Source organism: Ferrimicrobium acidiphilum DSM 19497 (assembly GCF_000949255.1).
Classification (GTDB): domain Bacteria; phylum Actinomycetota; class Acidimicrobiia; order Acidimicrobiales; family Acidimicrobiaceae; genus Ferrimicrobium; species Ferrimicrobium acidiphilum.
The window spans coordinates 1-57,671 of sequence record NZ_JXUW01000018.1; the positions used below are offsets into that span (position 1 = coordinate 1).

At 55.9% G+C, this 57,671-nt stretch carries 50 protein-coding genes and 5 pseudogenes (1 of these 55 running past the window's edge); 16 read left to right on the plus strand and 39 right to left on the minus strand.

The window, feature by feature from the left end; genetic code table 11:
• Positions 1 to 328 precede the first annotated feature (328 nt).
• Positions 329 to 730, plus strand: a complete 402-nt coding sequence (locus FEAC_RS08995; protein WP_269078261.1) for a reverse transcriptase domain-containing protein — start codon at positions 329 to 331, stop codon at positions 728 to 730.
• A gap of 17 nt (positions 731 to 747) precedes the next feature.
• Here FEAC_RS08995 and FEAC_RS09000 read toward each other — a convergent pair whose 3' ends face one another.
• A complete protein-coding gene (locus FEAC_RS09000; protein WP_035392470.1) occupies positions 748 to 1,959 on the minus strand; it encodes an ISAzo13 family transposase in 1,212 nt (403 codons plus the stop codon).
• A gap of 46 nt (positions 1,960 to 2,005) precedes the next feature.
• Between FEAC_RS09000 and FEAC_RS14735 the strand changes: the two genes are divergently transcribed.
• Together FEAC_RS14735 and FEAC_RS09005 are read left to right on the plus strand one after the other, a co-directional pair.
• Complete coding sequence (locus tag FEAC_RS14735; protein ID WP_082055636.1) at positions 2,006 to 2,359, plus strand: group II intron maturase-specific domain-containing protein; 354 nt, start codon at positions 2,006 to 2,008, stop codon at positions 2,357 to 2,359.
• 29 nt (positions 2,360 to 2,388) lie between these two features.
• On the plus strand, positions 2,389 to 3,012 hold the full coding sequence (locus FEAC_RS09005) for a transposase (RefSeq protein WP_052566125.1): 624 nt from the start codon (positions 2,389 to 2,391) through the stop codon (positions 3,010 to 3,012).
• Positions 3,013 to 3,054: 42 nt separating this feature from the next.
• Here the strand turns inward: FEAC_RS09005 and FEAC_RS09010 are convergent, their stop codons facing one another.
• Together FEAC_RS09010 and FEAC_RS09015 are read right to left on the minus strand one after the other, a co-directional pair.
• Entirely contained in the window at positions 3,055 to 4,407 is a 1,353-nt protein-coding gene (locus FEAC_RS09010) for a glycosyltransferase (RefSeq protein WP_052566126.1), read from the minus strand.
• A complete protein-coding gene (locus FEAC_RS09015; RefSeq protein WP_035392355.1) occupies positions 4,404 to 5,006 on the minus strand; it encodes an exosortase/archaeosortase family protein in 603 nt (200 codons plus the stop codon). Before FEAC_RS09015 ends, FEAC_RS09010 begins: the two co-directional genes overlap by 4 nt.
• A gap of 2,187 nt (positions 5,007 to 7,193) precedes the next feature.
• Here FEAC_RS09015 and FEAC_RS09025 point away from each other — a divergent pair.
• Positions 7,194 to 8,465 carry a hypothetical protein gene (locus tag FEAC_RS09025; RefSeq protein ID WP_035392331.1) on the plus strand — a complete coding sequence of 424 codons (1,272 nt, stop codon included), beginning with the start codon at positions 7,194 to 7,196 and terminating at the stop codon, positions 8,463 to 8,465.
• Positions 8,466 to 8,908: 443 nt separating this feature from the next.
• Here FEAC_RS09025 and FEAC_RS15210 read toward each other — a convergent pair whose 3' ends face one another.
• The 4 genes and pseudogenes from FEAC_RS15210 to FEAC_RS09075 form a co-directional block, all read right to left on the minus strand.
• Positions 8,909 to 9,697: a hypothetical protein gene (locus FEAC_RS15210; protein WP_152623157.1), complete on the minus strand. Its 789-nt coding sequence runs from the start codon at positions 9,695 to 9,697 to the stop codon at positions 8,909 to 8,911.
• A 1,331-nt stretch (positions 9,698 to 11,028) separates the two neighbouring features.
• A pseudogene (locus tag FEAC_RS14740) lies at positions 11,029 to 12,267 on the minus strand (IS3 family transposase).
• 355 nt (positions 12,268 to 12,622) lie between these two features.
• A pseudogene (gene istB / locus FEAC_RS09070) lies at positions 12,623 to 13,367 on the minus strand (IS21-like element helper ATPase IstB).
• A 21-nt stretch (positions 13,368 to 13,388) separates the two neighbouring features.
• Complete coding sequence (locus FEAC_RS09075; protein ID WP_052566132.1) at positions 13,389 to 14,150, minus strand: IS21 family transposase; 762 nt, start codon at positions 14,148 to 14,150, stop codon at positions 13,389 to 13,391.
• On the opposite strand from FEAC_RS09075, the gene FEAC_RS15575 reads away from it, so the two are divergent.
• The 5 genes from FEAC_RS15575 to FEAC_RS09105 all read left to right on the plus strand — a co-directional run bounded on the left by FEAC_RS15575 (position 14,126) and on the right by FEAC_RS09105 (position 18,478).
• Complete coding sequence (locus tag FEAC_RS15575; RefSeq protein ID WP_160290371.1) at positions 14,126 to 14,500, plus strand: DUF5372 family protein; 375 nt, start codon at positions 14,126 to 14,128, stop codon at positions 14,498 to 14,500. The genes FEAC_RS09075 and FEAC_RS15575 overlap by 25 nt on opposite strands.
• 135 nt (positions 14,501 to 14,635) lie before the next feature.
• Positions 14,636 to 15,112: a helix-turn-helix domain-containing protein gene (locus FEAC_RS09085; protein WP_035392207.1), complete on the plus strand. Its 477-nt coding sequence runs from the start codon at positions 14,636 to 14,638 to the stop codon at positions 15,110 to 15,112.
• Positions 15,109 to 15,384, plus strand: a complete 276-nt coding sequence (locus tag FEAC_RS09090) for a hypothetical protein (protein ID WP_035392209.1) — start codon at positions 15,109 to 15,111, stop codon at positions 15,382 to 15,384. The genes FEAC_RS09085 and FEAC_RS09090 overlap by 4 nt, the downstream gene beginning before the upstream one ends.
• Positions 15,381 to 17,513, plus strand: coding sequence for a recombinase family protein (locus FEAC_RS09095; protein WP_152623159.1), 2,133 nt, complete (start codon positions 15,381 to 15,383; stop codon positions 17,511 to 17,513). The genes FEAC_RS09090 and FEAC_RS09095 overlap by 4 nt, the downstream gene beginning before the upstream one ends.
• 698 nt (positions 17,514 to 18,211) lie before the next feature.
• Entirely contained in the window at positions 18,212 to 18,478 is a 267-nt protein-coding gene (locus tag FEAC_RS09105) for a hypothetical protein (protein WP_152623160.1), read from the plus strand.
• An 857-nt stretch (positions 18,479 to 19,335) separates the two neighbouring features.
• Here the strand turns inward: FEAC_RS09105 and istA are convergent.
• From istA to infC, 9 genes and pseudogenes are all read right to left on the minus strand, one after another.
• Positions 19,336 to 20,190: an IS21 family transposase gene (gene istA, locus FEAC_RS09110; protein WP_052566133.1), complete on the minus strand. Its 855-nt coding sequence runs from the start codon at positions 20,188 to 20,190 to the stop codon at positions 19,336 to 19,338.
• 440 nt (positions 20,191 to 20,630) lie between these two features.
• Positions 20,631 to 21,071, minus strand: a complete 441-nt coding sequence (locus tag FEAC_RS09120) for a DUF1634 domain-containing protein (RefSeq protein ID WP_035390311.1) — start codon at positions 21,069 to 21,071, stop codon at positions 20,631 to 20,633.
• A complete protein-coding gene (locus tag FEAC_RS09125; protein WP_236684631.1) occupies positions 21,072 to 21,908 on the minus strand; it encodes a sulfite exporter TauE/SafE family protein in 837 nt (278 codons plus the stop codon). It abuts the gene before it with no gap.
• A gap of 604 nt (positions 21,909 to 22,512) precedes the next feature.
• Positions 22,513 to 24,936, minus strand: coding sequence for a phenylalanine--tRNA ligase subunit beta (gene pheT, locus FEAC_RS09135; protein ID WP_035390315.1), 2,424 nt, complete (start codon positions 24,934 to 24,936; stop codon positions 22,513 to 22,515).
• Positions 24,933 to 26,003, minus strand: coding sequence for a phenylalanine--tRNA ligase subunit alpha (gene pheS, locus FEAC_RS09140; RefSeq protein ID WP_052566135.1), 1,071 nt, complete (start codon positions 26,001 to 26,003; stop codon positions 24,933 to 24,935). Before pheS ends, pheT begins: the two co-directional genes overlap by 4 nt.
• Before the next feature lie 682 nt (positions 26,004 to 26,685).
• Positions 26,686 to 27,423, minus strand: coding sequence for a TrmH family RNA methyltransferase (locus tag FEAC_RS09145; RefSeq protein ID WP_035390317.1), 738 nt, complete (start codon positions 27,421 to 27,423; stop codon positions 26,686 to 26,688).
• A gap of 16 nt (positions 27,424 to 27,439) precedes the next feature.
• A complete protein-coding gene (rplT, locus tag FEAC_RS09150; RefSeq protein ID WP_035390319.1) occupies positions 27,440 to 27,790 on the minus strand; it encodes a 50S ribosomal protein L20 in 351 nt (116 codons plus the stop codon).
• Positions 27,791 to 27,824: 34 nt separating this feature from the next.
• Positions 27,825 to 28,019: a 50S ribosomal protein L35 gene (rpmI, locus tag FEAC_RS09155; RefSeq protein ID WP_035390321.1), complete on the minus strand. Its 195-nt coding sequence runs from the start codon at positions 28,017 to 28,019 to the stop codon at positions 27,825 to 27,827.
• 500 nt (positions 28,020 to 28,519) lie between these two features.
• Positions 28,520 to 29,134: pseudogene (gene infC, locus FEAC_RS16200) on the minus strand (translation initiation factor IF-3); the annotation flags it as partial.
• Positions 29,135 to 29,354: 220 nt separating this feature from the next.
• Here infC and FEAC_RS09165 point away from each other — a divergent pair.
• The gene (locus FEAC_RS09165; RefSeq protein ID WP_035390322.1) at positions 29,355 to 29,684 is read left to right on the plus strand and encodes a hypothetical protein; all 330 of its coding nucleotides are present in this window, start codon (positions 29,355 to 29,357) and stop codon (positions 29,682 to 29,684) included.
• Positions 29,685 to 30,039: 355 nt separating this feature from the next.
• Here FEAC_RS09165 and FEAC_RS09170 read toward each other — a convergent pair whose 3' ends face one another.
• From FEAC_RS09170 to def, 9 genes are all read right to left on the minus strand, one after another.
• Complete coding sequence (locus FEAC_RS09170; RefSeq protein WP_035390324.1) at positions 30,040 to 30,360, minus strand: hypothetical protein; 321 nt, start codon at positions 30,358 to 30,360, stop codon at positions 30,040 to 30,042.
• The gene (gene hisG, locus FEAC_RS09175; protein WP_035390326.1) at positions 30,361 to 31,236 is read right to left on the minus strand and encodes an ATP phosphoribosyltransferase; all 876 of its coding nucleotides are present in this window, start codon (positions 31,234 to 31,236) and stop codon (positions 30,361 to 30,363) included.
• 6 nt (positions 31,237 to 31,242) lie between these two features.
• Positions 31,243 to 31,761, minus strand: a complete 519-nt coding sequence (gene ribH / locus FEAC_RS09180) for a 6,7-dimethyl-8-ribityllumazine synthase (RefSeq protein WP_052566136.1) — start codon at positions 31,759 to 31,761, stop codon at positions 31,243 to 31,245.
• Between the two features lie 96 nt (positions 31,762 to 31,857).
• Positions 31,858 to 33,072: a bifunctional 3,4-dihydroxy-2-butanone-4-phosphate synthase/GTP cyclohydrolase II gene (locus tag FEAC_RS09185; protein WP_035390327.1), complete on the minus strand. Its 1,215-nt coding sequence runs from the start codon at positions 33,070 to 33,072 to the stop codon at positions 31,858 to 31,860.
• Positions 33,069 to 33,656, minus strand: coding sequence for a riboflavin synthase (locus tag FEAC_RS09190; protein ID WP_035390329.1), 588 nt, complete (start codon positions 33,654 to 33,656; stop codon positions 33,069 to 33,071). Before FEAC_RS09190 ends, FEAC_RS09185 begins: the two co-directional genes overlap by 4 nt.
• A gap of 101 nt (positions 33,657 to 33,757) precedes the next feature.
• Positions 33,758 to 34,813 carry a bifunctional diaminohydroxyphosphoribosylaminopyrimidine deaminase/5-amino-6-(5-phosphoribosylamino)uracil reductase RibD gene (gene ribD, locus FEAC_RS09195; protein WP_052566137.1) on the minus strand — a complete coding sequence of 352 codons (1,056 nt, stop codon included), beginning with the start codon at positions 34,811 to 34,813 and terminating at the stop codon, positions 33,758 to 33,760.
• Positions 34,810 to 35,292, minus strand: a complete 483-nt coding sequence (locus FEAC_RS09200; RefSeq protein ID WP_035390331.1) for a MogA/MoaB family molybdenum cofactor biosynthesis protein — start codon at positions 35,290 to 35,292, stop codon at positions 34,810 to 34,812. Before FEAC_RS09200 ends, ribD begins: the two co-directional genes overlap by 4 nt.
• A 578-nt stretch (positions 35,293 to 35,870) precedes the next feature.
• Complete coding sequence (locus FEAC_RS09205; protein WP_035390332.1) at positions 35,871 to 36,743, minus strand: methionyl-tRNA formyltransferase; 873 nt, start codon at positions 36,741 to 36,743, stop codon at positions 35,871 to 35,873.
• A 2-nt stretch (positions 36,744 to 36,745) separates the two neighbouring features.
• On the minus strand, positions 36,746 to 37,237 hold the full coding sequence (gene def, locus FEAC_RS09210) for a peptide deformylase (RefSeq protein ID WP_035390359.1): 492 nt from the start codon (positions 37,235 to 37,237) through the stop codon (positions 36,746 to 36,748).
• A 53-nt stretch (positions 37,238 to 37,290) separates the two neighbouring features.
• Between def and speB the strand changes: the two genes are divergently transcribed.
• A complete protein-coding gene (gene speB, locus FEAC_RS09215; protein WP_035390334.1) occupies positions 37,291 to 38,235 on the plus strand; it encodes an agmatinase in 945 nt (314 codons plus the stop codon).
• A 178-nt stretch (positions 38,236 to 38,413) separates the two neighbouring features.
• Here speB and FEAC_RS09220 read toward each other — a convergent pair whose 3' ends face one another.
• The 6 genes and pseudogenes from FEAC_RS09220 to rpoZ form a co-directional block, all read right to left on the minus strand.
• The gene (locus FEAC_RS09220) at positions 38,414 to 39,556 is read right to left on the minus strand and encodes a hypothetical protein (protein WP_035390336.1); all 1,143 of its coding nucleotides are present in this window, start codon (positions 39,554 to 39,556) and stop codon (positions 38,414 to 38,416) included.
• Positions 39,557 to 39,623: 67 nt separating this feature from the next.
• Positions 39,624 to 41,393 carry an SCO family protein gene (locus FEAC_RS09225; protein ID WP_035390338.1) on the minus strand — a complete coding sequence of 590 codons (1,770 nt, stop codon included), beginning with the start codon at positions 41,391 to 41,393 and terminating at the stop codon, positions 39,624 to 39,626.
• 128 nt (positions 41,394 to 41,521) lie between these two features.
• On the minus strand, positions 41,522 to 43,414 hold the full coding sequence (locus tag FEAC_RS09230) for a primosomal protein N' family DNA-binding protein (RefSeq protein ID WP_035390340.1): 1,893 nt from the start codon (positions 43,412 to 43,414) through the stop codon (positions 41,522 to 41,524).
• The gene (metK, locus tag FEAC_RS09235) at positions 43,404 to 44,591 is read right to left on the minus strand and encodes a methionine adenosyltransferase (protein ID WP_035390342.1); all 1,188 of its coding nucleotides are present in this window, start codon (positions 44,589 to 44,591) and stop codon (positions 43,404 to 43,406) included. The genes FEAC_RS09230 and metK overlap by 11 nt, the downstream gene beginning before the upstream one ends.
• A gap of 33 nt (positions 44,592 to 44,624) precedes the next feature.
• A pseudogene (coaBC, locus tag FEAC_RS09240) lies at positions 44,625 to 45,794 on the minus strand (bifunctional phosphopantothenoylcysteine decarboxylase/phosphopantothenate--cysteine ligase CoaBC); the annotation flags it as partial.
• Between the two features lie 25 nt (positions 45,795 to 45,819).
• Positions 45,820 to 46,107: a DNA-directed RNA polymerase subunit omega gene (gene rpoZ, locus FEAC_RS09245; RefSeq protein ID WP_052566138.1), complete on the minus strand. Its 288-nt coding sequence runs from the start codon at positions 46,105 to 46,107 to the stop codon at positions 45,820 to 45,822.
• Between the two features lie 117 nt (positions 46,108 to 46,224).
• Here rpoZ and FEAC_RS16100 point away from each other — a divergent pair, with 117 nt between their 5' ends.
• Positions 46,225 to 46,356, plus strand: coding sequence for a hypothetical protein (locus tag FEAC_RS16100; RefSeq protein ID WP_269078260.1), 132 nt, complete (start codon positions 46,225 to 46,227; stop codon positions 46,354 to 46,356).
• A 130-nt stretch (positions 46,357 to 46,486) separates the two neighbouring features.
• Here the strand turns inward: FEAC_RS16100 and FEAC_RS09250 are convergent, their stop codons facing one another.
• The 8 genes from FEAC_RS09250 to pyrR all read right to left on the minus strand — a co-directional run bounded on the left by FEAC_RS09250 (position 46,487) and on the right by pyrR (position 55,610).
• Positions 46,487 to 47,038, minus strand: coding sequence for a guanylate kinase (locus FEAC_RS09250; RefSeq protein WP_081901161.1), 552 nt, complete (start codon positions 47,036 to 47,038; stop codon positions 46,487 to 46,489).
• Positions 47,035 to 47,355: an integration host factor, actinobacterial type gene (gene mihF, locus FEAC_RS09255; protein ID WP_035390345.1), complete on the minus strand. Its 321-nt coding sequence runs from the start codon at positions 47,353 to 47,355 to the stop codon at positions 47,035 to 47,037. The genes FEAC_RS09250 and mihF overlap by 4 nt, the downstream gene beginning before the upstream one ends.
• Before the next feature lie 72 nt (positions 47,356 to 47,427).
• On the minus strand, positions 47,428 to 48,123 hold the full coding sequence (pyrF, locus tag FEAC_RS09260; RefSeq protein ID WP_035390363.1) for an orotidine-5'-phosphate decarboxylase: 696 nt from the start codon (positions 48,121 to 48,123) through the stop codon (positions 47,428 to 47,430).
• 49 nt (positions 48,124 to 48,172) lie between these two features.
• Positions 48,173 to 49,126, minus strand: coding sequence for a dihydroorotate dehydrogenase (locus tag FEAC_RS09265; protein WP_052566140.1), 954 nt, complete (start codon positions 49,124 to 49,126; stop codon positions 48,173 to 48,175).
• A complete protein-coding gene (carB, locus tag FEAC_RS09270; RefSeq protein WP_035390347.1) occupies positions 49,126 to 52,428 on the minus strand; it encodes a carbamoyl-phosphate synthase large subunit in 3,303 nt (1,100 codons plus the stop codon). The genes FEAC_RS09265 and carB overlap by 1 nt, the downstream gene beginning before the upstream one ends.
• Positions 52,421 to 53,746, minus strand: coding sequence for a glutamine-hydrolyzing carbamoyl-phosphate synthase small subunit (gene carA / locus FEAC_RS09275; RefSeq protein WP_052566141.1), 1,326 nt, complete (start codon positions 53,744 to 53,746; stop codon positions 52,421 to 52,423). The genes carB and carA overlap by 8 nt, the downstream gene beginning before the upstream one ends.
• On the minus strand, positions 53,739 to 55,067 hold the full coding sequence (locus tag FEAC_RS09280; protein ID WP_035390349.1) for a dihydroorotase: 1,329 nt from the start codon (positions 55,065 to 55,067) through the stop codon (positions 53,739 to 53,741). Before FEAC_RS09280 ends, carA begins: the two co-directional genes overlap by 8 nt.
• A gap of 12 nt (positions 55,068 to 55,079) precedes the next feature.
• Positions 55,080 to 55,610, minus strand: a complete 531-nt coding sequence (pyrR, locus tag FEAC_RS09285) for a bifunctional pyr operon transcriptional regulator/uracil phosphoribosyltransferase PyrR (protein WP_035390351.1) — start codon at positions 55,608 to 55,610, stop codon at positions 55,080 to 55,082.
• Between the two features lie 432 nt (positions 55,611 to 56,042).
• On the opposite strand from pyrR, the gene FEAC_RS14745 reads away from it, so the two are divergent.
• The 4 genes and pseudogenes from FEAC_RS14745 to FEAC_RS09295 form a co-directional block, all read left to right on the plus strand.
• Complete coding sequence (locus tag FEAC_RS14745; RefSeq protein ID WP_160290372.1) at positions 56,043 to 56,498, plus strand: helix-turn-helix domain-containing protein; 456 nt, start codon at positions 56,043 to 56,045, stop codon at positions 56,496 to 56,498.
• Complete coding sequence (locus FEAC_RS15215; protein WP_152623163.1) at positions 56,455 to 56,625, plus strand: transposase; 171 nt, start codon at positions 56,455 to 56,457, stop codon at positions 56,623 to 56,625. Before FEAC_RS14745 ends, FEAC_RS15215 begins: the two co-directional genes overlap by 44 nt.
• Before the next feature lie 17 nt (positions 56,626 to 56,642).
• Positions 56,643 to 56,861 (plus strand): transposase, encoded by a 219-nt coding sequence (locus FEAC_RS14750; protein ID WP_082055638.1) that lies wholly within the window; start codon positions 56,643 to 56,645, stop codon positions 56,859 to 56,861.
• 517 nt (positions 56,862 to 57,378) lie between these two features.
• A pseudogene (locus FEAC_RS09295) lies at positions 57,379 to 57,671 on the plus strand (group II intron reverse transcriptase/maturase); its annotated part runs 83 nt beyond the window's last position; the annotation flags it as partial.

Consider the following 57,671-nt stretch of genomic DNA (forward strand, 5'->3'; position numbering starts at 1 on the left):
CCCCAGACCTAACTCCTCCGTGAAGTCTGGGACGTGCTCGGCCTCCAGAAACGCAGCAATACGGCTCCACATGCGCCGATAGTAACTGATCGTCCCCTCGGTGTAGTGCAGCCGATGTAGCTCCTGCTCCAAGGCAGTGGTCAATTGGGAAAATGATTCAGACATGAAGTGATTGCCTCCTCAATGGGTTAGCGGGATCGCGAAGATCCTCCACTCCATTTTGACCCACAGCGGCGTTATGCGAAGCTGATGTGCCCATGGATACACCTTGACATGGGAGTATGTCCGTCAACTTCGCATAATCGTCTACTTCACATAAGGCGGCATCCTGTCACCACTACTTGCCAATATCGCACTCTCGGTACTCGACGAACACTTCGCCGAAGTCTGGGAGCGCGATATGGGAACTCGTTCTCAAAGAGCTACGCGCCGGAAGCACAAGGAGGCCACATACCGACTCATTCGGTATGCGGATGACTTTGTTGTAATGGTGCATGGAACTAAGGAACATACCGAGGCCTTGCGAGCCGAGGTTGCGGTGGTACTCTCCCAGGTAGGTCTACGCCTATCACCGGAGAAGACGATGACCGTCCACATTGACGAGGGGTTTGACTTTCTCGGCTTTCGCATCCAGCGACAGACCAAGAGAGGATCAAACAAGGCATACGTCTATACCTGGCCGTCGAAGAAGTCGCTCTCCTCGATCAAAGCCAAGGTTAAGGAGTCATAAACAAATAACATGGTCAGTCATGTCCTCGGTAAGATGACATAGTTCCATTCACCGTGGAAGTCGTCGCGAGCAATTTGGATGGTAGCAAACTCCGCATCGGTGACCTTCCTGCCCGTTTGGTATTGACCAGAATCGATTTGAGCGCGAATCTTGAGTCCTTTGCTCGTTGTGGTTGCGGCTATCAAGTTGACGATAACCTCGTGGCTCACCAATGGTTGACCGCGCCAGTTCAGGGTGATGAAAGAGAACATACGGTGCTCGATCTTGTTCCACTTGGAAGTGCCTGGTGGAAAGTGGCTCACGCGGATGGTCAGATCCAGCTCATCGCTAAGTCGTTGTAGCTCTAGCTTCCACAGACGTACTCGGGAGCCGTTACTTCCACCCCCGTCGGCCATGATCATGAGCTCCTTTGCGCCAGGATAGGTCGCCTGGCCCATGGCAAACCACCAGCGGCGGATCGTCTCGACCGCAAAGCTTGACGTATCGTGATCGGTACCTACGCTGACCCAGCCGGAGTTGGATGCAAGATCATAGACACCATATGGATTGGCTCTTCCCAGTTCCTGGTTCACAAAGTCGTACACCTCGACAAGCTCTGGCTCTCCTTGTGGCCGCCACTCCTTGCCGTTGTTCTTATAGTGGCCTACCAACTCCTTCTTCTTTGTATCCACCGAGATCACCGGTTGTCCACTCGACAGTGCGGCGTCTGTTTTGTGGTTAATGTATTCGAACTGGGCATTGCGGTCTGGATGACCTCCACCCTCGAGGGTCTTGCGGTTGCCCTGGAGGCTGTATCCAAGATCCTTAAGCAAAACTCCGACCGAGACATGAGAGATCTTATGACCCTGCTCTCCTAACTCGCGTGCCAGTTGCATCAAGCTCTTACAAGTCCAGCGCAGTGGTGACTGCGGATCACCCCTCGTGACAGGCTCCACCAACCGCTCCAGATCTCCTACCAGCAAGGGGTCGATGTCCACCAGCTTCTTACGTCCCGCACCTGCTCGTCTGACGCGCCTGGTTCTATCGACGTCTACAGGTGGAGCTGAGTTCAGTTCCTTAATGCCGGCCAATATAGACCCTCGGGCCACCCCAGTAGCTTCAGCAACACGCTTTACTCCGCCATGACCGAGTACTTTGGCCTCCGCTGCTGCGAACAGTCGCCTTTGACGTTCGTCGCAGAACCCTTCAAGAGCCTTGTAGCGAGCGGTGATCAACGCATCTGCATCCATCAGCCAAGTCTAGCTCGTAAGTACTAATAGTGCAAGTAATTGTTTTATGCCTCCTAAGGCGATTACCAAACAGGGAACGAATAACCCGCTCTCTAGTCTCTTGCGCCAGATTAATGGTGTTCTGAGGGGCTGGACAAACTACTTCCGACATGGCGTATCCAAAGATAGCTTCGCCTACCTACACCAGTACACCTGGCTAAGGGTAGTGCACTGGCTACGGCGGAAATATCGCCGTGCGAACTGGGGGTGGTTGCGACGGCATTACCTGGCCAACGCCTGGATGCCCGAGCAAGACGGTGAAGTACTCTTTGACTGCAGGTCAGTCCAAGTGACCCGTTACCGCTATCGTGGTGCGGCAATCCCTTCACCGTGGGCGGGGATAGAGGAGAAGGCATCTTAGCCAGATGGCATGGGTTCGGGGAGAGCCGGATGCGGTGGAAGTCGCAAGTCCGGTTCGGAGGGCGGACCAGAGAAACCCACCAGCGGAAACGTTGGCAGGGCGCTCTGGTTCGACCCTACTTGGGAACCGAGGCCCTAGAGGAGGTACGAAAGGATCTTTGGCGGGAGATGAGAAAGCTTCCCTCTCCTACCTTTGCCCGTAAGTTCGCCGGGGCAAGGTGGGCACTGTTGAAGAATCCAGGAACCCTAACCAAGCGTCAAGGACTAGCCCTCTTAGCCATCAAACAACGAGGAGGAGCCCTATGGCAAGCTTATGAGATGAAGGAGTCCTTACGGGCGATCTTTGCTGGTGACCTCGAGATCGACGAGGTGAATGAGATGCTCGATCACTGGTGTCAGCGAGCTTCGCGTTCGAGACTACCGAGTTTCATCCGACTCTCAAAGACCATCCGAACTCATCGAGACGGGATACTTGCCTCCGCCATACTTGGGGTATCCAATGGAAGGGTCGAGGGACTCAACACCAAAGTCCGCTCCATCATTGCCCGCTCGTATGGGTTTCACTCCGCCAAGGCTACCCTGGCCCTGGTGATGCTAGCTTGTGGACCGATTGACTTGAAGTTACCCTATGAAAGGGCGAGTTTATCCACATGAATGTCAATAGAGCCGGATATAGGACGCCACCAAATCAATCTATCAGGGAATGGTGGATCCCTCCAACTCAACGGTACGTCCAGTCTTGGACCACGATCTGACACCCTTGATCATCCTCACGAGAGCTGCCCAAGCGGAGATATAGCCGATATAATTCCACAACAGCATTAGATGACCCATCAGAATCGCCTTGGGCAAAGAAATCGACCTCGTTCGCCGATAATAAATAAGACCGATAAGAATATTTGGAAGGAAAGAAAACACGTACCAGAACAACAAGTATCCCATCTCCCAAACAGGCGAACCCACGTGCAGATTCAATATGCTTTTGCCAGCACCAAAGGCAAGCTCATAAAACACCCACTGCTGAATGATTGACCACGGCAGCACTATAACCCAGGGCACCAACAGATACGTGGTTACCTCAATAACTGCACTTTGGGAAACATTGGGTGACGACCAAACCTCTTTCATTCGGTTCATGCAAGTCATATGGCCTTGATACCAGCGAATACGCTGCCTAACCAGTGGTCGATAGCGCTCTACGGCCTGCTGATCCACGTATGCATCAACAGAGGTAGTGGCTTTCCAACCCTGACAGACAAGTCGCAGACCTATGTCTAAATCCTCCGTCAAGGAACTCGTCCAAGGTTCGCCTGGGAGACTCGCCAAGGCCGATAGCCGCGTAAATTGGCCATTGCCGCCCAAACTAACCGTCCCCGACCGGACGCGACTGAACTGCGACATTGCAGAAATCATCCAAAACTCAATATCCTGGAATCTCCCTATAAGCTTCTCTCGATTGCGGATCCGAACGACATATTGCACTGATCCAACTTTGGGATCTTCGGCAAAACACTGAAGTGCCGGTCTCCCGGCGGCCGGACTCAGTCTTCCGTCTGCATCCATCACGCCTATAATGACGCTAGCGGGATCAAATCCCATATCGTAGATATACCGCCCAATGCATTCGTAACCAGCGTTCAGCGCAGCCCCTTTGCCTTTCCGAGCGTTTGGTGGTCGACGTCTCAAGATGGTAAGGCGACTTTCAGCCTGGGCGTCAATAGCGGCTTGCTTCGCACGTTTGCTAGTTAAATCCTCCGAGCCATCATCAATGACGAGAACCCTTACAAAAGGATCTAGAAGCAGATGCCGCACCGTCGCCTCGATAACGGCCTCCTCGTTCAAAGCCGGCACGAGGTAGAACAGATTTAACGCTGGCTTGACAGCCAAATCGTATTTCGGGGCACCCGGATCCAAAAGCTCTTGCTGGTTCAGCCTCCTTGCGCCGAGACGTTTGTGCGCCCGCATCCCGGCAACAATCGAGTATATAAAATAAGGCAAAGCCACAGCCAGGATAATCTCCGATGCCGTTATGAAGACGATGTTAATCATCCAGCCTCCACCAGCTCAACCTGCTGGGTTTCACCTCGTTTACCCGTGCCGTGCAAGACAACCAGTGCGTACATAATGCCAGCTACAACAGTACTGAAGATCGTGAGAAATGTCCCAAGGTAGGTATGAGCGATCGGAAAGCCCACCTTTACTCCATACTGAGCGACAAAGAGTCCAATCATCCCAAGACGAAGAATATTAAAGAGTAACAGAATAGCGCTCGCCAACACTGCAGCGGAAAGGACACGTCGCACTGGAATCGGTCTGACCATTGCAAGGAAGGCAGTGATCAACAAGACCCCTATCACTAGGTAACCGACGCTGCACTCAGCTGTCACCGCAAAAATACCGACTACAATTCCTTGGCCACTAACCAGATAAATTAAACCACCCGAGCGGCTGTAAGCTGAATGACCCGTCAAAATCCCTATAAAATGCCCCCCAAGATTTGCCTCCATCTGCCGCCATGTGCCCTCATGGACCGCCAACACAAGCACTGCCGCGACAAGCACTAAACTAATCACATATCTCGATAACTTGCTCGTAACAGCTCGCGAAAGCACGTCAGGGAGCAGCCCCCCACGCGCACCCGAATTCACGTCCCAGCCTCCACTCCTGCAGCACATGTATTAACGTTCATTTTAGCCGCACAAAATCACACATGTACATTTTCCCCTTCAGTTTTCGCCGAAACACGAACGCAATCCCGATTCTCCATCATGGCTCATCCGCCGCAGTATGCGTTCCCGGGCAATAGCGGGACCTGGCACGATGCGATCCCTATGATCCAAACAACTTATCCAACGCTTTTACACGCGAGCAGTCTCATGCTTTCTTGCATCGTTCCACACCGTGCTCTCTGCATCCTGGTTAACAGTCCACACTTCAGTTAATGCCACGATCGTTTTATAGTGCTGACGGTCAACTACGGCAACAGCGCATCGCGTATTACCAACAAGAACGCCAACCGATAGGACCAGATGTATCCGCAGATTTAAGTGTTTTTCGACTCGCCACTCGTCACTGTCTAGAACTTACACGTCCTTCTACACAACTATATAGCCTTTCCGAACGGTAATCGGATAGTAGGGGTCTAATTCGCGTCGGCATCTATCTGTTTGCACTCCCAAGAAAGTGAGGGCCGATAAATAGCAACAAAGGGGATTGATTGAGAACAGAGGAACACGGCTAATGGTCCCGCTACCCAACATCTGGCGGCTGCTCAGGGTCCAGATTGGAAAGGGACTTCTTCAACACGCTCCCAGTGCCCCCATCAGAGTTGGCCGTGAATCGGGGAATGTTCAATACTTGGCCTTGTTGAGCCCGTTGTACATCCACTCTCCTGGAGGAGGCAATGACAGTTGCAGAGCAGATGTCGAAGGTGAAACAAACGGTACTCCGTTCAGAGGAGACCAAGAAGAATACCGGTCGCAGCCCCAGCTCTATTGTCACGTGTTGAGCCAAGGGGGCAAGGAGCTCGTCTCTGGAAAGCAGTTGTTTGCCTCGTAATCCCACGCACAGTAGCGACTGCGCATAGCCATGACGAGCACGTTCGCGTGCTGCGCAGTCGACGCTCTTGGGAGTCGAGTTGTTTGACACCAGCTTCCCATGGTCATGGCCAAACGAAGTGCACCCATCGTTGAGGTAACGAGAACAAGATAGCCCTCGTGCGCTTGACACGCGTCGGGCTTCGCGAGAAGCGGTGATGGATGATCTAGATATCTCGCCTTCACGGTCTCACAATGGGTAAGGAGACTCTCCAATGTCCAAAGCCTTCTAGTTCCAAAGAAACATAGCGATGAAAAGATTGCTTTGGGGTGATCAAACTCACCACCACGACCGATCCAGCTGATTCATCAACCAATACCAAGGCCGCCGAGGTCTTCAGTCTCTCCTCCGGCGGAAGTAGCTGGCGTACCTTTGGCCTCAACCCCCACGTGATTGGGGCCCTTGCGCATATCCAAAGAACCAGAGTTCACTCAAGAAGGTAAAAGACGTCACAGGTGTCTATCTGAATCCGCCAGATACAGCTATCGTCCTCAGTGTTGATGAGAAGACTAGAGGTACAAGCCCTGAACCGCACCCAACGCAACCAGTTACGAGTATGGGCCTGACCTCACCTATGTCGGGCTACTTCATTACAAACGCAGGTGGCATCGGCAACCATCATGTGCGTCCTCGGTGTCGCCTCTTCGCAAGGTCATGCCAAGATTACGGTCGTCCTACTAGCGGTAGAGTTCGTTATCAAGTGTGTACCAGTTGAACAGGGGTTCACATTCACAACGTCCACGAGAACTATGTGAACCTATAGAACCAAAATAGTCCGTACGTGATTCCGGACACACTCACTCTTTCAAACTTTGCATCACACCGACGTATCTATCGCAGATCTTTCAAGTGCAGCGTTGGTTCTTGAGTCCTTATCAAGTGCCTACAACACGGCCTCCACTACAGTGTGACCGAACTCATCAGAGCGATTGCCAAGTGGCCAAAACTATGGCTTGAGAACCCCAAACCCCGTCAACGAGCAAGAGCACCGAGGAGATCTTCGTCTCCATGCACAATTACCTGGAATCTAATATTCTTCGGCCGAATTCTGATGAGGACTACTGGGGCCATTCGAAAACAGTTCCGACCACATACGTACGCGTTTCACGGCAACGATAACCACCGAAGCACCATCATCCCACTATTTCGAGCCATTTCAATCCCACTTCCTACAGAAACCTGGATTCGTGGCCGATATTTTCACTGTGCCATACTTTTCTACCCATTAACGAGGATTCATGAAGCTAAACAAGACATCACCACATCGCTCAGCTCTACACAGCTATGCAGCAGCACTCAGTGTGCTCGGATTGACCGCCGGTGCTATAGCCGTTTCAACAAACATCCAAGCACAAACGAGAACGAATCTTAACGCCGTTCAACCGACTACCGAAGGCCAACTCACGAGTCTGCACACGACGTCCCGAAGCACCACAAACGTAGCTGTGCATCATCCAGTCACGGGCACACCACTCGTTGAAGTAGCACCTGTTAAAGTTGCACCCGCACACGCCACCACAACAGCCATCCAACAGTCAACCTCTTCAACACACCCTGCGAACGGGGCTTCCCCAGCAGCCGCAATCAACACCGGTCAAGGTCTCTTCCTTCAAGTATCCTCTCTATCGCCTACTTACTCAGTTGCAGACGTGGCGCACTGGATGGCCCAGGTTTGTAGCACTGGGAAAAGCACCGCTGGTTCAACGCTGGTATTGCAAGACATCGTGAATGCCTCTGGGCAATTTAATACTCCTTACCTAAACGCCATCGTGCCGTACCTACCGGGGTACAGCACTTGCTTCTCGCAGGTCTTCATAGGAACCGCTGGGATCAACTACAACGGACCGGGCACCCTCTATCAGCAAGGTGTGCAGAATACGAGCGTGCAAAGTGATTATCTCAACCAATCTGCTACTTTAGCGAAACAATTCCTCGCGCACTACCCGCGCGTGCGACCTAACTGGTACTTAACCCTTGAGGCTAATCTCAACTACCTTGATCAACCAGCAGTAGCAACTGCCTACTCGTCGATACTAACGAATCAGATTCGTTACCTGCAAAGTCTCACTCCGAACGCCTCTTTCCTGTGGTCCCCCGGATTCTGGTACACCTACACTGGCTACTCATCCAATACCTACGGAATGGGCCTCCTTAATCAAGGTCTAGCCGGGCTATTCAGCAACCTAACAGCAGCCACACACCAACCCGTAATCGTAGATCTGCAGGATGAGATTGGAACGACAAACTGTTGGGGCTCTGGCGCAATGACACCTTTAGACGCAGTCGACTGGGAGCACTACCTAACCACAATTCCCAATCATCCAGCCATTGAGATGAACACTACTCTCTTCCAGACATCATGCAGCACTGGTGGAGCTATGCCACTCTCGGCCAACCAAGTTAGCACGACAGAAAGCTATTATCAGTCGAACAATGTAAAACTCGGCCCAGCCTACGAGATGCGATATTGGCTCCAACAACACGGAATGTCACTAACCACACAGTCTTAGAGCAACTCAAGAGCGGTCGATTTGCCTTGATAGACACGATAACGGGAATACCAGTCACAACTACATCTCATCACAGCGGCCGGTAAATAATCCGGATAGGCCCCATGAACATGTAAAACAAACGCCATGGAAATCCGTGTGTAGGTAGCAGCAAGCGGAGCGCGATCACAACGATCGCACTCCGCCTCCATTATATAGAACAGTCAAACCCAAGAAGTCAACAGGCTCAAGCTCAGCATCGACCGCTAACTATGAACATCACTCTCAACTCGGTGTAGGCGCCGACCTCGCCACAGCAAAGCACCCGTAAGCACAAGGATCAGGCCTACAGCCACAAACCATCCGATATCAAGACCTGTGAAGGCAAGCGCAGCTGCGCCGGTTGCCACACCACCAGCAAGTGTGCTCTTTGCAATGTCAGGGTACACAAGGCCACCCGCCCCTCACTCCTGAGCCGAGTTGCGAGCCAATTGACGGCGTCGAATCACGACGGCAGCGGTTGCGGCACTGGCAATACCAATCACACCGACGATCTCCAACCCATCGTTACCGAACAGTGGAGCAATAGGTGACCCAAGCGGTGTTGGTGGATCGATCCACGCATGACCTGTCACCGACTGATTGCTAGTAGCCCCAGTTGGTACGTTATACCACAATTTAATTTCCTTGCTACTGCTGGTACTCACTTCGCCTGTAAAGTAACCTCCAGTAACCGAAGCGTTACTTCCTACCGAAGAAGACGGAACTTGAATTGTAACAGACTTAGCATTGCTGGCTCCCTTACCGGTAAGAGTTATGGGCTTGACGTATATCTTTACCGCCGCCGACACCCCCTGTAAATGCAGCACCACATACCCGTTCACCGATGTCGACAGCGACTTACTGCCAGAGTAGGTTTGCCAAACCGTGAAGGTGATAAAGTCTCCCCCAGTCACTTGTCCATTCGCATTAGTAGCACAAATAAGTACCCTATTGCCTAACGGATTATCATGATCCCCTGCCGTCGAGTGATCGCTAGCAACATAACCGTTATGAACCACCGTCCCGCTTGAATTGGTGCATGATACAGTATTGCCTGTACTATGGCCTGTACTATGGCCTGTATCGCCGGCAAAGGCCGTCTGCGAAAATGCAAGGGTACCTCCGACTGCCCCAGCGACACCCAAGACACCAATCCCCGCGACCCGGCCAGCACTCCTGGCCCTACTCCTTAAATGTCCACGCATGCGCACTAGCCACTCCCATCACTCGCCACACTCGCGCCATTCATTAATGACACGATCCCGATTATAACCATGTGATACTGACTGAAGTAACATTTTTGGGAATCTTTTCAATATATAGTTAAAGTTTTCTGCATTTCTAGCCGATACGCCACGCCGCGCAACATAATGACCACTCAAACGCATAAACGAGTAACGATTCGCCCATGACCATTAAGCCACATCTCTTCTCAGCACAGGACATCTAAGGTGCTATTGATAGAAATCCAGATCCCCAGTGCCCCCATCAGAGTTGGCCGTGAATCGGGGAATGTTCAATACTTGGCCTTGTTGAGCCCGTTGTACATCCACTCTCCTGGAGGAGGCAATGACAGTTGCAGAGCAGATGTCGAAGGTGAAACAAACGGTACTCCGTTCAGAGGAGACCAAGAAGAATACCGGTCGCAGCCCCAGCTCTATTGTCACGTGTTGAGCCAAGGGGGCAAGGAGCTCGTCTCTGGAAAGCAGTTGTTTGCCTCGTAATCCCACGCACAGTAGCGACTGCGCATAGCCATGACGAGCACGTTCGCGTGCTGCGCAGTCGACGCTCTTGGGAGTCGAGTTGTTTGACACCAGCTTCCCATGGTCATGGCCAAACGAAGTGCACCCATCGTTGAGGTAACGAGAACAAGATAGCCCTCGTGCGCTTGACACGCGTCGGGCTTCGCGAGAAGCGGTGATGGATGATCTAGATATCTCGCCTTCACGGTCTCACAATGGGTAAGGAGACTCTCCAATGTCCAAAGCCTTCTAGTTCCAAAGAAACATAGCGATGAAAAGATTGCTTTGGGGTGATCAAACTCACCACCACGACCGATCCAGCTGATTCATCAACCAATACCAAGGCCGCCGAGGTCTTCAGTCTCTCCTCCGGCGGAAGTAGCTGGCGTACCTTTGGCCTCAACCCCCACGTGATTGGGGCCCTTGCGCATATCCAAAGAACCAGAGTTCACTCAAGAAGGTAAAAGACGTCACAGGTGTCTATCTGAATCCGCCAGATACAGCTATCGTCCTCAGTGTTGATGAGAAGACTAGAGGTACAAGCCCTGAACCGCACCCAACGCAACCAGTTACGAGTATGGGCCTGACCTCACCTATGTCGGGCTACTTCATTACAAACGCAGGTGGCATCGGCAACCATCATGTGCGTCCTCGGTGTCGCCTCTTCGCAAGGTCATGCCAAGATTACGGTCGTCCTACTAGCGGTAGAGTTCATTTCAGTTCTTAGGGAACATCTGCAAACACTCAGATTCATAGCCTAGGCGACAATATGAACCGCCCCGGGTTTTACGGAGACCCGGTTATCTGTCAATCAAGTGATTGCCAGACTTCCTTTGTGCATAGTAGAGAGCTTCGTATTCGACTGGCGACATCATTCCAATCGAGGAGTGAAGCCGCCTGTTGTTGAACCAATCCACCCACTTGCAGGTCTCCCATTCGACAGCGATCTCATCGTCGCAGATACCAATGGCATGAATCAACTCCGTCTTGTATAAGCCGTTCAAACTCTTAAGCGAGCGTTATCATAACTATCACCCGTAGTTCCGACTGAAGGTCGGATGTCAGCGGCCAGAAGAGTCGCTTCAGTAGGCCACAGAGAGATACTCCGACGCCTCGATCGCTGTGATGAATGAGATCCTCGGTATCTGGCCTTGCCGCCATAGCCATTGCTAGCGCGTCGGTAGCTAGGTCACTCTTTAGGGAGTTGGCCACCTTCCAACCGACGATCATCCTAGAGAAGACATCGATGATGGGGGCCACATAAGCCCACCCAGCTCTTGTCTTGACATATGTGATGTCGGCACACCCAACTAGTTCAAGGGAGCTCATTTGGTTCCCACGATACGAAGTGTCGCTTGATAAGGTCCTTGGGCCTCTCTAGTGATTCATCTCCAAATGGTGGTGATAACGATCCCTTTACCCCGAGTGGCACCCTTAATGCCCAGTTCACGCATGAGTCTCTCGACTTCTGCAGCGAGCCACTTCGTTGCCAGCTCTGTTCAGTACCACCCAAAGCTTCTTGGCTCCATAGACGCTGTAGTTGGCCTCGTACGTCTCAGTTATGAGAACTTTGAGCTCTTCGTCTCGGAGGGTTCTATTTGAGGATTCTCGTCGCTTGTAGTCATAGTACGTAGAGGAGGCGAAGTGCAACACTGTACAGATCGGCTGGACCCTCCACTTGTCCCTATTCGCGTCGATGAACGCCACTACTTGTTTCGTTTGGTTCCTGGTTGACCGTCCAGCTCGGTCGCGAAGAAAATCGATACCGCTCTCAGGATCTCGTTCGCTCGCTTTAACTCAGCGTTCTCGCGTTCGAGTTGGCGCACCCGTTCCTTGGCCTCACTCGTTACCCCCTCGCGGTCCCCTGTGTCGATCTCGGTTTGGCGCACCCAGATCCGTAAGGTCTCTGGGGTCATGCCGAGCTTGTTGGCTACCGATTGAATCGCTGCCCACTGCGAAGGGTATTCCCCTCGGTGGTCTACAACCATACGAATAGCCCTATCCCTTACCTCTGGCGAGTAACGCTTCACCTGTGCCATAGTAACTCCATCCTCTCAAGAGTAGGAGTCTCCAAGAAACCCGGGGTTATTCAATACCCTTCCCTGGAGAGACAGATCCCGCGCTCAAATTCGCATCTCCAAGGTGGCGGAAAGGAAAACATGACCGAGAATCCTCCTGTGGCATACTGCCATCTCGACCATCTCTGTACATCGGCACACGATACCATCGAAATAGGTGCACATTTCGCTCATTTCGGACACCGAATCCGGAGTTTTCGGACAGTCTCGGACGGGGAGCCATCGGGTGCCACGCCTAACCCCTACCTCACCTCCTTTCTGGTGACTGTTCTTGGTCGGTGACCCATCGTTCTCATCTTAGGTGTTGGACCTCTTCTCATCCCTGTACGTCGGTCGAGGTGACTACTTTGCGCATCGATTCTCCGTTCAGTTCGATGCGGTGAAGGTTCGTTGTAAGGCGGTCAAGAAGAGCGTCAGCGATCGTCGGGTCACCAATGCTTGCGTACCAGTTGGCAACTGGGAGTTGTGAGGTAAGGATCGTTGAGCGAAGTCCATGACGATCCTCGATCACCTCTAAGGTGTCACTGGCAGCATCTGGGTTGACGGGTCGAATGAGAAAGTCATCAAGTATCAACACCTCCACCTTGGACCAGGCATTCATGAGACGTGCCAGTCTCGGAATCACCGCGGGCGATGGTGAGTTCTTCGAGCATTCGCGGATAGCGCAGATAGAGAGCCGAGTGCCCCTGACGGATGGCCGCATGCCCAAGGGCACACGCCACATAGGTCTTACCCACTCCCGTGGGTCCAAGAACGGCTACTTGGTCGTGGTTGCGTACCCAGTTCGCGCTTGCCAAGGACAGCACCTGGGAACGGTCAAGACCCCGTGAGGCTCGAAAGTCAAGGGACTCTATGCTTGCCCCGGAGCGTAACTTGGCTGCCCGCAGGAGTCGTTCCATCCGACGCTCATCTCGGTAGCTGATCTCGGCAGTCACGAGATGGCTAAGACGTTCGTCAAATCCCAGGGTGAGAAACTCAGATGAACGCGACTGTTGTTCTAGAGCGTCGATCATTCCTTCGAGTCGGAGACGCCCTAAGGCTTCAATGGTATGATTGGTCATGGTATTTCCTTTCTTGGTTGGTTACTGGTAGTAGTCGGAACCACGAAGGTTCTCATGGGTAGGTCCGGGTTGCGAGGGAGGTGTTTCACCTGGTGGTGGTGCACTATCGAGTCCGTTCTTTAGAATCGAGGCCACACTGCGATAGGAGTAGGACCCAAGGGAAAGAGCGCGACTACAGGCTGCCTCGAGACGCTCTGGTGAGTACGTCTTTGCAAGACTCATGATGCCAAGACAGCTCCGGTATCCCTGTTCTGGGTGTGGACGGCGCTCGAGTACTCCCTCAACCAGGGCTCCCGTCATTGGACCGGTGGTCTTGGCCCAGTTGATAATGCGTGAGGGGCTCCATTCGAGGTGAGCCCGGTGAGAGGCTGGCATGTGCGAGGGGTCCGTGGTAAAGCCGTAACGGACACTACTGCGTGGGTGGAGAGCCACTCTGACCCCCTTGGCAAAGATCTGCACACTCTTCTCTGATAGTCGTACCTCGACGTGGGTGCCTACCAGGCGGTAGGGTACCGAATAGTAGTGACGGTCAGCGCTCACGATGATGTGATAGTCAATGCTGACCTTGGCTCGCCTCCAGGTAGCAAACTCATAGGGAGTAGCTGGTAGCGGGCGCAGATGGTCACGTTCAATCGTCTCAAACAACTCCTGACGTGAGGTACCAAGGGATTTGGTAACCCGGTGGTTAAGATCCCAGGTGAGCTTTACGATCTCTGCGTTGGCCTCTGCGAGACTATGGAAGTGACGGTTGCGTAGCCGTGCGAGAATCCAGCGTTCAACCACAAGAACTGCCACCTCAACTTTGGGTTTATCGTCGACTATCAACTGCTCGAGGGAGCGGCGATCCGCAACGATTCCGTATCACCCACCCGTTCCACCCCAAGAAGGGTCAAGAGTACGAGTTAGTCGGCTTTGCCCACACCTGGGGGGAGTACCGGGTGTTCTTTCGCCTGCCAGGTGACCTGCGTACGCAGTCAGTTCCCGCTGATTGGACCGATGTTGAAGAACCAGATGCCTTCGTCACCTGTTCTGCACAACGGTCATTGTTCCGACCCAAAGATCTGCTCGAACTCGCTGATCTCTTAGAGGTCCTAGAACATCAGAGTGTAAGGACAACTACGCCGAATGTGTAAGGATGATTTCGCCAGTGAGTTCATAGATAGCTATCACGATCAGCTGACAACTGCAGAACTACCAGCTATCCTTGACTTTGGCCAAATCGTGCGGCATAATAGTCCTTACAGGACTACCCTTCAGGAGGAGGTATCATGACACAAGAGCACCAAGACCCCAAAGAGGAGTCACTACGCAGAGCACGGGTGTTGAACCCAAGACCCGAGGCGGTTCGTGCGCCCGAGTTTGTTGCTTCGGAATTCTTTGACGCTCGGGATCTTCTTCAGGTGAAGTACGAGATGTTAAGGAGGGTCACGCACGAGGGAGCTACCATTAGCGAGGCAGCAAGCACCTTTGGCTTCTCGAGACCCTCGTTCTATGAGGCTCGGAGTGCCTATGAGGAGGGAGGGATCCCTGGACTCTTGCCCAAGAAACCAGGACCCAGGCGAGCCCACAAGCTCTCCGAGGAGGTCATCGAGCGACTCATCTTAGCCAAAGAGGCCAATCCATCGCTCTCATCAGCGGACCTCGCTCAACTCGCTAGGGACGACTTCGGTCTTCGCGTACACCCACGAAGTGTTGAACGAGCGCTTGCGCGCTACCCAAAAGACCACCAGGAGCCGACCCTATGAGTACTCGATCTAAAGATGAGTTCGCATCTGCCTATGAGACATTGCGCGCGAGGGTGACCGAGGTGGGGTTCCCTGGGGCTCCGCTCGGCCTCAATCTGTTGCTTAACCAGGGTCTTAGTACCTGGATGCGGACGTTACCCGTAACTGGGTTGGAACTTCCCCCACTTGGGCCGGCGACCAACGGTGATCGTGAGATGGGAGACAACCTTGAGCTCGTGCACGTACTAGCTGCGATGGCGCTTGCGAACACCTGCCACCTGGAGGCATCGTGAACCTCGAGGCTACATCCAAGATCACCACCTCGCATCTCTCCCGAGCGGCCTACCTCTATGTCCGTCAGTCAACACTACGCCAGGTGATGGAGAACACCGAATCAACCAAGCGCCAGTACGCACTGCGCGAACGAGCGATGCAGATGGGATGGCAACCAGACCAGGTCGTGGTCATCGACTCCGATCTTGGACGTTCAGGGGCCGACTCAGATCGGGTTGGCTTTCAACGCATGGTCGCAGCCGTTGGCATGGGCGAGGTAGGAGTTGTCATTGGACTCGAGGTCTCTCGTCTTGCCCGTAGCTCCTCAGATTGGCACCGTCTCTTGGAGATCTGCGCCCTGAGCGATACGCTGATTCTTGACGAGGATGGTCTCTATGACCCCGCTCACTTCAACGACCGATTGGTCCTTGGCATGAAGGGAACCATGTCAGAGGCTGAACTCCATGTCATTCGGTCTCGATTGGTCGGCGGCCAACAGGCAAAGGCGCGTCGGGGCGAACTCAAGGTTCATCTACCGATCGGTCTCGTCTATGACGCTACCGACAAGATCGTTCTTGACCCGGACCTCTCGGTCCAGGGGGCCATTCGGGAGTTCTTTGCGACCTTTGTGAGAACGGGATCGGCAACGGCGACGGTGCGTAGCTTTCACCAACGAGGTCTCCTCTTCCCTCGTCGACTCTCTACCGGTGAGCTTGCCTGGGGATCCTTGGTGCTCCACCGGGCTCTACAGATCCTGAAGAACCCCTGTTATACAGGTGCTTATGTCTATGGGCGCACCAAGATGACAAAGACGCTCCCTGACCTAAAGGCCAAGCAACGATGCCTGCCCCAAGACCAGTGGCAGACCCTCATCCTTGACCAACACCCTGGTTACATCACCTGGGCAGAGTACGAGGCAAACATCGCCAAGCTCAAAGCCAACGCAGCCGCCTATGGGCTAGATCGTAGGGCTGGCCCGCCCAGGGAAGGGCCAGCTCTCCTCCAGGGACTTGTCATCTGTGGGCGCTGTGGTATGAGAATGACGGTCAGTTACCATACCCGACACGGTAAGTCGGTACCTCTGTACCGCTGTCAGCGCAAGGGCATCGAAGAGGCGGAACCGATCTGTCAATCCATCAACGGTGCGGCAATCGATCGCAGCATTGCCGAACTACTGGTGAACGCAGTGACTCCGCTCGCGCTAGCGGTCACCCTTCAGGTACAGGACGAACTCGCGAACCAGGCGGCCGACACTGACCGCATGCGCTACCAACAGGTGGAGCGTGCCCGTTACGAGGCCGAACTCGCTCAGCGTCGCTATCTCCATGTCGATCCAGGGAACCGTCTTGTCGCGGCGACCTTGGAGGCTGAGTGGAATGCAAAGCTCAACGCCCTTGTGCAGGCCCAAGACGACTACGAACGCCAACGAGAGGCCGATGTACTCTTCGATGAGGCAAAACGACAGCGAATTCTTGGGCTAGCCGCCGACTTTCCCCGACTCTTTAGGGACCCTGAAACCCCTGCACAGCTGCGCAAACGCATGATACGACTCCTCATTGAGGACGTAACTCTCCTCAAGGAAGATGAGGTCACCCTCCATGTCCGCTTCCGTGGTGGTCGTACCCAGAGCCTCACCATTGCTCGCCCTAAGTCCGCGGCCGAACTCGCCAAGCTCGATCCAACCATCGTGAGTGAGGTTGACCGACTGATGGAGGATAACACGGACGCAGAGATTGCTAGCGCACTCAATGCCCGCGGCTATCAGCCACCTCTTGGGGCTCAGTTCACTGTCTCCATTATCGCCAAGATCCGCACCGCCTATGGACTTGAATCTCGCTTTAATCGTCTCCGCAACAAAGGGATGTTGACCCTTGACGAGATGGCCCAAGCCCTTGGTGTGCATCCAAGTACCGTGAACAAGCACGCGAGACGTGGTTGGCTTGTCTCGGTGGCCTACAACGGCAAACAACGGCTCTATGCACCCTTACCCCCGGTTGAACCAACGATCCCTTGTGCACGATGCCAAAAGCCCACTCCAGAGCGCACGCGAGGTCAACGACGCAGGTACTGCAGTGCTACCTGTCGGACAAGTGACTACGCTGCTAGGCGGAGAGAATCTGGCTGGGTCCGACCCAGGCGCGAGAGATGAACCTGAACCGCCCCGGTTTTTATGGAGACTCCTAACCTTGAGAGGATGGAGTTATGGGAACAGCAAAGAGATGCTCGCTGTGAGGTGAGGGCGAGAGCCATTCGCATGGTTGTCGATCACTCAAGGCGAGTACCCATCGCAATGGGCCCCAATTCAGTCGGTAACGTCAAAGCTTGCACATGACGCGAGAGACACTTTAACACTGGGTCCGCAGGGCGCAAGATCGACACCGGAGCTCGTGCTGGGATCGCAGATGCGTGAGCTCGAACGTGAGAACGAAGAGCTCTGGACGAGCCAATGAGACTCTAGGGGCGGCCTCGGTTTTCAACGACCGCGAGTTGGACGCATGGCATCAGGAAGACACGCTCACAAGTAGACGCGGAAACGCTTGACTAATCTGGCCCCACCCTCAACACCACGGTTCATAGGCTTGAAGCATGAGAATTGTTTCAAGAAGTCAGAAAAGGATGTTGAGAGTGGAACTCTATCAGAGTATCGCAGAATGCCGTTAGTAAAGAGGGTTGTTCAATTCGGGTGACGGCCAAGGAGTTCAAGGTCCATCGGCGAGACGTGCGCCAGGCACTTGCCTGTGCTATCCCACCAGAGCGCAAGAGTGCTCCCAAAGCTTGGACCCTACGAATCGACGGTGCGTGCGTGGTTAACGGAGGATCTAAAGGTTCCAAAGAAGCAGCGACACAGTGCAACGAGGATCTGGCAACGGCTCGTCGATGAGTGTGGCGCCGATGTCTCGGTGTCAGCCGTCAGGGTCATGGTGCGCGAACTTAGAAGCTGAGATCATCGAGCCACCAGCCACCGCGATGATACCCCAGGTGCACGTACCCGGCAGAACCGCCGAGGTGGACTTCGGTGACGTCTGGGTCATCGTCAGCGGCGAGAAGCCCAGAGTCATTAACCGGGTTCGAAGCGTAGCGGAGAACTTTCCAATGTATTCATCAGCCGGTTAATCTTACGATAATGCCTTAGCCGAGACGACCAATGGTCTCCACAAGACCGAGCTGGTCTACCCCCATGGGACCTTTGAAGGGATCGTCGATCTCGAGTGGACTACCTTGTCCTTGCGTGGGTTGGTTCAATCAACGCCGTCTCCATGGGCACTGGGTATGATCCCACCGGCCTCAGTTCAAAGCGAACTACTACGCAACCGAGGAGGCAAAACTCCGAGCCTCTGACTCCTTGGGCCAGGATCAACCCACGCTATCGTAACGCACGGGGATCGAGCGGTTGGCTCGGTTCCCAACCTCGATTAGCCGGTTTCGGGTTCTCCATCAAATCGGAGCCGCCTTGGTGAGAACGGGAAGCGGTTGCGGATAAGGCCTGGTCATCGACGAGTCCCTCCACTCAAGTGGAGGACCCTAAGCCGGTTAACCTTCTCACAACTCGTCCCATGAGCGAGTTCCCTGGCGCACCACCATCGTTGTCGCCCGGTTTTACCAAGGGGGTGAGGTAGAGCCCACCAGGACCGATGTGCGTGCCAAGGGGCTGATGCGGGGTCAGCCCTTTGACAGACGGAACACGCTATCGCGGAGCGGCTGAGATTCAGAGCCGCCGAGTCGCTAACAACACCCTTCGCTAATAACGTCGTAACGCAACGAAAACAACATGTCGCGCGAGTTCGTCATCTCAACCCATCGACGTTCACTTGCGTTGTGAGACACCCCTAACGCCAACCGCTCCCGGATCCCAACTAATCCTCACCCACCTCCATCGACGGGTCATCCGGCGCTTCAATTGGCGTACAACCGTCAGCTCTATCAGAGTCCTCTGCTACGCTCTCAAAGGACGCTTGGGAACCGCCCGGTTCTCAAGTAACTGGGTCTCCAAGGAACCCGGGGTTATTCAGTTCCATTACGGGTTCGTTCCCGATCCACCAGGAGGTGTAGTCAGTTATCCAAGCTTTATCTCGAGGGTGATAGGGACGAGCAGGCAGTACGGTCATCTGATAGTGTGTAGCCATCTCAAGGTAGGTCGCATTGGGAACAGGCTCATACCGGTCAGCCTTGGTAACCGCGGTACGCATACCGTCACACACGATCGCATCTGTCACCCCGCCAAAGGAGCTAAACGCGCGGGTGTGAGCGCCAATGACGTGATAGAGGTTCTGATTCGCCAAAGCCTCTACGTAGGTCAGGTTCGAGGCCCCAAGGACGGCGACGAAGATCTGGGCGTAGAACTCTACCTCGTCATCTGGACCATAGATAGGAAGGGTGTCCCCGGCGAAGTCGACGAAGGTCTTAGCCCCCGCCACGTGACGTTGGCGCATGGTTGGAGAGAGGGTGTCCGCGAATCGTCGGTAGTACTCGCAGAACTGGGTGTAGCCATAGCCATCGGGATGGGCCTCTCGGTACTCAACCCAGAGGAGCATGAGCGTCATGTGGGGACGCTTCAACTCGCGGTGTAGATAGCCAAGATCGGGCATTGGTTTAGCATGAACGGGTGGCGTGTTGGCCCCAAACAATAGGGACTCTAAGCCATCGTCGTCAAGGTCGTCTGGAAGCGGCCAACACAGGCCAGCTTGCTTTGCCCGTTTGACATAGTCAGATACCGTGCTCTTTGGGAGCGAACAGGCTTGAGAGATTTCTCGTATTGAGCGGCGCTCGGAAAGTGAGAGCCTTAGTACTTCTCTGATTTGGCGCATGATGATGCGGGGACGTGACACAACTACCTCCTCGGAAAACTCGTTGTCCGATTCAGTATGGCTACCTCAGTGGCCCACCCTGTCTAGGTGTCCGAAAACTCCGAAACGGGTGTCCGGATTGGACCGAAACGGGTGTCCGAAAACCTCCGAAATCTGCAAATAGGAACAGTAAGGGTGACCTTCACTAAGTTCACAGATTCCACCTCGACCAACAATGAGATCTTGGACGCTTTTGTGAGCATGTGCCCTTGGCAACAAGCACCCAAGCCCACCGACCACTATAGAAAGCAGGAAAGCACGCTGGAAAGAGATCCGGTCGAGCCACTCAATAACATGGACTCACTACTCGACGAATGTAGGGCACCCTGGGTACCGTATTTGTTATTGGTCTGACCGCCCTACCACACGTAGCGATCTAATCAACGCAATGGAAAGATATTCCACTATGCACAAGGACTACTTTAGGCCCCCGAGAGCACGAACGACATGATCAGCACGAAGAGAACGAAGGCGGTAACGATCGCCATCGGAGGATCCTCTTCATAGATGAAGCTGACCACACCGGTCACCACGCGCAAGATCGGGGTGAGCAGAAGCACAATCAGACCCATGACAACGATCCCGCGGCCCTCGCCATTCTTGCCTGCGCCGAGGTACTTGATGATCCCACCAAAGGTGTGTGGGAACAGAGACGTTCTGCCAGCCACAGCATGGTAGGAAACTCCTCCTGTTATCTTGGCGTAGCCCGGGTGGTGGATGAAGATAATCACCAGACCTACCACGACGATGATGACCGAGAGAACTACGCCGATACGTAGCACCCAACTGATTGCGATCTCCGTCTGGCGTACCTTCTCCTCGAGTCTCTTCTGCTCCTCTGGAGTCTTTTCGCGCTGTGCCACTTAGAGCAACCCCCTTTGGAACATCTCGATAGCGATCACTGCAAGGACTATCACGAAGAGAATCCGCACCTTGCTGGAGTGGATCCTTCCAAGCACCTTAGCCCCCAACATAGAGCCTCCCAAGACTCCAGCTGCGACCGGTGCAGCGATGATCGGGTCGATCTGACCTCTGGCGAAGTAGACACCGGCACTCGCAGCGGCAGTCACTCCAATCATGAAGTTCGAGGTAGCGGTAGAGACCTTCATCGGAAGGTGCATGGCAAGGTCCATCGCCGGAACCTTGAGCGCACCTGAACCAATTCCAAGCAGGGCAGAGACCATCCCTGCGACAAACATCAGCGCAAGCCCGGGTTTAGTACCCACCACCTTATAGCTGATCTCCTGCTTCTCCGCGTCGTCATAGTAACTGCCATGAAGCTTGAAGTAGTTAGCTATCCTGTCGTTTGAGACCGTGAGCAACGAGGCGGCCTTACGTTTGCGATACATCGCTATCGCAGAGTACCCTAGCACCACGCCGAAGAGGATAAACAGGAACCTCGCTGGCAGAACGGTGGTGAGGTAAGCACCCGCAACAGCACCGGTCGTGGTCGCGATCTCTAAGAACATGCCGGCCCGCAGATTGGTCATTCGTTCTCGAACGTAAGCTGCAGCAGCACCTGATGACGTCGCTATCACCGAGATGATCGACGCACCAATCGCTAGTCGGATATCGACATGGAAGAGCAATGTCAACACAGGAACGACGATCACTCCACCGCCGAGACCAACCAACGAACCTAGCACACCGGCCAAGATCGAGATAAGCGCCAACAGAACCACGAAATCTAAAGGAGACACGCTAAACAATCTAGCAGCCAAAGACTCTGGGAAGAAACCCGTGGGATCTATAGGTATTCGCAAGCATCTCTGGTCCGTCTAGGCAGCTCAGAATGGCAATCCGGCTCCACTTGTACGAATGACCGGACAGGTTCGGAGTGCTTGCCGATTACCCGGTTCTCAAAATAACTATAATCTCGATTATTAAGTCAGCTCTTATTCAAATAACGGAACCGTGCTAAATTGCACAGTAGTCATCATTATTGCACAGATTCCACTGATGTAACACGATATCGAACATAACAGCCCTTTTCTGATTGACTCGCTTTATCTATGACTGAATATCACCCGCAGCTAGCGAGTCGCGAGCATATCATGCCTGAAATCAGATACGATCTACCGTCGTGCTCTTGCCGAGCAACCCGTATTTTCTATGTCTAGGCGCAGATTTTCTGATGTCATACGGGGCTCTCAACTTCAACGATGAACTACCAGACTTCGGGCAACTACAACGCTCTAGCTTGGACATCCAGGGCGAGACCATGAACGCCGTACCTATCGAAGTCATCGGCCTTAGTCGTTCAACTTCGAGAATCCGGTTCGATCCACCCTCTGATCACCAGTCTTAACCTCGACGCAGATGTGCACCTATCGCACCCGATCGCTGGTCAATCACCTCGATTAGTGCCTGTATGCTCCCCTCGTCAACCACGCCGTCAACTGACTCAAGTCGGAGGCGCACGCCCAGATAGAGATGCTCGCTGTCATCTGCCGGCTCATAGCGGTCGAATATAGCCAGATCTACACAGAGAACACCAGCCGCATCGCGAATCAACCGCAACAGCGAGTCGACCGACACACTACGGTCAATCACAAACGACAGATCTAGGCTGCTTGCGGTATAGCTTGACGGAACCTTGATCTGGCGTATCGGCATCGCTAGCTCGACCAGAGGATCAAAGTCAAGTTCAAGATAGCCAAAACGCCCCTCAACAAGGTGCTCTAGCTCTTCAGGAATCTGTCGCGGATGCAGCTCACCTACAACGCCGACTAGTCGACCCTCTACTCGCAACTGTGACCGCCGACTTGGGTGAAGCTGGGGCCAGCCAACGAGCTCAGCGTCGATTTCACCCAATTCAAGCCGATCCTCAACTCCAAAGAATCGCGATATAGCGGTGAGCGCAGGCGCGATCGCCGCGAGGCCATTATCTGCCCCCTCGATGAGTATCCCGATTCTTAGCTTCTCATCGGGGAGAATCGCAGCCGACTCTGTCGGTCTCTGCACCACCGGGCCTAGCTCAAAAAGCGCAACCGGGTGCAGTCGTCTGGCGACGTTCGTCCTCATCGAGCGCAACAAGCCAGCGAGTACCGTCTGTCGAAGCTCGGACTCGTGTGCCACGAGCGGATCGGCAAGCCCAATCGGCTCGCTCGCTCCTCCAGCCAAGTCTCGCTCCTCGGCAGATACGAGCGTAACCGACCAGGCCTCAAAGAGCCCAAGGCCGGCGAGCAGCTGCTTGAGCCGCCTGATCAGCTGCTGTCGATCGGTTAAGCCACCTGTGGTCGCGACAGTCAGCGGAACTGAGGTAATCCGCTGGTAGCCAAAATGACGAGCTATCTCCTCGATCACCTCGATCTCGGTGGTCACATCCGGGCGAAAACTCGGAGGAGTCACCGCATAATCGACCCCGACTGGCTCAACCACGAACCCAATCCTGGCCAACGCAGCATCCGGTGCTAGTACTTCAAGTGGTTCTCCAGCTGGTTGATGCCCAAGGATACGTGCGACTCGTGCCGCTCGTACCTCGATAGCCGGGTTCGACTGAATCGTATCGATGCGCCTCTGTAGGGGACCTACAATCGAAAGGTTGCTGAGCTCGGCGATCCGAGCGATCGCGAGCTCAAGAATCGCCGGATCAGTACCTCGTTCAAAGCGAGAAGATGCCTCACTGCGGGCATTGAGCCGTTTAGCGGTACGAGCAATTCGCGATGCCGGAAAATGGGCAGCTTCAACCAAAACGGAGGTCGTAGCCTCGCTCACCTCGGTCTCGAGACCACCCATGACACCAGCCAAGCCCACCACCTGGTCATCACCGTCGACGATCACAACATCGGTGGTCTCGAGTGCTCGAGTTGACCCGTCTAAGGTCACTACCTGCTCGCCAGCCTTAGCGAAGCGAGCCGAGATCGTCTCGCCTGCTAGCCGTTGCTTATCGTAAGGGTGGGTCGGTTGCCCGAGTTCAATCATCACATAGTTGCTCGCATCCACAACTGGAGAGATGGAACGCATGCCAGCCAGTCGTAGTCGACGGCTTAGTCTGAGAGGAAATGTCGCCGTCTCAATCCCCGCTAGCGTTGCCACCAGCAGCCGATCGCAAGCTTGCGCGTCGTTCGCAGGATCGGGAGTGTCGTCGACCTCCAAACCCGGCGACTCAGGCTGGTGAAAACCAACCCGCAACCAGGCAGCTAGGTCTCGAGCAACCCCGAGGACGCAGTTGGCATCGGGTCGATTTGCCTCAATCGCGAGATCAAAGACGATGTCATCATCGATGCCGAAGTATTCGCCGAACTCGACACCTACCGGCGTGTCCGGATCTAGTATCAGCAGGCCAGCGGCCTCAGAGGAGACCCCAACCTCCACCGGCGAACAGAGCATGCCGAGCGAGACCACCCCACGCATCCTCCTCTCAGACAGCGTCATCCCGGTTGGAAGCGTAACTCCTGGTCGGGCCCAGGGGACCTTGTCACCTACCTGGAAGTTCCAGGCTCCACAGACCACTGACTTGGCTTCGCCAATGCCATCATCAACCAAGGTGGCGCGAATCCTATCCGCCCCCTCGATGGGTTCAAGAGAGACAACCTGCCCAACAACCACGCCATCTAGTGAGGCAGGAGCATGTTCCACTCCCTCCACCACCATCCCAAGCGCGTTCATCGCATCCACCAGCCGGCGAACGCCGGCGTGCGTCGGACCAACATGTGTGGCCTCACCTACATCGAAGAGCTCGCCGAGGTCGATAAACTCCGCCAACCATGAAAGCGTAATCCTCACAACACTCCCCTCATCTGTGCAAGCACCCTGAGATCATTCTCGGGCAAAATCCGCATATCACCTAGGGCGACCTTCATCTGTGCTAACCGATCGATGCCAAATCCAAAGGCGAAACCGCTGTACTCCTCGGGATCGATACCGACATGAGCAAAGACCTTCGGATGCACCATCCCGGATCCACCGAGTTCGATCCAACCAGTTCCAGAACATGTCCTACAACCCTCTCCCTCGCAGACCGTGCAGGTGATCTCGAACTCAGCCGATGGCTCCGTGAACGGGAAATAGGCCGGCCTGAGCCGCGCCTGGATGTTGGGGCCGAAGTAGGCAGTGGTGAAGGCCTCTATCGTGGCCTTCAAGTGGGCGAAGGTAATCCCGCGATCGACGACCAGCGCCTCCAACTGATGAAAGGCTGGGGTATGGCGAGCGTCAGGCGTGTCTCGTCGATAGACCCGCCCTGGGACAACAGCGTAGATCGGAAGCTGGCGCGTCTGCATCAACCTGATCTGCACCGGAGAGGTGTGTGTCCGAAGCAACGTCGACTCCGGATCTCCATAGTTGAGGTAGAAGCTGTCTTGATTAGCCCGTGCTGGGTGAAACTTAGGGATATTGAGCGCCTCGAAGTTGTGCCACTCAGTCTCGACTTCAGGACCCTCAGCAACGATAAAACCCATTCCAACGAAGAGGTCCTCAAGCATCATCCGGGTCTGGGTGACAAGGTGGAGCGCACCGGCTCCTTGCAGTCGTCCGGGGTGGAGGTAGTGAGCGATATCGTCTCTCTCAGCAGCCAGACGAGCGTTGAGCTCTTGCTCGCCCACTCGGCCCTCGGCGACCTCGATCGCAGCCTCGAGTTGCGCTCTAGCCTGATGGAGAGCTGAACCAATCCTGGGCCGATCATCTGGGGGGACGTTACGCATCGCCTTGGAGATGACCGCGAGCGGAGAGGTGTGAGCATGAATCTGCTCTTTGGCTGCGGTGAGCTCGTCACTCGTCTTCACCGAAGCCAATCTCTCAACGACCTCGTCACAGAATCTCGTCAGCTCCTCCAGGGTCGCATCGATTTCAGCCATGCGGAGGGTACCTTTCTCTTTGACGTTCCTAACCAGGATAAACGATGGGGGTAATGGTGGGCGGCCGCATTCGCAGTTCAGGATGAAGAAACCCGCTCTCGAGATTCTTGTAATCGTTCTAGCCTGCCGGGTCCTGGCCTACCTCAGTGTTGTCAGAAACATCAACAACCGGACAGCCACCTCCATGCCATCCATGCAACATGCTCTCGCCGTTACGGCTGGGATATTACGGCTGGAGTGCCACACCATCGACCATTGGAGGTCGTTCATAGCAAGGCACTACCCGCAACCTTCGGGTTCCCTCAATCCAAGCTCACGGCGCAACATCTTCAAGAAGTCCCGGGTCTTCCCCCGTCTCCGAAGGCCTCCAACACTCAACCAGATACCAGTGAGGACGACCAGGCTTGGGTCGCACACCCCTGGACTGAGTCGGGGAGTAGTCCTCGCCCAGTCATGACTATGGTCAACCTCGACATAAATCAACATGTCGCGAGACACTTTACTTTACTAGGCCCATCAGCACTAGCCAGCAGATAGACCATAGACTTGTGGCTAGGGCATCATCGGTAGCGGCTGGACCGTTGAACGAATCAGGGTCTTTGACTGCCCGAGCATATCACCGCCCTGGTTGGGGGCTCCATGCAGGCATGAAGCAAGACCTCGTTGATGAATGGGCCTTCGCTCAGCTTCTCGGTTGGGCGCAGTGAAAGAGAGCGATCGAACCTGCTACACCAGCATTGAGCGACTCGACCTGCGATTTCTGGGGAATTGAGATCACGCCATCGCAACCTGAGACAAGGTCTCCGTCGATCCCATGAGCCTCCGATCCAACCAACAAGGCGAACGGCGTTGCGGGAGGATCCACTGGTAGTGATCCCAGCGACTGCGGTACGAGTGCCAATCGCGTCACCCCTGCTCCACCCAGAGCCTCGAGACAGGAGCGATAGTCCTCCACCTCGCTTACTGCTACCAACGATATCAATCCCGTCGTCGCGCGTACCACCTTTGGAGAGAATGGATCGACAGTAGCTGGGCCAACCACCAGACCAACACGTTGATAAAAGGCGAGCGCCGACCGAAGGAGGGTTCCGAGATTTCCTGGATCCTGGACTCCTACCGGAACGAGAATGCAGTCTTGGCTTGGCAATTCATCGGCTGCTGTCATCACCATCGGGGCTATGCCAACCACTCCATCGGAGCTGGTCAGTGAGGATATCTGAGTGAGCCGCTTTTCGGTGACTATCCGGAGTCGATCACCCAACGCTTGGTAACTCTTGGCTCGATCCTCGGTTACGAAGAGAAGTTCGATCTCGACTGCGAGATCCATGGCCTGATCGACTGAGCGCCGACCCTCGAGTACATAGGTACCCGTGGATCGGCGCTGAATACGAGAACGAATCAGCTCCCGAAGATGAGCCAACTCGGACTGAGTAGCGTTACTGGCCAGAGACTGAACTCACCAATCGCGCAAAGGCACTCGGATCGGTAACTGCGAGATCTGCCAAGATCTTGCGATCGACCTCTACCCCAGCCTCCTTCATCTGATACATGAGGCGAGAGTAGCTCGTCCCGTTGATCCGGGCGGCCGCATTGATCCTCTGGATCCAGAGGCGACGGAACTCACCTTTGCGCGCGCGCCTGTCACGGTAGGCGTACTGCAACGAGTGCATGACCTGCTCGTGGGCTGCGCGGTAGCTCCGACTCTTGTTTCCGTAATACCCACTCGCGAGTTCGAGTATCTTACGGCGGTGCTTCTTCGAATTAATGGATCGTTTAACTCGTGCCATGTTTTCTCCTTTGAACCTCTCCTGAGAGCGCTAACTAGCGTCCCAACAACTTCTTTACGCGGCGAGCATCGCCACTCGATACCTCGACATCTTGGTGAAGGTGACGCATGCGACGCGACGACTTCTTCTCCAACAGATGAGAGGTAAAAGCATGCCGCCTACGCAATTTTCCTGTGCCCGTAACCTTGAAGCGAGCCTTGGCTCCTTTGTCAGTCTTCATCTTTGGCATCTCTCGTTCACCTTTCTACCCACCAGACCTCGCACGCGGCGAGCTGGATCACACTACCAGACAAAAATCACTCGCGAGTCAACGACTCGCTACTCTCACGTGCCATAAACCTCGACTATCGAGGCAACAAACAAGTCGCCCCGCCCACTCGAATACGCGCCCTTCTTCACCGACTACAATCAGACGTCTGTCGTTACCCAACTCCGCAGAAAGCACACGCTCATAGACGAACCCAAGCGAGAAGATGGCGGCCAAAACAACCTATGCATCAGCACACCCTCCTCAACACATCACCAATCCAGCATTCGCCGAACATGGTCACGGCCTTACTTAACCTCGAGTTTCTCAGCACCCACTCCCTACAGGGAGGTGGACTCATTCGTGGTTATACCACCAACCTCTGGAGGCGAACTACCGTCTGCCGATGCATCCACATCACCTCTCGGTGTCGTGCCAACCGCCACCGTTGTAGCCTCAACGGCGTTGCTGGACGAGGTATCGTTATCTACAGTTCCATTACGTCCAGCTGCATTAGTTCCAGCTGCATTGTGCGCAGTTCCGTTTGGCGAGGCCGAGCGGCCTGGCGCGCCGTCCAGGGCACCAGCTTGCGCCTTTCCAGCAGGACGCTTCTCTGGCACGAGGACCATCAACATATTGCGTCCGTCTAGCTTTGGAAAAGTCTCAACCCGACCTACTTCTTTCACACCCTCAATAACCCGCTCAAGGATCTCCTGACCGAGCTCGGGGTGAAAGATCTCCCTCCCTCGGAACATGATGGTTACCTTGACCTTATGTCCTTCGGCGAGAAACTTACCAACTTGGCGTGTCTTGGTGTCGAAATCCCCTACCCCGATCTTGGGACGATACTTCATCTCCTTGATCTGTGTGGCTGACGCTTTCCGCTTTGATTCCTTGGTACGCTGTGCCTGATCGAACTTGAACTTTCCATAGTCCATAATCTTGGCAACCGGAGGTCGCGCCATTGGCGCTACCTCTACGAGATCCATATCGAGGGCACGTGACATCGTCAGTGCCTCTTGAATTGGCTTAATGCCTAGTTGGTTTCCATCAGGTCCAACCAAGCGAACCTCACGGACACGGATCTGATCGTTAATGCGTGCATCGGGGTCTGGTGCTGAGGCGATAGAGCTACTCCTTCCAATCTGTGAATTCCACGACAGGCAGCGTTACTCTATCCGAACCCAGCTGCTCTTGCCCGAGTCAGTAGGGGGGAGACAGAACTCCGCTTAGCCTTCTAGAATCACTCTAGCAGTCCGATAGCTGCTTTCCTACCCAACCAACTCCTGCTCAGACGAAAGGATGGTATATCTCTCCATGCCAGCAGAGGACGAAAAGATCTTACAGCTCCAACAAGAACTACTCAATGCTGATCCAGCGACCATCGTTGCCAACCACGCCTACGGCCTCTTTGAACTAGCCGGCCTGTATCTGGGCGCAACACCGCCTCGACTCAACGACGCAAGCCTTGCTATTGATGCTTTTGCTGGGATGCTAAGCGCCATCGAAGATCGTCTCGGTGATGTCGGCGAACCACTTCAAGATGGTCTTCGACAGCTGCAGGCCGCCTTTATTCAGGTCGCCAAACTCGATCATGAACCGAACCGAACACCCCCGATGACGCCAAACTCCAGCGCCTCTGATTGATAGTCTTCGCTTCAGCTGCCATCATCGACTCGACTCAAGCAATAGCGACTCAACAAAGCAGGCGGGTGACTGCCCCATCTATGGTCACCGCCTTCTTTATTTACAGCAAATATCGCGATTGTTCAGCCACTTTGGCAGCTGAGATCAGACGTCTGTGATGCCGGGGACATCCAGGATCCGGGCATTCATGACTAGCTACTCTGTCAGCAGCTCAACCTGGCATCGCCAAACACAGCTACAGTTGAGAGTGGGCACACACCATCGATCACACCCTTATCTTGACCATGTGATCTTGACCAGGCTTGTCGGTCAACTCCGTGTCCAGTCATCCTCGAGAACCGGGTGACTCAGCTGATTACCCGAGCTTATGGAGGGCCGCCACCTCAAGCTCACCGCCAAAGGATGGCTTCAGGCGGACGGTCACTCGCCTGCCCACCCCAATCGATCGGGAACCATCATCTATGGTGATGCAGTGAAACCGCAGTTCACACACCGGCTTGCAATCGAGTCTCACCAAACCAAGGCCAACGTGTGGGTCAAAGCTAGTCACCTCACCTTCAAACACCTGATTCTGGTCGAAGAGCGCGGTCGATAGCGACTCACGCGGTCGGCCATCAGCTCCAGAGACTACCGTTTGGCTCGCCCCGCGACCCCTCATTCGTTCCAGCCAGGTCACCTAAGGCACTACCTTCGAGAGTGGAAGCTCAAGGATATCAGTGGCTCCTCGATCCTTTAACATTGGGATCAAGAGGTTGATCGTGGAGCGAGGCACAACCGCCTCTACCGCGAAGCCACTCTCCTGATAGAGCTGCGACACCGTCGGCGCCTTCATCGCTGGCAGCGCCTCGATGATCTCGCTCAGATGCTCGGATGGAACGTTGAGCTTCACCAGCACCCGGTCCCGTGCCGAGAGCGCTCCCAGCAAGAGGGTCTGGAGTTGCTCCATGGCGTGACGCTTCTCTGGATCCGCCGCACTCGTTGGATTTGCGATCAGCTCGGTGTATGAGACCAATACCGTCTCGATGATCCTGAGCCCAGCGGCCCTAAGAGCCCTACCCGTCTCGGTTATCTCGACGACGGCGTCAGCGATCTCTGGAATTTTAGCCTCTGTAGCCCCATAGGACAAGAGAATCACAGGCTCGATGCCGTGTTCACGAAAGAAGCGACGAGCGAGTTCCGGGTACTCGGTCGCCACCCTAACACCATCATGGAGATCAGCAACCGAATGTACCTCGCTATCTGCACCGACAGCTAGCACGACCCGAATCGGACGAGAGGTCGCCTTCGAGTAGCGGAGCTCTCCGAGGGAGACCACCTCGGCTTGGGTTTCGTTGATCCAGTCGCGACCGGTGATACCGAGATCAAACAGCCCCTCTGCAACATAGGTAGCGATCTCTTGCGGGCGAAGAACCCGCACCTCGCGCACCCGAGGATCATCAATACTGGCCCGGTAGTCGACTTCACTGCTACGTTCTATCGGCAGATCTGCCTCAGCGAATAGGGCGAAGGTCGCCTTTTCAAGACTCCCCTTGGGGACTACGATCCTCAGCACTGCTCGCTACTCCTTCACCATTCGCCGATAGAGATCAACGAGTCGAACCAACGAGAGCGCAGCATCAAATCCCTTGTTCCCATCCTTGCCACCAGCACGGTTGAGGCCCTGTTCGATATTCTCAACCGTCAGCACCCCATTGACGATCGGGATCTCCGATGTTGCAGCAAGGGTCATAAGCTGACTCGCACTCTGATTTACAACAACGTCATAGTGGCTAGTCTCGCCACGGACCACTGCGCCGAGGGCGACCACTCCAGTCACCGAGCGGCTGACTAACAGTTGATGGATGGCACCGGCGATCTCAAGGGCACCTGGAACCCACACTACGGTCAATGCAGAGTCGCTAACCCCAACGGTGTGAAACCCAGCCCGAGCGCCAGCGAGCAATGGATCGACTATCACCTGGTTGAACTCTGACGCGACGATAGCAAAGCGATCGCCTGGAAAGGCATGGAGCTGGCCGGTCAACTCTTCATAGCCTGACCGGTCCCCTTGTCCATGGACCTCTTCATATCCTGCCATATAAACCTCCTATAAAACCTTCTGCTTTGCGCGCTTGTCAGGCTTTGGACTGCGCCGACCAGCATGCGCCGCTCATGCTCGACTCAACTTCGGTAGCTATCCAAGATCCAGAAGATGGCCCATCTTGGCCGCCTTGGTCTGGAGGTACTTCGCATTCTCTGCTTGGGGTTCGATGATGAGTGGCACCCGCTCGCTGATCTCAAGCCCAAAACCTGAGAGTCCACCATACTTGGTCGGGTTGTTCGTCAACAGACGCATCTTGCTAACACCCAGGTCTACTAGGATCTGCGATCCAATGCCGTAATCTCGCGAGTCCACCGGCAGACCAAGCGCCTCGTTAGCCTCGACGGTGTCAAGACCCTGTTCTTGAAGTTGATAGGCTCGCAACTTATGTGCTAAGCCGATGCCCCTTCCCTCATGCCCACGTAGGTAGACTATAACTCCCCTACCCTCTTCGGCGATAATCTCCATCGATCGATGCAGTTGGGGACCGCAATCGCAGCGAAGCGACCCAAAGGCGTCGCCAGTAAGGCACTCCGAGTGCACACGAACGAGGACCGGATCGCCAGTGCTGATATCACCCATCACCAGCGCAACGTGCTGTTCGCCATCTAGGATCGACTGATAGGCGATGCCGGTGAACTCTCCATAACCGGTTGGAATACGAGCGGTGGCACCGTCAACCCGCTTAACTAAGGTGTCGTTGGCGGCACGATAACGGATGAGATCCGCGATAGAGACAAGTACGAGTCCATACTTCTCGGCAAACTTGGTTAGTTCGTCGAGTCGTGCCATGTTCTGCTTGTCCTCGGTAACCACCTCACATATGACCCCAGCAGGGGTTATCCCGGCAAGCCGAGCAAGATCGACCGCCGCCTCCGTATGGCCACCTCTCCTGAGTACCCCTCCGTCGCGTGCACGCAGCGGGAAGACGTGGCCGGGCCGAGTCAGATCAGATGGCTTCGTCGAAGGATCGACGAGCGCTCTAATAGTGCTGGCCCGGTCATGGGCAGAGATTCCGGTAGAGACTAAGCGTTTGGCGTCGACCGATACCGTAAAGGCGGTCAGGTGGGACTCGGTATTGTTCTCTACCATCAATGGAATGTCGAGTTCATCGAGGCGTTCGCCGGTTAGAGGGACGCAGATTAACCCAGAGGTATGAGCGATATAGAACGAGATCTTCTCGGCATCGACGAACTCAGCCCCCATGATCAGGTCTCCCTCGTTCTCACGATTCTCGTCGTCGACGACTAGGACGATCTCGCCACGGCCGATCGCATCGATCGCCTCTTCTATAGATCTAAAACTCATGAACGCCACGCCTCTCGCTGCTCGAGCGAACGTTGGCGCACGAGGTACTTTCCAATAATGTCAAACTCTATGTTCAAGGGTGCGCCGACCTCGAGTTCACCCAGGTTCGTGCGGCGCAACGTCTCTGGAATTAATGCCACGCTGGCGGCTCCCTCACCAACGGCGGTCACGGTGAGACTGACGCCATTTAGGACGATGCCCCCCTTCTCCACCACTAACTCATCAAAGCGGGGGTCAAAGGAGACTGCCAGGCTCGGGGCTAGATGCGTAACCCGTCCCACGCAATCGACATGTCCTTGGACGATGCCGCCATCTAGCAGGGTAGCGGCGGTGACGCTCTGTTCAACATTCACCCGTGCTCCAGGCTCAAGGCTCGAAAACGTGCTCCGATGCAGCGTCTCCTCAACTATCTCAACACCAAAACTGTTCGCCGTCGCCTCTATGACCGTCAGACAGACGCCGTTACATGAGATCGAGGAGCCCAGCTCGATGGTTGGCCGCCACTGACCAAGCACGAAACGATGTATGCCGTCGTCACCCTGCCCGTCATAACCGACGGTTGTAGCCACAATCCCTGAGAACATCGCTCTCGTCCCTTCGCATCTCTCCTGCTGATACCAGCCTAGTTTGGCTCAGAGCGCGACATTGTCTCTGGGTCCTTCGGAGGAGATGGTTGTCCCAACGCTCACCACTCAGAGACCGCCTCGGGAGCATGATCCAACTCGGTCGCGAACAGAGAGGCCAAGGTTGTAGCTTTGTTACTCCAGAGGCGAAGTTCGATATCGGTGCCAACCTTCTGTGCCTCGATGAGATTCAACCGCAGCGGATCGACGAGGAGCCTGCCAGCGGGCAGCCTAAAGGCAGCCTTGGCCCCGTCGTCACCAAATACCATAGGGGCGAGATAGACAAAGAGCTCGTCAACGAGATCAGAGTCGACAAAGGAGGTGAGCAACGTCGGCCCACCCTCGATGAGAACTCCAAGGACTCCAGCTCCCCCCATGCGATCAAGAAACGCTTGCGGAGATTCGGAGGTCACCTGAACCCCTGGCGTGCAATAGGAGAGCTCGCGATGGGCAAAGACCCAACGCTGTGGCTGTAGTGTCGCCATGACGCCTCCCGGGCGAGCCGTCAATAGTGGGTGGTCGGCCTCCATGGTCTTTGATCCGACCACAATCGCTTGTGATTGTGCTCGAAGCAGATGACCTCGATCCCTGGCCTCTGTCGAGGTGATCCACTGCGAGCCTCCCTGGCTGTCGGCCACCTTGGCGTCGAGAGTCATAGCCACCTTGGCTCTCACCCACGGTCGACCGGTACGTCGCTGAGTAAGGTAGGCGATGAGTTCTTGAACGGTGCGGTCGGACTCCATACCAACCTCAACCTGCACACCGGCATCCTTCAATGCGGCGAAGCCACGCCCACCGACCCGTGGATCAGGATCAAGTATCGAGGCCACCACTCTGGTCACTCCCGCCGCCACGATCGCATCGACACACGGCGGTGTCCGTCCGTGATGGGCACATGGCTCCAAGGTCACAAACATAGTCGCGCCTCTGGCTAGATCGCCGGCGGCTCGAAGGGCGACGACCTCAGCATGAGGGCCACCAAGCGGCTGAGTACACCCCTCTCCAACCACTACGCCATCAGCGACGATCACGGCACCCACCCACGGGTTTGGCGGTGCACTCTGGCGTGCATGACGACTGAGGGCAAGAGCTCGCCCCATCAACTCCTGATCGGTCATCGACTTGAGGCAGGATGCTCTGTGTCACCGCCAGCGAGGAGTCCAAGCGCATGCTCAAGCAGAGGAACAACGGCATCGAGTGATTCGATAGCTCCGCGAGGTGAACCTGGAAGGTTTAGCACCAGGCAGCTGCCTATCGTACCCGCAACGCCACGTGAGAGCCCACCTAGAGGGCTCGCTGCACGCATCTGTTCTCCAAGTCCTGGAGCGAGGCGATCGAGTACCGCTCTCGTACCCTCTGGAGTCAGATCACGTGGACCAAACCCAGTTCCTCCTGTGGTGACCACCAGACCGACGAAGTCGGTGGTGACGTTCCGAAGGGTAGATGCGACATTCTCTGCTCCATCGGCGACCACAACCCGACCTGCGATCTCGTAGCCAAGCCCACTAAGGCGGTCGACAAGTGCTTGACCTGAACGATCCTCACGCGTCCCGGCTACTACACCATCTGAAACCGTCACTACCTTCGCCGCTAGCATCGCCCGGATCCTCCAGTTCTTTTCCGTCCCAGCTCGCAAACTTGCGCTGGTAAACCAGCATCCGCTGCACCCATCTCTCAGCGTTACCAGCTCTGCCGCCTGCGACAGAGGGTGACCGATTATCAGCGGTTAATCGTTGACTCTAAGCATAGGGTACGCAGGTGGCATCCTCCCCGCCGTTAGCGACTCGGCTAACCCCGTAATCTTGTTCAGGCCTGCCACATCCACTTGAGTTGCAAGCCGCCTGGATCTCACTCCAGCTGCAGTTGCGGGGTTACAGTTGCAGAGTGAGTTGGAAACTGACTACTCCAACCAACTACCGGTCAGCTGCGCCAGCAACCGGCCGTCCACCTACAGGTGGGAAAACCCGTCGGCTATAGCGGCGAGCGTCTAGCCCTAGCTGGACGGATCTCAGCCGTCAGATCCACAGATTTGACGGCTTCAATACCCTACTCAGCTGGTCTTGGATCAGAGGATTTGCTGCTGCTTTCCAACTCCACTAGTCACCGAGCGCACACCGTACGGCCGGCATCCTGGTAGCTCCGGCATCCTGGTAGCTCCGGCATCGGAGCTGTCCTCTACCCAGGGGAGGTGCCGATCGCCGTCACCCGGGAACCGCGAAGAAAGTCAGCAAAGCTCATAGTGGAACGACCCTCGGGTCGCACGAGCTCAGGCACCAACATCCCCCTAGCGGTCTGGATCTTACCGTCCACGATAGAGCCAAGAGGGAAGCTTGAATCGGCCTCGTCGACATGAGCGCGAAGCAAGCGAACTCTCTTCGAGTCACAGTAGAAGTATGCGCGTCCAAGCAGATGACGTCGATAGCCCTGCAACGCGGACTCATAGCTCCTGATGATCAGATCAGCGTCGACGATCTTTGGAGCATAGGTTGGAGTACCTACTTGAGGATGAGCGGCGGTTGTGATCCAGTCGTCATCACGAGCTAGCCAATCGCGCATGAGCGCACAACCAGCGGTCGTGAGTCGCTCATAGGCCGTGCTCAGGTCGAAGTCCTCGATTGCGACCGGAACGCTCTCATAGATCGGGCCAGCATCCATCTCTGCAACGAGGCGCATCAGCGTCACTCCGGCCGCCACACCACCAGCGAGTACCGAGCGCTCGACCGGGGCAGCCCCTCGGAATGAGGGAAGCAGTGAGTAATGGACATTCAAAAAGGGGTGAGTATTCACAAGCTGATCAGGGAGTATCCGACCATAGGAGACGACAATCCCTAGCTCGAAATCGAGCAAATCAAGATCGGCGAGCGCCGTCAATACCTTCAGTCCTCGGCGTTCACCTAGCGCTGCTACCGCCGTCGGCTCGACCCTCCCGTTACGAGATCGACGTTTCGGTCGCTTGGTGACGACTGCTGTCACCTCAAAACCAGCATCGAGGAGAGTCTCGAGATAGGCGACCGACACCGCACCGGTGCCGAAAAAGGCGATGCGCACGGCTATGAGTCGATCAACTTCTCTCGCATGCTACGCCTAAAGACCCTACGCTCCTCGTCAGTCAGCCGCTCTATCAGGAGTCTTCCCTCCAGATGATCGAACTCGTGTTGGAGAACCCTCCCCAACAACTCCTCACCCTCGACCTGTTGGGGCTTGCCATCGCGATTGAGACCGCGCATCACCACGTGTCCTGGCCGACGGATCTCCCACCAGTAACTAGGAACTGAAAGGCACCCCTCTTCATACACCCACTCGCCATCGGCGACGACGAGCTCTGGGTTGATGAAAACCTCGGGTCCATCACCAGCGTCATAGACGAAAATGCGCTTTGGTACTCCAACCTGCGGACCGGCAAGGCCAACGCCAGGGGCGTCGTACATGGTCTCAAACATATCGTCTATCAGCCTCTGTAAGGCTGCATCAAAAGTTTCAATCTCGGTCGATCGGTTTGCGAGAACCTGATCGCCGATAGTTCGGATAGCGAGGATTGCCACGGGTTCTAGGCTAGTAGAACGCGAAGTCGATCGCCAACACAAAGGAGCCATGAATGGAACCCATCGGACCACGCAACTCGCTCGAGGAGCCACGCTTCTCAAACTCGACTACGTTCGCCCGTCTCCCTACGCTGGCCGAGGTCGGCAGCGCTGGGATCGCGATCGTTGGCGCCCCCTTCGATGCCGGTGTCTCTTATCGACCCGGTGCTCGCTTTGGTCCGCTAGCCATCCGCACCGGCTCACAACTACTTCGTCCCTACGACCCAGCCATGGATCTCTTCCCCTTCGGCAAGGTGCAGGTAGCTGACGCCGGCGACATGGGCATCAACCCGTTCTCCATCGATGAGGCGATTGCGACTATCGAGACAAGAGCGAGCGAACTCGCAACCCATGCCGATCGAATCATCACCATTGGTGGCGACCACACCATCGCACTGCCGTTGCTTAGAGCGCTCACCAAGAGGACGGGACCGGTGGCGTTGATCCATTTTGACGCCCATCTCGACACTTGGGATACTTATTTTGGTGCCCCTTATACCCATGGAACCCCGTTTAGGCGTGCCTTTGAAGATGGCCTACTGCTCGAGGATCGCAGCTTTCATGTCGGCACTAGAGGACCGCTCTATGGATCAGCAGATCTCGAAGACGACGCTCGGTTTGGCTTTCAGATCATCACCTCCGATGATCTCGTCGACGCCTCCATCGGTGACATTGCCACCCGGATCAAGACGAGAGTTGGTCAGGCGCCGGTCTACCTCTCCATCGATATAGACGTCATCGACCCCAGCGCTGCGCCCGGAACCGGCACACCGGAGGCTGGCGGGCCAAGCTCTCGGGAGGTGCTAAAGCTCCTTCGCCAGCTCAGAGGGATCAACCTGGTCGGTGCCGACCTTGTCGAGGTCTCACCAAGCTACGACCATGCAGAGATCACGGCGATCGCAGCGAGCCACGTCATCTACACCATGATCGGACTCATGACCGCCTCTATCGGTTCATAGTCACTTCCAGTAGATCCAATGACATGTCGAGACGTGGGGGGCTAACATCCATGAGACACCTGTGGACGCCGCTATCTTTCCTGCTCAAGCTCGACCTAGCCCTCGCCTGAGGAGACCGAGTCACCCCCACAGCTGGCATAACAACCTCCGCTGGCCCACCCTATGGAGGATTAGATGACTATCCGTTCACGCCCTGAGGGATCGAGAGAGAACCACCCTTCACGAATCCGCTGGCGCTATCTCGCCACAACGTAATCGCGGCCTGGTTGGGGTTCGCCGCCACTACAAGAGCATGACCACCATTTGAGATACCGATTCCCTGCGCATTCTTCGGACCGACTGCACTACTCACTACCCGGCCAGTAGGGGAGAACTCGACAACCTGGCTATTTCCCCCTGCAAGCGGTACTAGAGCCCACTCTCCGGTCGAAGAGACCGCTAACGACGGTGACGCGACCGGACGTCCTTTGAGTTTGACCGGCAGCGCTGAAAACGTCGTGGAGATCAACATAAGCGCATCGCTACCCCTACCCGTTGTCGGCCCAATCACCGCCGCCGCCGCCGGATGCCCTCCGCCGCTGAACTCCGTGAGCGCTGAGAGCCCGAGAAACTCGGTTCCACTAGGGGCACGGTCGATAAAGCTGGTACCAGAGAGCGGAGATACCAAGGCAACATAGTTGGCAGCGCTACACCGCGCTAGCAGCGTAGGACTAGAAGACGGGCCAGCGAGGCTCTCATAGATCGGGTTTTTACAATGTCCACTCGAAAGAAGGTGCTGAAGAGTGGGATCAGTGGCCATTATCTGCGTAATCGAGCCGGAGCTATGAATTCTCACCAACTCCTGGCGACTAGCGCCATAGTTCTTGGAGCCTACGATCGCGACGGCGGTTGTGGCGTTTACCGGTAGCACCGATCCAGGAAATGGAGCTACCGCAGCGGTGAGTTCAGCTGGCTTCCAGTTATCGATCGGGCCAACAAATATTGGGCTGACGTAGAGTTCACGCTCGGCTATCACCGGCGCCCATGCAATCTGCCCTCCTGGAGCCAGCGCGAGGCCGACTCCACCACGGGTAGAGACACCCTGTGGGGTCATCAACCTGATCACGCCTTTCTTGGCCTCGAGCACCTGACCATGTTGGTATGCACGTACCTCAGTGAATAGGTTGCCTGAAGGTGACTCGAGGACGGTGGCGTAGTTCGGCGTGAGCTGTATAGGGCTTGCACTCTGGCTTGCAGTCTTTGTCTGGGTGGATCCACAGGCAGCCAAAAAGAGAGCGGCGGTCGCCAGCGCTAGGGTGGCGGTCGAAAAACGTCGTATCATCGCTCGGCAACGCCTCGCCTTCGTTGCTCGTAACGATCAAAACTGGGGAACTCCATAGGTGTCTGCGTCACTGCACGCCCTTCACGAGTGAATCAACCAAGGAGGCAAAGCTTAACTGCACCCCGCTGGTGGTCGAGGGGTTGGAGGGAATCATCCAGCGCTCTACTCCCGCTGAGTTGACGATATAGACGAGGTCAGGATGCACTATCATGACCCCGTTCTGGGGGACCGAGATACCAACACCGTAGTTTTGCCAGACGGCGGCGAGAGATTTCAACGACGGACTCGTCAGGAAGTACCAGTTTGGCAACGATGACATTCCCTCTCGATCGGTGAAGATATGCACCGCACGCACGGAGTGAAAGACCGGATTGGATGCTACCGCTATCACATCAGTATTAGCTCGCTGGGCCGGAGTGAGCTGCTCATCAGCCGCACGCAGTTCAGAGGCGATTAGCGGACAGGTATCGGTACACACTGGATCCAGAAAGGTTATGATCAGCGTCTTGCCTCTGAACTGCGATGATGAGACCGGAGTGCCAGATTGGTCAAGCAGCCGGAATGGCGCGGCTGGACGGTCGATCTGAAATGGGGCACCCGAACTCGCCAGCGCAGCCTCAATCGAGTAGCTGGTGTTGACGGCGGCAAAACCGAGCGGCACAGCCCCCATGGCTGCGAGTATTACCACCCACACGCCAAAAAGTCGACCCGCCTGTGCTAGTGTGTTTGGCCAAATATGAACCGGTGCATCCGCGATCGCCTCGTCATACGACAATCCCATCACCATCGCGATCACCAGAACGAGCTCGGGGATCATCGAGTTAGGGTCGGTTCCAGCACCTCCCAGGAAGCCAAAATCCTGAACAAACCACCAGACCAACACCGAAAATACGACGAAGATAGGTACCGTCACCCGTAGACCGCGGCGCAGAAGAAATGAAGCCCCAACAACAAGAAGAACGACTACGGTCAGCGCATTGGCCACCACTTCTCCATGCGCTCCTAGGAGGTGTTCGAAGCCTCGGAGGCTGCTTGCAATAAACGACGGCTGAGGGACTGCAGCCATAGATTTGACCATGTCAAAGATCCGAAAACTCCAAAATCCCCGACCAGGAAGTGCCTCTTGGATCCCGAACGCAATTAGCATCACGCCGACACCGGTCAAAACCCATCGAGGCAACTTCTCGCGCTGCCACCAGCCATAGGGCGCCAACAGGATGAGGGCAGCGGCTACATAGAAGAGCACGCCTCCTGGTGATCCAAAAAGCCAGGATCCGCCATGGCCGAAGGTCTGGCCCATGGCCTCCCCAAAAACCCAGACAAATAAGCCCCAACCCGCTGCTACTAGATATCCCAAGCGTGAGAACCAGCCTTCACGGCCGAGGATGAGCCAAAGTCCAAGAGCGATCTGTAGCCAGATCACCCCTGAGGCTGCCCAGATCGGGTGGCGAAACCACGCGTTGGTACCCCATTGCATCAGTTCCACTAGCCAATGTGGCTGGCCAACCTGGCTCGGCTTAACCACCTGAGAGATCATCGAAGACGGTATCGAGCTCTGCAGCTGCAAGAGTCCGTCAAGGATCCAGAGTGCACCAAAGCCATAGCGTAAGACTGCACGCGCCCTTGGTTCTTGCACGCGGGTCACGCTACCGGCGTCATCTCCACCACGTACGGCTAGCGCCTGAGATCCACGAAAGGCGGTCCCATAGAGCAGAAAACGAGCGGCGATTAGGACTAGTGCCACTACCGCGAGGACAAGTGCCTCCAGCGCTACTCGGTGATAAAATGGAGCCGCGAGTCCAAACGAGCCAAGGCCCGCATTCCCCATCCCAGGCATCTGTTACACTCCTTCGCACACCTGCGGCATAAGCCGCCAACGACGCCAGTTTAGCGTTTGCACTCACCTAAACATGAATCTGGGGCTCTCACCAGCGGCTATCTGTATACCGAAAACCTTCATACTTCTCACAACTCAACCGGGTCAAACGAGAAACGACAGAGACGACTGTCGGTGGGCCATGTCCCCTGTGCAAGGCGTTCATGCAGTTCAAGGCTGTCGTTGGCGACAAAGAGGCAACTGGAATCAGACTCAGTGATCACCTCGATGCCATCAAACAAGGCGGCTGGTTGTGCATCCACAAGCTCACGCGCACGCACTCCGTCCACCCTGGCTATAACCTTCGACGGAGGGAGCCCTAACCGCTGGCGAGAGGCCAACTCCCTCCGATAGAGAGCACGAAGGTTCCGTGACTCAAGGCCCGTAAGCAGATGGTCGTCTGATCCGTCGGTCAAGACGAGCACCTGTTCGCTGATCGACGCTGCACGGTTGCAATAATAGAGTGCGAGAGCAAGGCCCTCGAGCGATGAGACACCATGAAAGTGCTCCACGTTGAGCAGTGCCACCACGCTCGTCTCCTCGATCCGATCGAGCAAACCGTACCCGCCTACCACGACCTGCCAATCTGGCGCGGGGTCACTATCACCACCGACCAGCTCAACCTTAGCGGTCACCGCTCCTGCCAAAAGTGCATGCACACGCGTGGCCGACAGCGCCGTCGCCGCCACCTTGCGGCTTGCACACTTCAGACAGCGCAGCGGGAAGCGCTCACTGCAGCTAGGGCAGTGCATCGCGTCGGCGACCATGCCGTGGCGTACCAGCGCGAGTCGCTCACTCAAGCCAGGATGTGAGACGTCCAGGTTCAGCGGAGCGAGCTGGACATTGCAGTTGGGGCAGCGCTGTAGGGCATGGCACGCCTGGCAGCGCAGCCAACCACGCCAGCCTGCGCTCGGCAAGATCACCGCCAAACGCCGCGAACGATCTCGGCCCAGACCACGATCCAGAATCGCCCCAACGATACCACGATTAGGATCGAGCTCCGCCAACCGAACCAGATCAAACCTTGGCCAACGCCCAGACTCCACCCCGAACGGTTCACGATAGACCCTCGCGTGTGCAGCGACGGCAAGCGGAGGCGCAGCGGTCACCACCGTCACACGTATGCCCTCTATGCTCGCACGCAGGCGAGCTACCTCGAGCCCATCCGCGCAAGGTGTCGACTGTTCGCGCATACTGGGATCAGCTGGATCGAGCACTAATAGGTAGTCGACCTCGGACAAGGGCGCAAAAGCGCCGAAACGACTACCAACCACCACCTTGACGGTTCCGTTCGCGATCTCCACCCAATCGGTCTCGGCATCACCCGCCTGCAATCCAGCCTGGGTAAGCGCCAGCAGTAAGCGTTCGCGCTGGCGTGAGGTTGGGCAGATGACGATGCCAGCGGAGTGCGGATGATCGCGCACGTAACCAGCCGCTGTCTCGACGGAGCTCACCCCCATCGAGTGCCAGATGAGATCCAGAGGGGCGAGCCTCGGTGGCCACCATGACTCCTCTTCACCATGAGCGTAACCGTCGGACGTAGCCGCATTCCGCACACGATCGCGAGTGTTCTCATTACTGACGACAACCTCATTGCCAGACTGAACGCCATCCCCATCGTGAGCAGGTCGTCCGACCGCTCGATCAACGCTCACTAGCGCGGCATCCCGAACCCGCGGACTCCGGGTCTTTCGCAAGAAGTAGACGGGAGAGCAGACGTACCAGCGAGAGGCGAGCATGGCGAGCTGGATGAGCCCTCCGTGCACAGCCCGCCTTCGACAGCGAATAACCTCCTTGAGCTCGGGTGATTCATCCTCGGTCGAGATCGAAATCACCCAGGCAGCAATGCGTCGCGTCTGCAAAGGCACGATTATCTCATCACCCAAGCGAGGAGTACCTAGGCTCTCCGGCCACCGATATCGATAAGGTCCGGGGCGTCCTACAATCTCGACGACGACGTCGACGACGACGTTAGAGGCCAAGCTCCGCCTTGAAGGGCTCCAACCGAGTCGTCTCCTCCCAGGTAAAACCGCTGGAGGATCTGCCAAAATGGCCGTAGGCCGCTGTCCTTCTGTAGATCGGCCTCCGAAGGTCTAGCGCCTCGATGATGGCCGCTGGTCGAAGATCAAAGATCGTCAGAATCGCCGCCTCGATCTTGGCAGGATCTACCACCTCGGTGCCGAAGGTGTCGACCATGATGGATACCGGGTGTGCCACGCCAATCGCATAGGCTATCTGGACCTCACACCGGCTAGCCGCGCCTGAAGCAACGACATGTTTTGCCACCCATCGAGCAGCGTAGGCTGCCGATCGATCAACCTTAGAGGGGTCCTTGCCGGAGAAGGCTCCGCCACCATGGCGAGCCGCACCTCCATAAGTATCAACGATGATCTTGCGACCAGTGAGGCCAGTGTCGGCATGGGGGCCACCGATCTCGAACCGACCGGTCGGGTTGGTCAGTACCTCTAGCCCACTTACATCGATGGTCCGAGGCAACATCGGTTCGATCACGATCGAGGTCAAATCAGGCTTAAGTAGGGTCTCTAGATCGATTCCCGCCTGATGTTGTGTAGAGATCAGCACCTTGTCGATACGAACCGGTCGATACCCTTCGTACTCCACCGTTACCTGAGTCTTGCCATCAGGACGCAGGTAAGGGAGGAGTCCGGCACGCCGCACCTCCGTCAAGCGCTGGGCTAGTCGATGGGCAACCCAGATAGGCAGTGGCATCAGATCGGGGGTCTCGTCACAGGCAAAACCAAACATCATCCCTTGATCTCCCGCCCCTAGCGAAGAGAGTGGATCTCCCTGTCCAGCCCGGGTCTCATAGGCGGTAAGGACGCCATTGGCGATATCTCGCGACTGTTCATCCAACGAGACCACGACCCCACAGGTATTGCCGTCGAAGCCGTAGGTCTCATTGTCATAGCCGATATCACAGATTGTGCGTCTCACGATCTTCGGTATATCGACATAGCCCTCGGTGGTGATCTCTCCAGCGACCACTACGAGTCCAGTGGTGAGGAGGGTCTCGCAAGCCACTCTAGAGATTGGATCCTGTGCGAGGATCTCATCGAGAATGGCGTCAGATATCTGATCCGCCATTTTGTCTGGGTGTCCCTCGGTCACCGACTCCGAGGTAAAGAGGTAAGAACGCATATTTCTCCCAACGTTTGCAGATAGGGTCTCAGTCTAGACCTCGATGAGAGCGACGATCGCCGCGAGGATACTCGCCGCTATCTCCGTCTTTGGAGCCATCTCGATCCGACGTTGGCGACCGAGCCGGTCAAGAAGATAGACCGCGTTAGTCACGGATCCAAACTCAGACCCTGGTTCTGCGACATTGTTGCCAACGATCAGGTCGACTCCCTTGTTAGCGAGCTTATTGGCCACACTCTCCTCGAGCCTTTCAACCTCAGCGGCAAACCCGACGATCACCTGCGGCTGCTTACGATGTTGGACCAGCTCAACCAAGATATCCGGATTCGGAACCAACGACAGCTCGAGTCGCTCCTTGCCTGCTCGCTTGACCTTCCCAGCGAATGGCTCGGCTACCCGGAAGTCAGCGACGGCGGCGCTCATGATAAGCACATCAGAGTCTTCCTGTGCGCTCCGCATGGCGTCGAGCATCTGCTCCGCGCTCTCGACGCGCAAAACCTCAACGAGATCGGCTCGAAAGGGAGGATCTACGGTGGTCACGCAACGCACAGACGCACCAGCCAGCGCCGCCACCTGAGCAAGCGCCCAACCCTGACGTCCACTCGATCGATTCCCGATGTAGCGTACCGCATCTATTGGCTCGCGGGTTCCACCAGCAGAGACGGTTATCCGCAGTCCATCTAGCGGTCCCGCTCCAGGTGTGAGCCAATAGTGAACCGCCTCCACAACCCACAACGGATCAACAAGACGCCCAATACCCACATCACCGCCGGCTAGACGGCCCTCGGCTGGTCCGACGAAGTGGACACCATCGCCGACCAACGTCATCACGTTTCGCTGAGTCGCTGGCGCCTCCCACATCGCGGAGTGCATTGCTGGTGCGACGACGACCGGACCATCAAAGGCCAGCAACAGTGTAGAGCCGAGGTCATCAGCAACCCCATGAGCCATCTTGGCTAGAAAATCAGCCGTCGCCGGCACTACCACAACCAGGTCAGCCCACTCTGCGAGTTCGGTATGCGGAGATGGAGAGTCACCAAAAAGAGACCGAAAAGGGTTGCTATGCGCTACCGAAGCTACGGCTTGGACACCAAGAAACCTTTCGGCTGCATCAGTAAGGAGCACCCGAACTTCATAGCCTCTATCGAGAAGTTCACGAATTACCTCAAGCGACTTGAAGGCAGCTACCCCACCGGTGACGAGTACGACAACTCGCCAAGACGAGGTCCTACTCTGGTTCGTCGTCGCCGTCGACCGACTCCTCGACTACTTCCTGACGAAACTCTGGAACGATCTTTCCAGCGGCTATCTCATCGAATGCAAGCGAGAGTGACTTTGCCGCGTCCGACTCCATCTGCGGTGGGATGAGGGTACCAAGTCCATCACCGAGCCTACTGCGATACTCATTAATCTGACGGGCTCTCTTGGCAGCGAGCGAGACAAGGATGAACTTCGATCCCGTCTCCTCGAGAAGAACCTCGATCGGCGGCATCAGCATCGATCTCGTACGTTCCATAGATGGCTCCTCATCGTAATAAATCCCGTCGGACCCTGAGCACGACGGCCGGGGCGCCAACGAACGGCTCACACCCTGCGCCAATTCTAGTTGATCGACGACGATTTGCATCCTCGCGTGAGGATAGCGACCGGCGGTGGTGGCTCATCGATAGCCCAACGTCTAGATCCAGCGGGCACATTTGGTCGCCAACAGGTGTCTCACCAACGCTCGGTCATCAACGACCAGCGAGTAGGGATAAAGGGTTGAGCGTATCTGGAGAGCCTTGGGGAAGAGATCTACCCTCGCCAACTACGCCGGGCGACGTGGCAAGTCAGTAGATAGCCCTTTTAAGAGCACGAACAGTTGGTGCGGCCAAACCTGGGCAGACAAGACGGCGTCAGGTTGGTGTTGACCTTTTGGCCAACCAGCCCTCTATCAGTGCTACCACCTCGGCAACACTGGTATCCAAATCGTTGTTGACTACCACGTTGTCGGCGACACTACGAGCAATATCCATCTCATCAGTTGCGATCGCGATCCGCCTTGCAATATGATCTGCGTCATCTCCTCGTTGCGCCATACGATCGCGCAACGTGTCGAGCGAAGGTGGCTCTAGGCCGATGATCAGCGCTGACGGTTCCAGTCCTCTGACGGTACGCGCCCCTTTGGCATCGATCTCCAAGAGCAGCACCCGACCATTCTCAGGAGCCGTCCGAGGGGTCCCGTAGAGGTACCCACCAAACTCCTCCCACTCGAGGAAAAATCCAGCATCGATAGCTGAGACAAAACGTTCACGACTCACAAATGTATAGGCATCAGCAGACTCCCCATCCCTACGCTCTCTCGTGGTCCATGACCGCGAGAGAGCCAGGTACGGAAGTCGCATCACAACCTCACTAGCAATCGTTCCCTTGCCGACCCCACCGGGGCCGCAGAGGACAACGGTCAGTGGCGCTCAGTCTCCTCGATAAGACGCTTGCGTTGGATAGCTCCAAGTCCTTGGACTCGACGAGTATCAGCGATACCGATCTCCTCCATAATCCTGCGAGCCTTGACCTTGCCGATCCCAGGAAGAGACTCGAGCACCGAAAGCACCTTCATCCTCCCTACGATCTCATCCTTCTCGGCTTCCGAGAGCAGCGCGGTCAGCGTTAAGCTCCCCAACTTCAGGCGTTCCTTCACCTCAGCACGGGCTCTCCTCGCCTCTGCACCCTTTGCAAGTGCGGCGGCCCTCTGTTCTGGTGTCAATTGTGGTGGCAATGGCATAAGCGCAAATTAGCAGACAACGAGGAACAACGAGACCGTTTTGACAAGAAAACCGATAAAACCCTCTGTTTATTAGCCAAGAAGACCGCTAACTAGGGACTCCGCCGCAGCCTTTGGATCAGCTGCGGCGGTGACTGTACGACCAATGACCAGATAGTCAGCGCCGGCCGCAAACGCCTCTTGCGCGGTGGCTGGCCGCCCCTGATCGTGGGTGGGAGCTCCAGACTGGCGAATACCTGGCACCACCGACACCATTGACGGGGCGACTGCCCTGATGGTAGCCAGATCGTGTGCGCTCGCCACATATCCCTGCACGCCGGCGGCAAAGGCATGTGAGATCCGTGTCTTGAGTAGACCCGACTCCACCCGTGACTCCGACGTCAGCACCGAGACCGCGAGTGCGATAGGCATCTCCTCGTCCGCCTTCCGCGAGCCCTCCATCAGACCCTGCATCCCAAGCCGTAACATCTCAACGCCACCGGCTGCGTGCAGGGTAACAAATGTCGGACCCAGCGATCCTAGAACATGGGCAGCCCGACCGACCGTGGTTGGAATGTCGTGAAGTTTTAGGTCTATGAACACCCGGAACCCTGCTTCACGGAGTGAGAATACCACAGAGGGCCCCGCTGCTGAAAATAGCTCAAGACCAACCTTGGCGGTGGCGAAATACTCGCCAAGACTCGTCGCCAACCGTAGCGCGGCTACTGCATCGTCTAGATCTAGGGCCAGAATCAAACGCTCTCTTGCAGAACCCTCTATTGATGCCATTTTCACCTCTCCGTTGTCTGTTTGTTCTCCGACCACATCACACCATCCCTCACTCCAATTCACCGGCCCCACCTGGTCGATCAAGACCCTCGAAGCGAGCAAGAAATGACAAAAGTGAGTTGCAACCCTGGTTCGATACCTTCACCTCAAGTTCTTGTACGAGAAGCTGGGATCGACGGGGATCAACGAAGTTAGCGGTTCCAATTTGCACTGCATTAGCACCGGCTGTCAACATTCTTACTACACTATCCACCGTGCTAATACCACCAACTCCGATAATAGGAATAGACGGAAAATAGCTACGTAGATCGGAGACAATGCGAAGCGCCATTGCATGAATTTGAGCACCCGATAGGCCTCCTCCACGAGCTGTCCCAAGAACCGACTTTCCCTTATACAGCCACTGACCGAACACCGTGTTAATCGCTACGAGCCCATCGGCTCCAGCCTGAATCGCCGCCTCAGCTACCGCTAGCACTCGGTCGGTGTTCGGGGACAACTTCACGTAGAGAGGATGGTTGGTCTCTTGACGGCAGCGAGATACTATCCCACTAACCGCTGTCGGGTCGTGAGCAAATAGACGATCACCTGCGTCGGTATTGGGACACGAGACGTTCAGTTCTATGAAGGCCGCCTGGGGTGCACCCTGGGCCAAAGTGCGCGTCGCCTCCACGTAATCCTCTATCGTCCTACCCCAAATGCTCACCGCGAACGTCGCCCCTGAACTAGCAAGCATTGGATAGTATTCGTTCAGCCATCGTTCGACGCCGGGACCAGGTAGGCCCACGGAATTTAGCATCCCAACCGGCAACGGAGCGAGCCTCGGCGCAGGGTTTCCAGCATGGGCAAAGATCGCCAGCGACTTGACCACATGGGCGCCGAGCCGCGATAGGTCGAGCACATTCGCAAACTCGACACCGTAGCCAGCCGTACCTGCCGCCGTCATGATCGGGTTTTGCAACCGCAGCTCTCCCAGGCACACGCCCAAGTCAACGTCTACCACTATCGATGGTACTCCTGGATCGGAGACACGCCGTAGCCGGACTCCCGCAAGGCTCTAATACCGCCTACCGCGGCCAAAGCTGCCGACATAGTAGTGATGCACGGAACTCTAAGTCGTTGCGCCGTCGCCCGTATCCGATGGCCATCGACTCTCGGACCTGACCCCTCAGGCGTGTTGATCACCAGACCCACCCGACGAGAGTTCAAGAGCCAGACGGCATCAACCGCACCATCCCTGGCGGTGCCGATATCGGTTACCCGTTCCTCATGAACCTTATCTACCAGCACCGTTATTGGGACACCATTGCTACGAAGGAAACCAGCGGTGCCGTAGGTGGCTCCCAATGAGAATCCGAGCTCGACAAGTTGGCGAGCCAGGTTCACGCCGCTCGCCTTGTCGCGATCTGCGAGCGACAGAAATACCATGCCAACATTAGGGAGCACGGTCCCTGCTGCAATCTGTGATTTTGCAAAGGCAAGCTCGAAGGTAGTGTCGACTCCCATGACCTCGCCAGTAGAGCGCATCTCGGGGCCTAACAGCGAATCGGCTGCAGGAAAGCGCTGGAATGGGAGGACCGCCTCTTTAACCGAATAGTGCGTGCCTCGTCGGGTCGTAGTGACTCCAGAGGCTCGTATCTCAGCAAGCGTCTCGCCTACCATCACCCTAGCCGCGATCTTGGCCAGCGGTATTCCAGTCGCCTTCGCCACAAACGGTACCGTTCGCGAAGCCCGTGGATTAGCTTCGATGACATAGACGGTCTCATCTTTGATCCCAAACTGCATGTTGATCAGACCGACGACCTCAAGCTCATTGGCGACGGCCTCTATGATCTGCTCGATTCGCTGAATCACCTCAGGGCTAAGCGTTACCGGCGGCAGAACACAGGCAGAGTCGCCTGAGTGGACACCAGCCTCCTCGACGTGCTCCATCACGCCACCTATGAGCACCTCGCCCACGCTGTCGCGCACAGCATCGACATCGACCTCGATAGCGTCCTCCAAGAAGCGATCGATAAGCACAGGGCGAGACTGCGACATCTGCCCCTCATCACTCAGCGAGGCGAGTCGCAGGAAGCTCCGTCTAAGATCGACCTCATTGGCCACGATCTCCATAGCACGTCCACCAAGGACGTAGGATGGCCGAATCAACACCGGATAGCCGACCTTACCGGCCGCCTCCACCGCCTCTTCGAGGTTGGTAACTGTTGCCCCAGGAGGCTGTAAGATGCCGAGCGATTCGCACAAAGCTGACCAGCGATTACGGTCCTCAGCCCGGTCAATGGAGGCAGCAGATGTCCCGAGAATAAGTTCAGCATCAAGATGGCGAGCGAGTTTGAGTGGCGTCTGTCCCCCAAAGGCGACAAATACGCCGCGCAAGTTAGAGGAGGTGCGCTCGGTCTCGATCACATCCAAGACGTGTTCGAGCGCCAAAGGCTCCATGTAGAGCCGCGAAGAGGTGTCATAATCGGTGGAGACCGTCTCGGGGTTGGAGTTAACCATCACCGTCTTGTAACCCATCTCCTGGAGCGCGAAGCTGGCGTGCACGCAACAGTAATCAAACTCAATGCCCTGACCGATCCGATTCGGCCCTGATCCGAGGATGATCACCGTCGGCTCCTCGAGCCCGGTGACCTCGGTCGCCTCCTCGTTCGAGGAGTAAAAATAGGGTGTATGGGCCTCGAACTCCCCGGCACAGGTGTCGACAGACTGATAGCTAGCTCCAAGACCAAGACTAAGTCGGTGCTGACGGACCAGCGCTAAGTCGGTACCGAACAGGTAAGCCAACTGTGCATCGCCAAAACCGGCTCGTCGCGCAGCCAACAGCTCCTTGTATCCAAGGCTCGCAAGGTCAGGGACGAACGTCTCCAAGGAGCGTCGAGTTCGAACGATCTGGTCGATTTCGGCCAAGAACCAAGGGTCGATACGGGTCGCAGCGTGGACGACTTCGAGCTCGATACCACGGTAGAGAGCCTCTGCTACCAGAAATATCCTGGTTGGCGATGCAACTGCTAGCTCACTAAGGAGATCCTCATCGGTTAGCCGTCGAAGACCACGTTCTCCTTCATCACAGTTGAGGCCATCTCTAGCGCGCTCGATCGAACGTAAAGCCTTCTGGAGCGCCTCGGCGAAGCTCCTGCCTATAGCCATCGCCTCTCCGACCGACTGCATCGAGGTCGAGAGGACCTCAGGGACTCCTTCAAACTTCTCAAAGACCCATCGTGGAATCTTCACCACCACGTAGTCAAGTGCGGGTTCAAAGCTCGCCGGTGTCACCACAGTTATATCGTTATTAATCTCATCGAGCGTGTAGCCAAGCGCGAGCTTGGTCGCGATCTTAGCGATCGGGAATCCGGTCGCCTTCGACGCTAACGCCGAGGAGCGCGAGACCCGAGGATTCATCTCCACGACTACCATCCGTCCAGTAGCAGGGTCGACGGCGAACTGGACATTTGATCCACCAGTCTCCACTCCTACGCCACGCAATATCGCGAACGACAGCGAGCGCATCTCCTGGTACTGGAGGTCGGTCAGAGTCTGGATCGGCGCCACCGTGATCGAGTCGCCGGTGTGCACCCCCATCGGGTCGAGGTTCTCGATCGAGCAGACGACGACACAGTTGTCGTTAGCATCGCGCATAACCTCGAGCTCGAACTCCTTCCAGCCCGCGATCGACTCCTCTATCAGGACTTCGTGGACTGGCGAGGCCATGAGACCCGCCTCCATCATCGACTGGAACTCCTGCTGTGAATGTGCGATTCCGGTTCCAGCTCCTCCAAGGATGAACGACGGACGCAACATCACTGGAAAACCCAACGACTCGGCGATACGGGTCGCATCCTCAATTGAGTGCGCGAGACCACCTTTGATAGTCGCGTGCTCATAACCCATAGAGATCAAAAGATCCTTGAAGGCCTCACGACTCTCGGCCACAAGGATCGCCTCGGGCTTGGCCCCGATCATTTGAACCCCATAGCGTGCTAAAACTCCGCTGCCATCGAGATCCATCGCCAGGTTCAAGGCGGTCTGCCCTCCGAGCGTAGGCAGCAGCGCATCTGGCCGCTCGCGCTCGATTATCTTGGTCATGACCTCTAACGTCAACGGCTCGATGTAAGTAGCGTCAGCGAACTCTGGATCGGTCATGATCGTAGCTGGGTTGGAGTTCGCTAATATAACTCGGATCCCCTCATCACGAAGTACGCGACACGCCTGCACACCCGAGTAGTCAAACTCGCTGGCCTGTCCTATGACGATCGGACCTGATCCAATCACCAGTACCGAATCTATCCCATTCCTTTTAGGCATGAAAAACACCTCCGTTGGCGATCAAACCAGCGATCTGAGTAGCCATGTAAGTCCGTTCCTCAAGCGGACCTGGCGCCGCCTCAGGATGATACTGGACGCTCAGGGCACGAAGCTCGGGACACCGAAACCCCTCCACTACACCATCAAAGAGATTGCGGTGGGTGATCTCTACCTCCGTGTCGAGATCACCAAGCGACTCCTCATCGACCGCGTAGTTATGATTCTGGGCGGTGATGGCGACGCTATTATCGGTGAGACGAGCAACCGGATGGTTGGAGCCGTGGTGCCCAAACCTGAGCTTGTAGGTACTAGCCCCTAGAGCAAGAGCGAGCAGCTGATGGCCGAGACAGATGCCTGCGATCGGAACCTCACCCACCAATGCAGCGATGGTGGCAACCTTGTCTCCAAGCGCCTCGGGGTCACCAGGGCCGTTAGAGAGAAAGACGGCAGAGGGAGCTAGAGCCCGAATTTGGCTTACACCGACACTCGCATTGACCACGACGATCTCCCAAGGTCCTCGTAGGCTCGCCAACATCGCACGCTTCACGCCATAGTCAATGACCACAAGTCGGCCGGGAGTGGCGCCTTCAGAGACAGCGAGCGGTGCAATGGTATAGCTAGATGCGGTCGAAACCTGATCAACCAGATTCCTACCCTCGGTTCCGACGGCGTCTCGCACCTCGGCAAGGGCGGACTCTGGGTCCTCAGTTGTCAATCTCCCCGGTATAGCACCGACGTCACGAAGGTGGCGCACTAGTCGACGGGCATCGAAATTTACAAACAACGGAACCCCGGCCATCTCCAGCACCGACGCTAGCGAACGCTGGGCTGCAAAATTCGATACCCGTACGGTATAACGTGGTGCGAGTACGGCCGAGACCCACACTCTGGCACTTTGGAAATCAGCTTGAGTCAGCCCATAATTACCTAACTGGGCCGTGGTGAAACACACCATCTGGCCAAAGTACGAGGGATCGCTGATCACCTCTTGGTAGCCACTCATCGCCGTGTTGAACACCACTTCTGCAGTGACCGATGGCGGCGGCGACTGGTTAGAGTGAACAAACTCACCGGCAAAGCGAGTACCGTCCTTGAGCACTAGCCATCCAGGTGTGGTGACGAACAACTCGACATCGAAGCCGGCCGAGCCACTGCCGCCGATCTCTAGTCGATAGTCCTCGGTCCCATCAGACCTTTTCAACACCCTCATCGGCGCCTCAGAAGCACTAGAGGTACCCGGAGCAGGAACTCCCTCGGACGTCACCAGCTCACAAGAAGCACCCAAATGCTCCGCCTGAAGAGCCAAATCCTCATGCATCGACGACCTCTCCTTCATCAACGACCTGTCTGCCAGCAAGAAAGACATCATCAACCCGCCCGATCAACATCTCTCCACGATAAGGAGAGTTCCCTGACCTGTACCACCGACTTGGTATCTCCCTGGGCTCAGCACTTGGATCGATAACCACCAAATCAGCTCTGGCCTGCGGTGCCAATCGGATCGAACGCCCAAGCACCTCAGCTGGTCCAGACGTCAAACACGAGAGCAATCTACCAAGGGCAATCCACTCCGGCGAAGCCAGATCCGATCCGAGCTTCCTTCTCTCGCCGGATTCAATCGTACGCCAGAGCGCCGTCCACGTCGCTGGCATCGCCTCGGAGATACCAACCATTCCAAACGCGGCCTCCTGGTAAGAGCCTCGCTTTCTCGAGTCTGGATGAGGAGCATGGTCAGTGGCCACCGCATCGAAGCTGCCGTCGAGCACCCCTTGCAGGAGAGCCATCTGCGTAGGGACAGAGCGCAACGGTGGGTTCACCTTGAACCTGGTATCACCGCCGAGCACACGAGTATCCGGGAGCAACAGGTGATGGGGGGTCACTTCGGCCGAGATCCGCAAACCCTCCCGCTTCGCCTGCCGAAAGAGGTTCAACGACTCACGTGCACTCACATGCTGGAGGTGGAGTCGTCCAGGAATACCTTTGAGGAGCTCGATATCCCTAGCGACCATCACCGACTCCGCGACCTCTGGAATGGAGGCTACCCCAAGTGCATCCGCCGCTACTCCGTCATTTACCACCCCACCCGCAGCGAGCGCCGCATCCTCTGAATGCTGGGCTATTAGGACTCCGAACTCTGCCGATGCCACCAACGCCTGACGCATGACGCTACTATCCTGGATCCCGGAACCATCATCACTAAAGATCTCGACCCCAGCATCCACCAGACGTTCAAAATCCACCAACCTGTGGCCCTCGCGGCCGAGGGTTACTGTCGCAGCTTGGACGACCTCGATGGGGAGGGTGGCAAATAACGAATTCGCCTCTCGCCACCGCTCAACACGATCAATCGGTGGCTGAGTATTCGCCATCGCGACGATGACACCGTAGCCTCCCACTAATGCTGCTCGGGCGATAGAGGTCGGATCGTCGTCCTCATCAACTCCTGGGTAGCGAAGATGGGTGTGGAGATCTATAAATGTCGGAGCAATCACCCTTCCTTCACAAACGACTACCCTATCGACGTCCGATCTATCCAATCCACGATCGACTGCCATAACTCTTGTCTCCTCCATGAGGAGATCAGCACGACAGAATCGTCCTCCAACAAAGACGACGCCACCAGCGAACAGGGTACGCATAAGAGGAACTCCTTAGGCTCGATGGATGGTAACACCGTGGGGGGTCACCGCCACGTACTCAGACAGTGCAGACGGAAGGTTCTTCCCGACGTAATCAGGACATATCGGCAGCTCACGGTGTCCTCTATCCACAAGTACCGCCAGTTGAATCAGTTCAGGACGATAGCTGGAGAGGATCGCTTCAAGCGCGGCGCGAGCCGTGCGTCCACTCTGAATTACGTCATCGACGAGGATGACCACGCCCTGCTCGACTGGAAGTCTTTGGTCAATACCAACCGCATCGACAACTGCAGTACGCGGGCGGTCATCACGAAAGGAGGAGATACTGACCTCAGAGAACGCAATCTCCAACTTCGCGTACTCAACCAGTCGTTCGCACAGCCTCCGCCCTAACCATACACCACCGCTCCGAATCCCTATCACCGAGAGAGGATTAGACTTTAGCGACTGCACTCGTTGTAAGCGTTCGAGGATCTCATGGGCCATACGAGCGATCATCCGCTCAACCTCAGCCTCATCTAGGACTGTAGAACTACGCGCCACGATTCTCCTTCCGTCCGAGCCTCACAGGACACAGTTAACGGTCGATACGATCCTAATCGCAGCCACACGCGACCACTCCAAGGGAGCTAAAACAAGCACAGCGCACAATTAGCCCCATGGGACAGACCAGAGTTATCGTTGGACGCGTATTCCTCGGCAATCTTGCGAAGGCGCTGCCTACGACAGCCATCAAGAGAGGGAATCCACCTGGAGAAGGATATTCGAGAGGAAGGGATCTGATCAAAACAAACGAGCGTCAAACGCTATATTTCCGGCTCTATTGACATTCATGTGGATAGATTTGGCCCGGATCTGATCCATAGCCCCAGTTCAGTGGGGGTATTTGGAGCTGAAATGGCCACATAAGAAACGCGCACGGTTTCTGAGCTCTAAATTTGGTGTTGGTTTGCCATCAAAATGGAGTTCAGAACCGTGCGCGCTACCTCTCTAGTTAAGCAGATGCTTGCCCTTCGCAGTGTCACCGTCATCGAGGTTTTAGTTCGTCCACACGAACTGCTGATAAAACTTAGGCTTACCCGATCGCGGTTGGTATGCCCTAAGTGCTCCTATACGACCCGGTCCTGTTATGACACGAGAACGCTCGACTCCCGATGGAGACACCTCGACATCGGGACTCACCAGACGTGGCTCTCGTGCCAACTGAGACGACTCCGGTGTCCAACCCACGGGGTGATCACTGAGGCAGTACCATTTGCCCGACCAGTTGGGGAGTCGCGGTTTACGAGGGACTTCGAGCACTTGGTAGCTTGGGCATGCGCCAAGATGGATAAGACCACGGTGACAAAACTGCTCAGAGTCGCCTGGCGTACGGTAGGAACGATCTGTGAACGAGTCGTCACGCCAAGAGCTCGATCCCAACCGTCTTGATGACCTCTTCATTCTCGGAGTCGACGAGATCAGTTATCGCAAGCACCACAACTACTTAACGCTTGTCACCAATCACGAGACGGGCAAGATCGTCTATGGGGCAGAGGGGAAAGTGCCAAGAGCCTAGATGAATTCTTCGATGACCTGGGTGAAGAACGGATTGCCAAGATCAAGGCAGCCACAATGGATCTCGGTCCAGCCTTTGCCAAGGCCTTCCGCGAGAAGGCACCTAACGCCCAAATCTGTCTCGATCCATTTCATGTGGTTAAGGTGCGCCATGAGGCGCCATGTATTCCTGCGGTGATGAAAGGACACCGCCTCTTGGGATGTCGCAGCATCCCAGCGAAGCTGAGGGCAGTCTAACCGAGGAGGTGCTCGGGAGGGCGGGAAGCAGCCCTGACAACGACGGGACGAACTGGTACTGCCAGACGGTTCGGGCCCGGCTAGCAAGACAGAGAGGTGTAACGAAAGTGAACCAGTGGTTGAACCCGCTTAAGCGTGAAACCGACCCCAAATCTGGTAGATATGGGTCGGGCAGCGGTGCGTATCCTTCCTATGTACTAGGAGGGACAACTCGTGCAATGGCTATTGATGTCAGTGTAAGAGGTCATGGTGAAGGCCTGCGGCGTAACCATGACGAGGCCGCAGCGGAAGAGCTGGGCACCCATCCTGTCAAAGGAAACATGGTGAACATGGGAACCATCCCGAGGTCGCCCTCGCTCTCGCACATCCAGTGCGAAGACGGGCAGGCCCACCGTCGGCTGATGGCCTCGGGATGGGGCGGAGGATTCGTAGTAGTCAGAGGACGGGAAAGCCGTCTACAAGGCGAAGGAATCCAGCGAACCCGTAGTAGAAGTACTGCAATGCCAGGAGGTCGCCGGTGAATACCGACGCATGTTGGCCAACGCTCGATGAAGCCAAGGTCACAGTACTGGGAATGCAGACCAAGCTACACCAATGGGCGACCGATGCCCCTAATCGTCGGTTCTGCGACCTGTATAACCTCGTCTACGACCCCGCCTTCTTGATGGTGGCGTGGGATCGAATACGGAGGAATCGAGGAGCACGTTCGGCCGGAGTGGATTACGTGAGACCAAGCGACATCCCCCGAGATGAGGTATCCATCCTGTTTCAGCTTCGAGATGATCTCAAAGCCGGCAGGTTCGTACCTCT

Bases quoted from the DNA above. Each gene is read 5' to 3' on its own strand.
- FEAC_RS09000 (WP_035392470.1), bottom strand. From the start codon at position 1,959: ATGGATGCAGATGCGTTGATCACCGCTCGCTACAAGGCTCTTGAAGGG.
- FEAC_RS14735 (WP_082055636.1), top strand. From the start codon at position 2,006: ATGCCTCCTAAGGCGATTACCAAACAGGGAACGAATAACCCGCTCTCT.
- FEAC_RS09005 (WP_052566125.1), top strand. From the start codon at position 2,389: ATGCGGTGGAAGTCGCAAGTCCGGTTCGGAGGGCGGACCAGAGAAACC.
- FEAC_RS09010 (WP_052566126.1), bottom strand. From the start codon at position 4,407: ATGATTAACATCGTCTTCATAACGGCATCGGAGATTATCCTGGCTGTG.
- FEAC_RS09025 (WP_035392331.1), top strand. From the start codon at position 7,194: ATGAAGCTAAACAAGACATCACCACATCGCTCAGCTCTACACAGCTAT.
- FEAC_RS09085 (WP_035392207.1), top strand. From the start codon at position 14,636: ATGACACAAGAGCACCAAGACCCCAAAGAGGAGTCACTACGCAGAGCA.
- FEAC_RS09090 (WP_035392209.1), top strand. From the start codon at position 15,109: ATGAGTACTCGATCTAAAGATGAGTTCGCATCTGCCTATGAGACATTG.
- pheS (WP_052566135.1), bottom strand. From the start codon at position 26,003: ATGGCTGAAATCGATGCGACCCTGGAGGAGCTGACGAGATTCTGTGAC.
- rplT (WP_035390319.1), bottom strand. From the start codon at position 27,790: ATGGCACGAGTTAAACGATCCATTAATTCGAAGAAGCACCGCCGTAAG.
- rpmI (WP_035390321.1), bottom strand. From the start codon at position 28,019: ATGCCAAAGATGAAGACTGACAAAGGAGCCAAGGCTCGCTTCAAGGTT.
- FEAC_RS09165 (WP_035390322.1), top strand. From the start codon at position 29,355: ATGCCAGCAGAGGACGAAAAGATCTTACAGCTCCAACAAGAACTACTC.
- ribH (WP_052566136.1), bottom strand. From the start codon at position 31,761: ATGGCAGGATATGAAGAGGTCCATGGACAAGGGGACCGGTCAGGCTAT.
- FEAC_RS09185 (WP_035390327.1), bottom strand. From the start codon at position 33,072: ATGAGTTTTAGATCTATAGAAGAGGCGATCGATGCGATCGGCCGTGGC.
- FEAC_RS09190 (WP_035390329.1), bottom strand. From the start codon at position 33,656: ATGTTCTCAGGGATTGTGGCTACAACCGTCGGTTATGACGGGCAGGGT.
- ribD (WP_052566137.1), bottom strand. From the start codon at position 34,813: ATGACCGATCAGGAGTTGATGGGGCGAGCTCTTGCCCTCAGTCGTCAT.
- FEAC_RS09200 (WP_035390331.1), bottom strand. From the start codon at position 35,292: ATGCTAGCGGCGAAGGTAGTGACGGTTTCAGATGGTGTAGTAGCCGGG.
- speB (WP_035390334.1), top strand. From the start codon at position 37,291: ATGGAACCCATCGGACCACGCAACTCGCTCGAGGAGCCACGCTTCTCA.
- FEAC_RS09220 (WP_035390336.1), bottom strand. From the start codon at position 39,556: ATGATACGACGTTTTTCGACCGCCACCCTAGCGCTGGCGACCGCCGCT.
- FEAC_RS09225 (WP_035390338.1), bottom strand. From the start codon at position 41,393: ATGCCTGGGATGGGGAATGCGGGCCTTGGCTCGTTTGGACTCGCGGCT.
- metK (WP_035390342.1), bottom strand. From the start codon at position 44,591: ATGCGTTCTTACCTCTTTACCTCGGAGTCGGTGACCGAGGGACACCCA.
- rpoZ (WP_052566138.1), bottom strand. From the start codon at position 46,107: ATGGAACGTACGAGATCGATGCTGATGCCGCCGATCGAGGTTCTTCTC.
- mihF (WP_035390345.1), bottom strand. From the start codon at position 47,355: ATGCCATTGCCACCACAATTGACACCAGAACAGAGGGCCGCCGCACTT.
- pyrF (WP_035390363.1), bottom strand. From the start codon at position 48,123: ATGGCATCAATAGAGGGTTCTGCAAGAGAGCGTTTGATTCTGGCCCTA.
- carB (WP_035390347.1), bottom strand. From the start codon at position 52,428: ATGCCTAAAAGGAATGGGATAGATTCGGTACTGGTGATTGGATCAGGT.
- carA (WP_052566141.1), bottom strand. From the start codon at position 53,746: ATGCATGAGGATTTGGCTCTTCAGGCGGAGCATTTGGGTGCTTCTTGT.
- FEAC_RS09280 (WP_035390349.1), bottom strand. From the start codon at position 55,067: ATGCGTACCCTGTTCGCTGGTGGCGTCGTCTTTGTTGGAGGACGATTC.